Origin of the sequence: Methanoregula sp. UBA64, assembly GCF_002502735.1 — an archaeon.
Classification (GTDB): Archaea; Halobacteriota; Methanomicrobia; order Methanomicrobiales; family Methanospirillaceae; genus Methanoregula.
Window position 1 is genome coordinate 1 of sequence record NZ_DAQC01000007.1, and the last position, 55915, is coordinate 55915.

Sequence of the window (55915 nt, forward strand, 5' to 3'; positions counted from 1 at the left end):
CGGTGTTGCTCGCGGCAAGGTCGCCTAAAACCTGCGGGTCTGCCTTGACTACGATCGGGGCATTCCCGGCGCTTAACGCGGCCGTGAGCTGCTTTGCCGTGTTCGACTGGTCTGCACGGTCGACAAGGCCGGACTGCACGATCTTATACGTGTTCAATCCGGTGTTGTCCACGGCAACGACAAGGTTCACGTCGTCCCCGGGAGAGAACTCGTTCGTGCCCGTGATGTGGGCGGAGAGTGTCGGGCTCCCGGCCATGTACTTCGTGCCGGCAAGTGCCGGGGATACCGCGATCACGGCAAGAACGATCGATACCAGGCAGAGAAGCCGTGCCGTGGGAAGAGCGCGGGCATGTCCGCGGTATGCAGTCGGGGAGATCTTCCCCGTAAAGACCAGTCCATTGAGCATTTCCATGCAGAACCTCACGTATAATGGGTTAACGATACGTACCGGTTGCGATTTTTGCCATATATTACGTTCGTCATCGGGGAGTTCACCTGTTTTTTCGCGGTAAAATGTGAATTTTTTCATCTCACTCAAGCGTCCTGCGGTAGGTCACGATACCGAGGATGATCATCGCGGTCGAGAAGAGCAGCAGGGCAATGAGATCGGGCCCGACCACATTGAGACCCTGGTCCCGCAAAAGGATGCTCCTCAAAGCGTGCACCCCGTAATATTCGGGGTTGATGGTCGTGATCCAGCGCAGCCAGTCCGGCATCCCAATCACCGGGTAGAACGCCCCCGACGTTAAAAACAGGATCATGTTAAAAAATGCGATCAGCGACATGTATTCCTGCTGCGTGGTGAAGCGCGATGCAAGGGAGACGACAAAGCTCGTCACCCCGATACAGGAGATCAGGATCACGACAATGACGAGAATGAACGCCTGGAGGCTCTGGACGGCGATCCCGGTGACCAGCAGATCGATCCAGAAGATCACGAACCCGGCGATAAACGCCCTCACCGTCCCGCTTGTTATGATCCCAAGGATGATGCTCGACCGTTTCACCGGCGTCACCAGGTAGCCCTCGTGGATCCCGTTCTCTCTGTCCCGGATGAGCGCCATCCCGCCGCCGAACATGGTGGCGGAAAATATCGCCATCATGATCACGCTTACCCCGAAGAACTGGATGTACTTGATGTTCCCGTAGATCTTGTCCACCCGCACGGGGTTGTGGGCCCCAAGGGAGAGGAGCACCTGGTTCAACCCCGCCTGGACGAGCGGGGGCGTGATGGAATCGGCACTATCTACGTAGAGGCGGATCGTATTGTCGTTTGTCACCGATGAGGGAAAGACGATCACGGCGGCGAGCTTTCCGTTCTCCAGATCCTGTTTTGCGGTGATCTCGTCCGCATAGACGGTAACGTCGAGGAGTTTCTCCGCATCGGTCTGGCTGATGTGGTTGAGCTGGAAGGAGGCGCTCGTGAAGAGCTGCGTGTCGCTGTAGGGCGGGGATTCCTGTACTACCCCGACCGGGATATGGGTGATGGTCCCGCCCATGGCATTCCCGAAGATCACGAGATACATGACGGGGATAAAGAGCGTCATGACGATCATCGAGGGGGTGCTTAAGAACTTCTTGAAGTCCCGTTTGAAGATGGCAAATGCACTCCGGATCATGGCATTTTCCCTCCGTGGGCGGCTGTAACGTTCGTGTCGCCGTCGATGCCCTTTCCCGTCAGGTAGATGAAGATATCTTCTAAGGACGGCGACCGGATGGAGATGGAGAGGATGGCGAGGTGGTGGTCCTCAAAGGCGGCAAGGATCGCCGGGAGAACCCGGCTGCCGTTCGTGGCCGAGATCGTGACGCTGTGCTCGACCACCGTTACCGCGTTGACCTGCGGGATTGTTTTGAGTTCGTCTTCGATCCCGGGCACGATCCGGTCGATGCCGATCCCGATGAGGTCGCCGGCCGGGATCAGCCTGCGCAGGTTTTCGAGGGTGTCGAGGGCAATCAGGCTCCCGTGGTCGACAAAGGCGATCCGCCCGCAGAGCTTCTCTGCCTCGTCCATGTAGTGCGTGGTGAGGATGATTGTGGTGTGCTCTGCATTGAGCGCGAGGATCTGCTGCCAGACCTCCCGGCGAGCCTCGGGGTCAAGGCCGATTGTCGGTTCGTCCAAAAAGAGGATGAGCGGGCGGTGGATGAAGGCCCGGACAATCTCGAGTTTCCGCTTCATGCCCCCCGAGAACGTCCGCACCGGCATGTGGGCCCGGTCTTCGAGATCGGCCATCCTTAAGAGTTCCCAGATCCGGGCGTCGAGGATGCTGTCGGGGACGTTCTGGAGCTTGCCGTAGAACTCTAAATTGTCGTACGCGGTCAGTTCCACGTCGCTTGTATAGTTCTGGGGGCAGACGCCGATCAGGGTCCGGATCGTCTCCGGGTCTTTGGTGATATCGATGTCGTTTACCACGGCCTGCCCGGTGGTAGGGGAGAGCAGCGTGGTGAGGATCCGGATGAGGGTACTCTTCCCGGCGCCGTTTGAGCCGAGGAGGCCGAAGATCTCCCCTTTCATCACCTCAAAGGAGACATCGTTTACGGCGACAACGGTCTTGGTCTTGTCCTTAAAGACCTTGGAGAGGTGGTCGATCCGGATGATCGGGGCGCCGTCGGCAACAATGGGCGTCTCTCTGTGTGCCTCCGTCTCCGCACCGAAGGGATCTGTATCGCTTGCGAACAGGTGCAGGGCATTCACCTCCGGTCGACTTTTATGAGGATCTGGTAGGCTTCCTCAAGCGCCTTTCCCAGGTGTTCGAGCTCCGCGTCCGTGAGGCCCCCGAAACTTTCCATAAGATCTTTTTTGTACTTCGATACGGACTCTTTGAGGAATTTCTTTCCTTTCGCGGTGATGGCAAGGTTTGTTACCCTGCGGTCTTTTGGGTCTGCCTGCCGTTCCACGAGGCCGTCGGCTATCATGATGTCGGCAAGCCGGGTCATGTAGGGCCGGGAGATGTAGAGCCGGTCTCCGATCTCCGACATGGGCAGCGCCTTGTACTTCATGAGAAGCCCGAGGGTATGGTATTCGGCGATGAGGACGCCGTTTGCAGTATGCCGGTTCCGCATCACGTTCTTGTAGTAGAGGGGGATGAGGGCAATCAGGGCTTCAGCCGCACGTCCCCGGAAATCTTCGGCCATAAGGGTGGTTTTGCTCCTGTCCCTGAGGTATTGAACTGGTAGTTAATTAAGTGAACTATTAACTTTGTGAACTATTCGGAGGGACGGCACGGTGAAGACCGCGAAAAAAAAACGTTCCGAAACGCCGGGCCTTACGAGAGTTCGCCGGACACAAAGAGGGAGGCGATAAGGACGATGCCAAACGCGGTGATAACCAGGCCGGCGAGCCGGTTGATGGTATGCAGCCGTTTCTGGGTCAGGTAGCTCCTCATCGAGCCGAGGATGCCGCAGAGGAGCACCCACCAGGCGATCTCGCCTACAAAGACCCCGATCACAAAGAGGGCCGGGTTGAACCATGTGCCCCCGCTGATGACCGCGCCAAAGCTCGGGATGATGATCGCAAAGAAGAGGATGGTCAAGGGGTTTGCGAGCGTTAAGGCAAACATCGTGGTATAGTCCGAGATCAGGCTTCCCCCGTCTGCCTTTACCGTTACCTCGGGCGGCGGGGCAAAGAAGATCTTGAGGCCGACAAGGATGAGGGCAAGGCCCCCGAAGAGCCGGAAGAACCACTGCCGGGCAAGGAGGAAGTCCGAGATAAGGGCAAGCCCGAATGCGGTTACGGCCGCATAAAATGCATCGGCGGTGGCGATCCCGAGGCCTGCCGCGATCCCGTGGAGCCGCCCGTGGGCGATCGAGCGCTGGATGCACATGAACGCAATGGGGCCGACCGGCGCTGCAAGGGCGATACCGATCACGATACCGTGAACAAAAAGGTCGGTCTCCACGTCACATGCACCTGTATCCCGTTTGCAGTATTCCCGTGCCGGGCCGGACAGTGGCCGGAGGGACCCGGCGCCTCGCCCGTACCCGCACCCTGCGGTCTTTTCGCATCTCTATTGGTACTGTACCTTCATCAATATGGTACCTTCCCGTGAGGGTCGGGCAGGAAAAAAGGGTTTTAAAGGAATATGCGCTGCCTGCCTAGTTCCGGAGAAAGCGCCAGGCAAGGCCTGCGATAAGGAGGGCCGAGCAGGCAAGGACGAGGAGGATATTTTTTGCCTTTTCTTTGCCGGTCATCTCTGCCCAGTGCGGCTTCTGCCAGCCGGCCAGGTACCCGAGGACAAGACCGATCGCGGTCCCTGCCGCGAGGCCGATGGTGACGACCATCCCGATCGAGAGGATATCGGTATACATGTATCAGAATCTCCATCGTTGGTTTGCGCTGCCGGGATATAAAAAAGACCGCCCGCCGCAGGTCGATCCCTGCCCGCGAGTGAGGGTTTATGGGGATTCAGCGGCAATATACCCCACATACGATCCCGGGCATGCCCGGGACAATAGGAGAATCTGTTATGATCTCGCTGCGGTTCTACCGCATTTACGATATCGGCCGGGAGATCGATATCGACTGGCTGGAGAAGTCCCTGGCCAGGAATTACTTTACGGCCCGTACCAGTTTTGTCCGGGTCAAGCCGAAATCCATCATGATCGAGTCGTCCCCGCTGCTGATCCGGATGCTGCCGGTCACGGTGGAGCGGGAGGGGCGCTCGTACGAGTTCTCCGCTGTCGCCCGTGTCTACGATATCGGGGTTATCAGCCTCTGTTTCATCTACGACGACGATCAGGCGGATCACCGGGAACTCGAGGATATCGCGTTCCGGTTCGCCGGCCAGGAAGGACTCTCGGACTTCTTCATCCAGTATCTCAATACCCTCGGGGAGATCATCAAGCCGCACATCAAGAATTTTGCAATCGACCCGGACTTTTACGAGGATTACACGATCTACGTGACCGACCGGCGGGACGATTCCATTGACCCGGTGCCGCTGCTCCTGGGGGACCGGACCTGCGTCTCTTCCCAGATCCGCGAGGATATCCTGAAAAATTCCCTCAGTTACTCAAACGAGGAACTTGCAGTCATCTCCTGGGACTCGGCCCTGCTCTGCGGCCCCGAGAGCCCGACCGATCTCATCGACTTAATCGAGTTTGCAAACGTGCAGGTGCTCGAGCTCCGGTACTATGACCGCGAGCTGACCCGTGAGATGGCGCGGATGTACGACGATATCGAGCATGCGGATCGGCTGTCCTGGTTCAACAGGGGCAGCCAGTACCATGCGATCATGCGTCACCAGATGAAGAGCTCTGCGGAGATCTCGGAGACGATAGAAAAGGTCGATAACCTGATCAAGGTGACCGAGGATATCTACTACGCCCGGGTCTATGCGACGGCGTTGAAGATCTTGAGGAGCAGCCAGTGGAGCGAGAGCGTGAGCCGGAAGATCACGGTGATCCGGGAGAACTACTCGATGTTGTCCGACGAGGTCAGGATCCAGCACTCGAACTTCCTCGAATGGGTGGTCATCCTTCTCATCGCGTTTGAGATTATCGTGATGCTCTGGGAGCGGGCGTTTGCGGGATAATGGCCCGGGCGCGTTTTCTTTTTTACCGGTGCCGTACCTTCTCCGGTGCATTTGCAAGATACAGGGGCGTCTCCCCGGCTGCGTAGCGTTTCACGTTCCCGGCAAACGCCCGGGCGATCCCCTCGTACGACACGTCCGTTACACCGGCAATGTGGGGAGTTGCGATCACGTTTTCAGAAAAGAGGGGGTGGCCCATGTCCACCGGTTCCTGCCAGAAGACGTCGAGACCGGCGCCGGCCACCTGCCCGCTTTTCAGGGCGGTAAGCAGGGTGTCTTCATCGAGAAGGCCGCCCCGGGCCACGTTCACCAGGTACGCCCCGGGTTTTGCAGCGGCAAGTGCCGTGCTGCCCACGAGGTGGAACCGGTCCGGGGTATAGTTGAGGCAGAGCACGATATAGTCTGCCTCTGCAAACGCTGCGGGGAGGTCTGATAAGGGATACTGGCGGGCGATCTCCACGCCCGGCACCGTCCGCCCGGGGTGGTCGTCTGCGGTGACGATCCTGACCCGGAAGCCGACGAGCCGCCGGGCAAGCTCCCTCCCGATCCCGCCAAGACCGACAATGCAGACGGTCTTTTCCCGGAGTGCCTGGCCGGTCGGGGTTCCCCACCGGTCCTGGATGCCGGGCTTTCTGGTCCTGATAATATCGTTCCAGCGTTTGGAGAGCATGAGCATGAGGAGGATTGCATGCTCGGCAACCGAGGCGGCATTGCCGGACTCTTCACTGGGGACCCGGGCAACCCAGATCCCGTTTTTTGTGGCAGCCGTGATGTCCACGCCTTCAAGCCCGACCCCGAACTGCTGGATGAGCCCGAAGTGCCCCTCTTGCATGAGTGTCTCGTCCACCCGGTTTACGGTCGGGACAACGATATCGGCATCCGCAATGTGCCGGCCGATCCGGTCCGGGGGCAGGGCAAGGATCTTGTCATCCGGAAGAAGGGCTGCAAGCTGCCTGCGGGCCTCGGGAAAGCCCTCGCCGCAGAAAAGGATCTTCATAGTTGGTAGGTGATTGGCGTTCCCGGGTGATCATGCCATCGGTTGTGGAAGCGGGACGATACCGCGGGTAAAAAAGCAGAATGAGAAAAGCCGAAAGAAGGCTTACTTGATCTTTTTCTCAAGTTTCTTGAGCTTCTTTTTTGCGCTGTCGCTGCCGGCTGCTGCCTGCTTTGAGAGTTCTGCTGCCTTTTCCTTCTTTACCTGGTTGAGTTTTGTCATCTGTTTCTTGCTGGTTGGCATGTTAAGTTACCTCGATATGCCTTTGACAGGTTCTATTTACTCCTTTTCTGACTTAATGATATCCCCTGATTCCCCGTGTTTTTTAAAAAAGAAGGGAACCGGGGGTTCCGATGTTTTTGCCTTGCAGTATCCCATACCCTTATGAGCGTCGGGCGTCTACTCCCCGGATATTATGACCCGGGTTGTTTCTGTCTCGCCAACCGTACGGAACGAAGGGCGTTCGGGGCTGGTCCTTGAGACCGATGAAGACGGGATCGTGACCCGGGGACGATGGGTCGGATTGTCGCCGGTCCGTGGGTTCGAGCGGTTCTGTACCGGGAAGAAGATGGTCGCTGTCCCGACGCTGGCGTCACGGGTCTGCGGCATCTGCCCGGTCCCCCATGTGCTCGCGGGTGTCGGGGCCATGGAAGCATCGATCGGCTGCGAGATTCCCCGCGACGCCCTGCTCCTGCGGCGGATCATCCATTCGGCGTCCCGGCTCTCGGTCCATACCCTCCATGCCCTCATGGTGCTTCCCGACCTGTACTACCCCGGCACCGAAACGAGGATCAACCCGTTCTCCCCCGAGCCCCGGGCACGCGCCCTTGCCCGGCGCATCCAGCGGATCCGGGAGATCGGGCAGACCTGCGTGCAGATCGCGGGCGGCGAGGCGATCCATCCGGGCAATCCCCGGGTGGGCGGGATGCACTCCAACATCTCGCCGCAGGCAAAGACAAAGATCGCCGATCTTGCAAAAGAGGGAGAGGTCCTTGCCCGCGAGCACAGGGAGTGCATGCTTTCCCTGATCCGCGACCTTTCCCGGCGGGACTCTGTGGAGATCGGCGGTGCCCGGGTGCCGTTTCCCCGGCATCTGGGGTACCACGACCAGGGCAGTCTTGCCACCGACCCGCTCTACGGTACGTCGAGTCTTGAGGAGCACCCGTCCTTTGACCTCTCGCGGTACACGGAAGTGTCGCCCGTGAACTGGTACGGGGATCCGGCGGAGGTCACGTACAGCGATCCTGCGTACCCCGGCGGCGGGACGCTTCCGGTGGGAACGCCGCTCGATCCCGTGCGGGAGATGTGCCCGGCGCTCCCCCTGTACGACGGGCAGCCGGTCGAGGTCGGGGCAGCGGCACGCCTCCGGCAGTTCAGTCATTTCGACGAGAAAGGCACGATCGGGCAGCTCGTGGCCCGGCAGATGGAGTGCGTCCAGGCCGCAGCCGAACTCGCGGACTGTACCGACCGGCTCGACCCCGCCGGCCCGGTGCTTGCGCCCTGCATCCCGCCCGGCAACGGCAGCCTGGGCTGGGCGGCAAACGAGGCCCCCCGCGGAACCCTGGTCCATATCGCCCGCGTCCGCGAGGGAAAGGTGATCTATTTTAAGATGCTCGTTCCCACGTCATGGAACATGCCAACGGCGGGCCTTGCCCTTGCCGGTTCGCCCTGGCAGCTCGCCGAACTGATCATCCGGGGATACGACCCGTGCATATCCTGTGCCTCCCACTGACGGGCCTTCCCTGATAAAAAGATCGGGAGGGATCCGGCTTTTCTTGGTGACCCCGGCCCGGTCCGGCCCGGCCGGGAGCAAACCCGAAACCTATATCTGAAGACCCCGCCTGAAAATTCCCTATGGAAGTACCGGCCGCACTCAGTGCACGGGAACAGAAACTCGTTCTCTTCATCCTTGCCCTCTCCTCCTTCATGGCATCGCTCGATTCAACCATCGTAAACATCTCGCTCCCCACGATCGCAGAATCGTTCCATATCCCCATGTCCGAGGTCTCCTGGGTTGCCATGAGCTACCTGCTTGTCTTGAGCGGGCTGCTTCTGGTTTTCGGGAAACTCGGCGACATGCATGGCTTCAAAAAGATCTTCATTGCCGGGTTTGCCGTCTTTACCATCGGGTCGCTGCTCTGCGGTCTCTCGGGAAGTATCGACGCCTTGATCGGCTCGCGCTTTGTGCAGGGGATCGGCGCTGCGGCTCTCGAAGCGATCGGCCCGGCCATGATTGCTATCTATCTCCCCAAAGAGATCCGGGGAAAGGCTCTGGGGATCCTTGCAACGGTGATCTCCGTGGGGATCGCGGCAGGGCCGATCATCGGCGGCCTTTTAACCCAGTACGTGAGCTGGCACTGGATCTTCTTTATCAACGTCCCGATCGGGATCTGTGCGGTGCTCCTCGGGATGAAGTGCATCCCGCAGGACCGGCACCCGGTAAAGACCGGGGCATTCGATTACCCGGGGGCGGTCGTTTTCTTCTTTGCGCTTGCCACCCTCCTCTGGCCCATCGACGAGGGGCTCAGCCTGGGCTGGACATCTCCCGCAATTATCGGCAGTTTCTGTGTCTCGGCCATTCTCTGGGTGCTCTTTGTGTTCCGGGAGACCCGGTGCAACGACCCGCTCTGCGACTTCGACCTCTTCAAGAACAAAAATTTCCTTGCCGCAAGCCTTGCCGCTGCGGCGATGATGCTTGCGTTTGCCGGCGTGCAGTACCTCCTGCCGTTCTTCTTTGAGGGCGTGATGGGGTACCAGGTCTATGTGGCCGGCCTGCTGCTTGCCGTGCCGTCCTTTGCGCTCATGGTCCTTGGCCCGATCTCGGGCAGCCTCTCGGACAAGATCGGTTCCCGGGTGCTTGCCACGGGGGCGGCCGTGTTTGCTGCCGTGGCGTTTTTCCTGATCAGCCTCTTTACGGAACAGACAGGTATCCTCTTTATTGCAGGTACGCTGCTCTGCGTGGGTATTGCGCTCGGGGTCTTCTTCCCGCCCAATATGAACCAGATCCTCGGCCAGAGCAAGAAAGACGAGGAGGGACTTGGTTCGAGTATCATGACCACGATGAAGAACGTGGGGGAGACGGTGGGGATTGCGCTGATGGGTACGATCGCCCTCTTTACGGTGGTGACCAACAAGAACTTCAACCCGAATACCCCGGTGGCGCAGATCCCGATGGAGATCATCGTGGAGGGCTTTGCGGTGGCATTTATCGCTGCGGCCGTGATCGCGGTGATCGCGGCGGTACTTTCCGCGGTTGCAGAGGATAATCCCCGGTAAAACGGGGATTGTCATAGGGTTCCCTTTTTTCCTCGCGCCGGCCCGGTTTCCGTATCTTCTGGGGAAATCTGCTGCCTTGTTCCGTGCGGCAGCCGGGAGGGAAGCGTCCGAATGCCCGTTTTTCCCCAGGTTCCTGCATCAGCTTTAACTCCCCGCCCGGTTCATTGGGGCATATGCTTGAGGAGTTCTGCGAAGAGATCCATTGCGATCAGTATGCCCCTTCCTCGGAAGGGTCGATTGCCCGGTGCCTGATGATGCAGAGGGATCTATCCCGTGTCGGGTACTGCCCGCTCGGGAACCAGAGGATTATTTCCCCGGGTACGCCAAAATAAGGGCCCTTTCGGTGTTTGCGGAGAAGGGGTTTCGTCCTCGTCTCATCACTCCTGCTGTTCCGGCGATCTTTCGTACCCTGCCGTACGCTCGCCGGTAAACGCTTGTGAACCGGTGACAAACCGCCGGATACCGCCGCCCGGGTGAATCCGTTTTTAATAAAGAATATGATGGAAAAATAGGGAAATGAAAATGAACTGAGGCTTACTTCTTGCCGGTCTTCTTGGCATCAGTCTTTGCTGCTACGGGAGCAGTCTTTGATGCGGGGGCAACAGCCTTCTTTTCTTTGTGCGACGTGGTAATCACTTCCTTTTCCGGTTATTTTCGTTCATTTGTGGTTTTTGCCACGTATCCATGTTATTTTTGGATAAGGGATATATTTTTGCCCGTTTTTTTGGCCTGTCACCACGGGATACGCTGCCGGGCCCCCTGTCCCCTTCCATCCGGCCCTCCGTAAACGGAGTCACTGCGTGGCTGGAATGAGGCCTGCGATAGCCGGGGGTGTCGTTTACCCGGGGAAATACCTCATTTTTCCAATACTATTATAGTGTTATAGTGCTATAATTCGGATTATGTCTGCGGATTCACAGAAACCAGCGACGACCACCATCCAGCTGCTGGCCGATACCAAGGAGGAGCTCACTACCCTCAAGGAGTGCCATAACCTGCAAACCTACGATGAGGTAATAAAGTTCCTGATTACCGCCCGGAAGACATCCATAAAATCAATGTTTGGCTGTACCCCCGAAATGCCACCCTTTGTGCGGGAGGAGGACGATTCCCATCGAGTACCTGGTGATTGATACCTGGGTCTGGATCGAGTATTTCCGTGGGTCCGACCCGGCAATCAGAGAGGTTATCGAGACCCCGGGAGACGTTGCATTACTGACATCCGCGATCACCATCACCGAGATCGTACGGAAATACAATGGGTATCCCCGGGATCTCCTGGAGGAGATGCTCCGGCTGATCACTACGGTTGGCCGGGTGGTAACTGTCGATCAGGAGATCGCAACTGCTGCCGGCTACCTGAGAAACGATGGGTTCCCCGGCGGAACTGCTGACGCTATCATCCTTGCAACGGCACGGCAGGCTGGCGGGAAGGTTATGACCGGCGACCTGCATTTTAAAGGATTGGACGATGCGCTCTTTGTAGGATCCTGAATAGTTGCGGTACAGGATTGTCCGGGGCCGCCTCATCGGGACCCCATAAGGTGCCCGGCGGTGGGAAGGGATTTTTTGTTCCATCCGCGTGGGGATGTCCCTTTTTTTAAGGCGGCGATCATCGCAATGATCTGAGGAGATTTCACAAGCTTTCTTTTCAAAAATTGAATCCTTTTTAAAGGGATGGCAGGGGGCTCTTTCCCCCTGTCGATCAGACTTTTTTGTTCGCTTCCGATGCTTCCATGTGGTCGAGGACCCGGTCCCACATGACGAGGAGCCCGGGGATGACCACGTAGGCGAGGAGTCCCGTGCCGAGGAATGCCCCGGTGATGATGAGCGAGGTGTCCATCGCGCTCACCTTCAGGCAAGGGCGGTTTCGGTGTCGGCCCAGGTCTCGACCTTGGTCCGGATCGCTTCGTCGGTGTAGGAAGCGATGATGATCCGATCCCTGCTGAAGTGGAGGTAGTACAGCTCGCCGTTGGGGTCGTGGCACTTGAGGGTCGCCGAGTATGTTTCGGTGTCGGTGTCCCGTGCTACGGTCCCGCCGTGGGCGGTGCTGAGGGTGCCTGCCGCGAGGATCACAGCTACGCCGGCGTTGAACCCGGCAAGGCTGGTGTACCGGTCTGAGATTGCGCCGACGACTTTTGCGTCGGAGTCCTGGTACACGATCTTTGCGGTGTAGGCTTCCTTGGTCTTTTCCACACCTGCGTGTGTTTCACCCGCGGAGATGTAGGATACACATCCGAGGGGGTTCGATACGATGACTGCCTGGACGATCGCGTTAAACGTCGCCGGGTCCGCAATCGGGCTTGTCAGGTTGCGGAAGGCAGTCTTTGTGGTTGTTCCATCCTGGAAATCTGCCATTTTTTTCACGTCCTTTTTTGTTCTTTCTTTTTCTGCTGTCTCGGGGGCCCCTTTGACACATACCTGTGGGCCGGTCGGGATAATAGGGGTACGCGGGGGGTGGGAATCCGAGCCCGGGTTATGGCCGGATCAGGGATCCGGGACGATTGGCGTGCAAAAAGAGGAAATGGTGTCAATGGATTTGGAAGAAATTATTTAGATTAAAGTGTGCACTGGGAAGGTCTAATCTGAAGCGTTCCGTAAATCGCGATATAAATAGAAATACTTTAATTTGTTGTAATAATTATTAGTCATACTAAGTAGGGAAAGACTATATGACAGATTCTTTAAAAAGCGAGAAAGAATTACTAGAAGATATTGAGTCAGATCCAAAAAACTATTGCGCTCATTGTAATATTGCTGAGCTCTTACTTAATGCGAATAAAATAAATGAAGCTGAGGAACATTTCAAAAAATCTATAGATATTAACCCGGAAAATGAATGCAGTCATTTAAAATATGCAATATTATTAGCTGAATCAAAAAGAGCGTCTGAAGCTGAAAAACATTTTAAAATCGCTCTCAAATTAGCCCCAAATAATGCTGGGATAAACTGTAACTATGCATTCTTTTTACAGAAATCTGGGCGCTATGATGAGGCATATAAGTATTATGAAAAAGCAATAGAGCTGGATCCCAAGCAAGAATTGTGTTATTTGAATTATTGTGATTTCCTAATCAATATTAAAAAGTTAGATGAAGCTGAAAAATATTCTAAAAAGTTTCTTGAAGTATCCCCAGAGAATCCAGATGCTTATTCACTTTATGCGGAAATATTAAAAGATAAAGGCAAATTTGAAGAGGCAGAAAACTATCTTAAAAAAGCTGTTGTCTTGGATCCCGATAATGGAATACGATACTCAAATTATGGCACCTTGTTATTCAAGTTAGAGAAATATGGAGAGTCTGAAAAATATTTTAAAAAATCTGTTGAATTAATGCCAAACCGTGCAGATGTTCACTCCAATTATTCTATTTTGTTGGAACAATTAAAAAGATCAGAGGAGGCCGAAAATCAAATAAAGGCTGCAATAGATATCGACCCGAATGATTCCAAATATCATTTCGACTATGCACTTCTACTTAGTTCAATGGGTAGGGAAAATGAAGCTGAGCAGGAATATCTGAAATCGATTGAGTTGGATCCAACAAATGTTCGTTCCCATAACAATTTAGGTTCTTATTATTACGATTTGAAAAAATATGATGATGCTGGAAAACATTTTAAAACTGCAATAGAAGTAAAACCCAATATTTCTCGTTTCCATAGTAATTATGGAAATGTTTTAACCGCATTAGGGAAATTTTGCGAGGCTGAAAAAGAATATAAAATTGCTATAAAATTAAAACCGGCTGACTCATCGGCTCATCAAAATTATTCATCCCTATTAAAACATGTGAAGAGATATTCTGAAGCAGAAGAACAGTGTAAAGAAGCCATTGAGTTAGATCCCTGCGATTCCTCTATTTATAATGAATATGGGGTCCTGCTATTTGAGATGAAAAAGTATCAAGAAGCAGAGGCTAGTTTCCAAAAAGCCATAATATATGCTCCAAATAACGCAGATATCCACAGTAATTATGCGGAACTATTACAGAAATTAGAACGGTATTCTGATGCAGAAGAGGAGATTAGAATGGCACTTATAAAAGATCCTTCAAACCCCACAAATCTCAGTAATTTGGGAGATATTTTAACAGATGAAAAATACTTTGAAGACGCCATAACTGTTTATCAACAGGCATTGGAACTTTCAAACGCGGATAACTCTCTCCTTTCGAAAATTCATAACAATTTGGGCTGGATTTTCACTCAAAAAAATGAAAACTTTCGAACACATTTCAATCTGAACCGTGCCAGAGTGGAATTTAGTAAGGCAATTGAATTAGATGATACAAATTCAAAAGCACATAAAAATCTGCGTCTGCTCAAAAAAAATTTACCCCAATATTCTGTATTCACCACTTCAAGATGTGATGTTATTGCAGTTTGCCTTTGCTTATTCCTCATAATCCCAGTAATTTTATTCCTATCTCAAAAAATTTCGGAGTACTCATTTGCTCTAATGTTTTTACTTTTGATAGCGGGATTTGTAGGTGTATTTTTATCAAATGACTTTTCGAAATTTTGGGTCGGCCCAAAAGGAGCGGGATTTGAAAGGAATCTTGGCTCCCTAACAAATTCGTCAGAGTTACGTATAATGTCCATAAGTAATGAAAAATTTGAGCAATTTAGTAGATGAAACTGGAGAATTATTAAAAAATGCCCCAAGTGCATATCACGAAACAAAAAAGTATGGGCCGATGATTAAACGAAACCTTCTTTTTATAATACTCCCTAGTATCTCACGTTGACTGAAGAACGTATTCCTCAAAACGTGATTCGCGATCAATTAACTAGTCCTATCAAATGGGATAGAATAAAGGCTGCAAATCAGCTGACCTCTCATTTTCACTTATTATCCGACAATCTCGAAGATTGGAATAACCTTCATCGCTTAATTCATGATAAGGATTCAGCTGTCCGATGGGAAGCCATCAAAACGCTCAGCAAGGTTTTTGTCCATGTGCCCGATAAAATCGCTGCATGGAACGACCTCTATCGCTTAACCCTGGATAAGGATCCGCTTGTCCGATGGGAGGTAGCAGAGCTTCTTGGGAAGGTTTTTTTTCATATACCGGATAAAGTGACAGCATCGAAAGCCCTCCACAAATTGGCACGAGATCGTACCTATGAGGTCCGATGGGGAATCGCAGAAGCCATTGGTGAGATCTTTGCTCAGATATCTGATAAAAAATTGGCCCAAAAGGATCTTCACAATTTATCACGGGATAAATATTCTGATGTGCGAAGGAGAGCAGTATATTCTATTGGGGTAGCGTTTGTTCATTTACCTAACAAGAAAGTGGCCCAAAATGATCTCCACCATTTAGCAAGGGATAGTACGTTTAACGTTCGAGCGACAGTAGCCGAGGTAATTGGGGATGCCTTTGCCGCTATGCCTGATAAAAAAACAGCTTGGAAAGATCTTCATAACTTAACCAATGATTCGGATTCTTATGTACGTAAGAGAGTGGCATATGCAATTGGGGAATCGTATTTATTTATTACAGACAAGAACTCTGCAAAAAACGCGATTCAAATATTGACACATGATCCTGAACCATCAGTTCGTAGTTATGCATATCATTCTGCTGGAAAAGTGTCAATCCAGATTGCATGTGGTCTGGAGACTGATGCCGCATTTCGATTAGAACTTGAAAACGCGCTCGGATCCTTTGAAAAATCGTTTAATGAATCTAATAAGATTGGTGAAAATAATCCCTCACAAGTTTGTTTCCCGCTTTATCGGGCATTTTATGCACTTACATTCCGACAACAAGATTCCAGAGTAAAGGTCGAAGAATTCATTTCCGAAGCTAAAAATGCAATTTCTGGATCAGATACACGCGAGCAACTTATCGCAATAATTGAGAATTTGGCAAATGCAATCAAAGAAATTGAAACGCTGCCTTCCTTTGATTCATCTGTAATTCGCACTCACCTTATATCCTGCAATCAATATTGCACTCAAGCAGAAGCAATAATAGAATCTATTGAGGGGAAAAGACCCTATGCCGCTAAGTTAATGCTACGAGGAGCACAGATTGTCAAACGAGATATTGATGGAATTACCGAAAGAATCTATACCCACGCCACGGAAATTTGTCTTTTCACTAGGAACAAAGGTTTGCCATATACTGATTTGGGTACATCTATTTACCGCCTTGGAAAACAAATTCGAGAAGGAACCAATGTTCAGATCGTGACGCGAGAAACATTCCAGATTATAAATCACCAAATTTCGAATCTCCCCCAGGATATCAGACAAGCGATTCAAGGACTTCTTACAATTATTGAAGATTCTGTCATTAAAAATGAACAGCAATGCATTGATAATTCGCTTATGGATATTAAAGAGATTCTTTTGAGTATAGATTTCACCTGTAATCAAACACATTCTAAAGTTTGCGACATTGATGTCCATATCGCTGCACTCGAACATGGAATTCTTTCAAGATTTGATATTTCTGAGCAGAAGATTATTGGTGCATTTCTCTCAAAATTGGACAGTGCCGATAAGCAAATTATCCGAGATGTTATTATTGCACTGGAAAATCAGAAACTAGATGTAAAATCTCTAGCTGAAATTGCGGATATTGTGAAACAAACACAGGGATTAATTGAAGATTTACAGAGAAAACATTCAGACCTTAATGAAGAACTTTTTGAAGCAGTCACGGAGTTTAAAAAATTACAAAATTGCATGGACTGTGGTACCACTCATGGCCTCTCATATTCAATTGCACTTATTCCTGGCTTCTTGTATTATTCCGGTGATGTAGATCTGAGGGTTAAATTAATACCATTATGGGATAGGGTGAAAGAAAAATGGGAAGAATGGTCAAAAAATGTTCCTGAAAATTTTGTAATGCGAGATTATTCCAATTCTCCATAACTGTATCATAGACTTTCTTTATCCACGTGTGCATTTACCCTATTAAAATAATTAAAAACTGGAACCGTGTGATCAGATAACGCCGTAAAGGATTTATTCCCAAAATGGTTAAAAATTACTATATCTATTAATTGAATTACATTGTTGCAAATGTTTGCATTATGGTTGTTGCAGTTGATGAGTCGGACTGTGTCGCGCCATTCATTGCAGAATACCCAAGAATATAATATTTATTGCCGTGGGCAATGACATACCAATCCCCGGATAGGGACTCTCCGTTTGCAGTCATGTACAGTGTCATACGGCGAGCTGGATTTCCGTTGATTAAATAATAATTACTGTCCTTTACAATCGAAGTAAATTTGACTTTGTCAGATCCACTTTTTTTTACTCCGTCAACTATCTGGTCATACAGTTCATCGGAGATTTTGGTTTTTTCTTTATCGTCAAATATGGAATAAAGTGTACCTGTGGCATCTACTCCATAAATTATTACAAATCCTTTCATATTCGGAGTGAAAACATACACTGCTTTTTCCATCATTAGTGAATAATCAGAGTCGCTCTTATCAAAAATTTCAGACTTATCTAATTGTTCTGCGCTCCAGTCCGAGGGTTTGAAAATAATAAACTGATCCTCATTATTCGCGTATTGTCCCCAATTTGCGGGAGTATTTGAATTGATGATGGTTGCCTGGGCAGCAATTGTTGAAGCCGAAACTGTTGGGTTAGTATTCTGTCCAGTTTGTGCAGAGGCTGTTGTGTCTCCCGCCATTCCAAATACAAATGCTGCGATTACCGCCAGCATAATACATAGGAGAAAACTGAGACCTATGATAGCAAGAGTCCATCCAATGACACCCCAATTTGCACTTTTTGGATAGAGCTTTGTTACAATCCAATACAAGATATACAGAATAATTAAGAAAATAATAAACGATACACTGAAAATTGTTGAAAAATGGATTCCTCCGCCGTCGCTCTGTTTTGAAAATGCTACTATCAACGCGAATATTGCAGATAGAACTAATATCACCCATTCTCCAACCGTAGCCCGTTCAAACATTTCAATCGATAGATCATATTATTCTTTTAATATTAGCCAATTCTGATTTATGCTAAAAAAATCCGGCAATCCGAGAATCTTCTCGTAGGATATTTCATTTGCTAAAAAAAATGGGAAAATTTTACTTCCTCCCATCCCCCTCCATCAGATCCTTCGCCAGCCAGACCCCGCCGGGGAACACATCGTAGAACCTCCACCGGCACTGGGGCGAATAGACCCAGAGCATCTTCCGGAACTGCGACGAGGGCTTCATCATGCGGAGATAACCGATCTCTTTTTTGCACTGCGTACAGACCACTTTGGCATTGGGGATCGGTGTCCGGGACCGCGCGACCTCGATAATCATGGCCCCGTCCGGCCGGATCGCGATAAGATCGAGCGGGATCTTTGACTTCCGCACGAGAACGGGGAGATACCCGAGGCATTCCAGAATGCGCATCGCGTCGATGATCACCGCGTTGCACCGGGTATAGATCTCCGGGCCGAGGGCAAGTTCACCTCCCGTGCTCGTCCGGAGGATCAGTGTTGGTACACCTGAGGCAGTGCCGGCAGATTCTGCCGGTACTCCCTGCAGGGAATTAATCCGGCTGCTTTTCAGGGCACCGGATGCATTCAGGCCGGGTTCGGCCACGTCTCCTGTAACCGCGGTTAATTCGGTCATGGTCAACATCAACTCCGTTTTTTTGTTCTTTTCCTTTCGTGTTCGTCAATCGATCAATGGCAAAAGCGGGGATGTCCTGCCCTGCCACATGAGGGCTGTACAACGCCGGCCGGGCAGGGGGCATGACCGGTGCGGGCGGGGGGTTTTTAAGAGAATCGTTACCGGCCGGGTACGGCCGGGGCTCTCGTGCGAACACCACCCCGCGAAAGATCCTGTCCCTGTTCAGGACCGGCGGTCAACGTATGAGGGCAACGTCCTCAAAGAAAAGCAGGCCGGCACGGGACGTTGACGATCCGTACCCGGCGCCGGCAGGCGCCCCGTGGATACCGGGGGTGGCAATGCCATAGATCCCTAAAAGTCCGCACGCAAACGCCATCAGGAACTGGCAGCACCGGGCAATACGGGCCGCGTCTTTCCGCGGGTACCCGAGCCTCCGTGCCTTCCATCCGAGCTTTGTGCAGAAATTCAGGGACATTGTATAATTCACTGTTCAATAATTTGAGTATTTAAGATACACGGAACCCCGCGGTTATATCAATGGTTGCGGGGGAATCGGAGCAATTTAACGGCCCGGATCCGGGGCCGGCCCGGGCGGTTTTTACCCGGCTGCAGGGATCGCGGCGCGGCCGGCCGAAAATCCGGTTTTACGACCCCGGAATTTCGGGAGGGCATGGCAGGTGCCGCAAAACCCGAGCCAAAGATTTCCGGAAAAGTCCGGGTCGTGAGCTGAGGATTACAAAAAAAAGGCGGATCGGTTGGTGAGGATTACAAAAAAAGCTCATGTCCCGGGCTGAGGATTACAAAAAAAGAGCGGATGGGTTGGTGAGGATTACAAAAAAAGTTCAGGTCCCGGGCTGAGGATTCTAAAAAAAGAACGGATCGGTTGGTGAGGATTACAAAAAAAGTTCAGGTCCCGGGCTGAGGATTCTAAAAAAAGAGCGCCCCTCCCTTTTAGCCAGACAGGGGCTGCCCACTAATAATCATCACTTTCTCCGACGAGGCCTGGGATCTCCCGGCCGTTCTTTTCAAAAAAAGTCCGGCACGGTTGCTGAGAATTTCAAAAAAAGCTCAGGTCCCGGGCTGAGGATTACAAAAAAAGAGCGGATCGGTTGCTGAGAGTTTCAGAAAAAGTTCAGGTCCCGAGCTGAGGATTACAAAAAAAGAGCGGATTGGTTGGTGAGGATTTGAAAAAAAGAGCGGGTCGCGATCTGAGGATTACAAAAAAAAGGCGGATCGGTTGGTGAAGATTTGAAAAAAAGTGTGGATCGCGGACTGAGGATTAGAAAAAATCAGCGCCCGGTATCCACAAACCGCAGGGTTCTGTCAGCCGCATTACAGTACCCGGGCGGGTGTTATGACCGGATAAGCCCATACAAAGACATCTATTAAAAATCTATCCGTTTATCACAAACTGATAGATTCTGATAGAACGTACCGGGGCCGCCTTGAGTCCCCCCGGGTCCTCCTGCGATCACGGGATCCCCGGCTCAGGCTGACGGGAGCCTGGTCCCCGACTTTTCAAACGCCCTCAGGAGCACGGCAAAATCCGGCTGCGGTATTTCGAGCAGGCCGAACCGGAAGACGTACCCCCATGACTTCTTGTTCCGGATAAACCCGAGGTCCGCGACAAGCGGCTCGATCGTTATTTCTCCCGTGTACAGGTAGTCCACCTTCCGCCGGAACGGGACAAAATCCGGGGTCATCTCCACCTGGACGATCTCTTCGTCTGCGACCGTGCCAAGGGCTGTAAATGCATGGAGGGGCTCGTTTTTGCCAAACGAGACCTTGGGGGAATAGTAGATGATACCATCGCCGGCGTGCATCCGGGAAAGGCCGGACCGCTTGCCATGATTTGCCTGCGCAAACCCGCCGGTTACGCCAAGCATGACATGTTCCCGGGATGCAACCACAATCCAGTACCGCTGCGGCTTCATACCTCCCCTTTTATATCCCCCGGGTAAAAGCGTTTGTCTGCTTTTGTGTCCCTGAACCCCCGGTAAGGAACTGGCAGCGTTACCCGACGGCATCCCGGCCGGAGCCGCAGGCTCCCGGAGAACTACCGTGAAAAATCCAAAAAAAGAAAAAATTACGAGCTTCCCGCAGCCGAACTGCCGGAGCCCGCCTTCGTGATCCCCGTCACCTTGATCGTAAAGACCAGGTCCTGGCCCGCAAGCGCCGAGTTCGCATCGACCGCAACGCCCTTTGACGTCACATTAACCACGTGGACCAGGTACGACTGCCCGGTTGCCGCGCTGCGGAACCCGAACGGCTCACCCGGGTAGAGTGTCGTATTCGCCGGGAACATGCTCTTTGGGACAATCTGCACCAGCGACGGATCGTACGGGCCGTACGCCTGGTCCGAGGGGATCGTCACCGTCTTTGTCTCGCCGATCTTCATCCCCTGCACCGCCGCATCAAAGCCCTTGATCATCCGGCCCGAGCCCACCGTAAACGTGATCGGGGAAGAGTTCGTGTTCGTTTCAAAGACCGTCTTGTTCTCGAACATGCCCGTATAGACCACGCTCACCTTGTCGCCGGGCGCCGCAACCACGAACGGGTTATACAGCGAAATATAGGCCGTTACCCCGGCGATAACGATGATGATCACCGCGACAACGGAAACAATCTGGAGGGTGCGCTTCCTTGCCGCCGCCTTCTCCTGCACCTTCTCCTTACCTTTGAGTTTTTCCGACTTCTTCATGCTGCTCGCATCTACGATTCGCCGGCAAGTAATATACCCTTGCCTTTCCGATCTACATAGTAAGCAAAACCGGACCCGTTAACCGGCCCTCAGGTGAACCTCCGCGTGGAAAAGAACGACTCCCCAGAACCGCAAAACCCGCTTTTTGCAATCAACCGGATCATCCGCGAAGAGCTCAGGGAAGAAAAAGAGCGCCAGCGCACCCTGTACGCCTCGGGCACCCGGGGCAGGATCACCATCATCATCCTCGTCCTTGCCGTCTTCACCAACATCGTCTATTACATCCGGAGCCCGATGTACCTCCTCATCCTCGTCTCGGCAAGCTTCTTCCTCTTCATGTTCTATTTCATCACGCTTTTAGTGCCCCGCACGCTCAAACCCGCCGGGGCCTCAAAGGGCACCATCAAAAAATACCTCAACCGCCTCAAAGAGACCGGCCTGATCACGAGCAGCAAACGCTTTACCCGGATCTTCCTCAATGCCTTCTTTATCAACTGCCGGCCGCTCTTTATCGGCTTTGCCGCCCTCTTTACCCTCGACATAGCCATCGTGCTGTACCTGCGGGAGATCGGCGCCATCCCCGACTTCCACATGTGGATCGTCCTCTTCCAGTGCTTTGCGATCCTCGTCTTTTACTTCCTGGTCTGGAAACTCGAACCCTACTCCTCGGAGTTCTTCTCCGACGTTTCTGACATGAAGATCAACCTCATACGGAAAAAGATCCCCGGATCGGTGGTCTCGTTCCTCGTGATCGTCATCACCGCCCTTGCCCTTATCAGCATCATCACCACCATCTTCCTCCTCCCCGGGATCACGGTCAACAACGTTCTCTCGATCTCGGAGTTCGACGAGCTCGGCCACCTGATCGTTGCGATCGCGTCCGCCCTTGTCCCCCTCTACTTCATCTTCCGGTACCTCCACGGGATCACGAGCCGCGACCTTTTGATCCGGTTCTCGGAGAACAAGGCAAAGCAGCTCGCCCGGCAGGTACGCCTTACCCGGGAAGCAGCAGGGCGGGGAGACCCAAAAACCGGGGAGATAAACGGCACGACCCTGTCCAGCGCAACGGAACTGCTCCTCGAAGCGCAGATCTACCAGGTCGAGAGAAAGACCATCTTCGGGACCTTCCCGGTCTATATCGTGAACCCCGACTTCCGCCGGGTCTTCTCCCCCGAAGACTTCTCCGAAAAGAAGGCATAACCCCCGGCCCTGCCGACGGCGGCGCGTACGGCCGTTGCAATATTGAACCCTATTTATACCAAAAGAACGCATTCTGATCGGAGTGCATATGTCCGACGAACTCAAGACTGCCGACGTAGCCGGAAGAAAAGTCCAGTGGGACCCGGCACAGATGCGCAAGATCCAGGAGCATCCCTGCTTCTCCGAGAAGGCGTGCCATGCCTTTGGCCGGTGCCATATCCCGGTTGCCCCGAAATGCAATATCCAGTGTAACTACTGCATCCGGGACTTCGACTGCGTCAACGAGAGCCGGCCCGGGGTCACAACAAAAGTCCTCAACCCCGAAGAGGCCATGGATATGGTCGATAAGGTGGTCAAAAAATACGATTACATCAAGGTCGTCGGCATTGCAGGGCCCGGTGATCCGCTCGCAAACGAGGAGACCTTCGAGACCCTAAAACGGCTCCACGAGAAGTATCCCGGGGTCATCAAGTGCATCAGCACAAACGGCCTCCTTTTGCCGGACAAGATCGACCTCCTCCAGAAGTACGATGTGGGAAACATCACGGTGACTTTAAACGCCATCGACCCGGAGATCGGGGCGAAGATCTACCAGTTCGTCGATTATAAGGGGAAACGGTACGAGGGCCTTGAGGCGGCAAAGCTCCTCCTCTCCCAGCAGCTCAAGGGGATCGAGATGGCCGTGGAACGGAACATGATCGTAAAGATCAACACGGTCTATATCCCGGGCATCAATGAGGACCACATCGTGGAGATTGCAAAGAAGGTCGGGGGAATGGGGGTGTACACCTTCAACATCATCCCGCTCATCTCGCAGTACAAGTTCGCGAACATCGCCCCGCCAACCCCGGAGATGAAGAAGAAGATGCAGGACGCCTGCGGCGCATATGTCAAGCAGATGCGGCACTGCCAGCGCTGCCGGGCAGATGCGATCGGCAAACTCGGCCACGACGTCCAGTCGTGCATGTATAAAAAAGAATAATCTTTTTTTGTTTTTCGCTTACGCCGGGGTTACCGGCAGCGTCGGGTACGAGGTTCTCTGGACCCCTGCCGCGCTCACGATGTGGTTTAAGTCCGCGATAACGGGCAGGAGCGACGGGGGCACGGCAGACTCTTCTGCGGTCACGGTCTTGCCGTGGTAGCTGATCGTGTAGGTCATCAGGTCCGCCCTTCCCCCGGGCGCGGAGTACTGCCCCTGGAGCTGCGAGAACTGGGACTGGTTAAAGAGGACCGAGATCAGCGCAAGGTCGGTCTGGTTGAGGAGGATCTCGGTTTTTCCTGAGCGCCCGGAGACCACCGCCACGCCGTTATCGAAGACCACCAGCCGGTCGTCGATCCCCGCGATACTGCCCGTGCGGTGGTAGTCCACGAGGATCGCCGGCGGGATCTGCGCAGGCTCGGGGTTCTTCGTTCCCAGGCAGCCGGCGCCGGCAAGGATAAGGATGAGCAGGCAGCAGGGGATAATCCAGTATCCTGTACGGGGTGCCTTACCGGAACGTGCCTGTTTTTGCATGACGCTCATCCGTTCTTGTGTATCGTATTATATCTGGAGGACATCGGATTTCTTTGCTTTTGCCGCGGCCTTCCGCTCGGGGAGCACGGTTTCGAGCGCCGATAAGAGGCCGTCCATCTTTTCGCTCGTAAAGAGCGCACGGAACGCGGCAAGCTCGGCAGCGTTCATGATCATGATCCCCTTCTTTTTCATGGGGAGGCCGGCCTCGTTGACCGGGTTGACATCGATCGCAAGGGAAGCGGGGCGGTTTTTCGTTGCGGGCAGCCGGATGATGGAGACGCCGGCAAGCGAGGTTGCCTTACGTTCCCAGTCGCCGCCCGTTTCCATAAAATCCTTGAGCGTATCAGTTAATTCCATGAAAAGAACTTTTCATCGTAATATTAAAAGGCTATCCGTCCTGTTTCCTGAAATACGGGAAAAAGCGTGCCTTTTTGTCCCTTGTCACGGTGCCATCCTTCATCTGGGGCGACAACCATAGGTCTGGTACGGAAGAGTCCCATGCCGCGGATCGCCCTCGAACCCGACCAGCCGTTCTCGCTCGACCTGACCCTCGGGTGCGGCCAGGCGTTCCGGTGGGAGAAGGATGCCGGCGGCTGGTGGAGCGGGGTTGCGGGCGGCCGTGCAATCCGGTGCCGGCAGAAGGGCCGGAGCCTCTCGTACGAGGGGGCGGACCGGGAATATATCGTCAGGTACCTCTCCCTCGATACCGACCTGAACGCGATTCTTGAAACGATCGACCGCGACCCGTTCATCCACGCAACGATCGATCGTGCGGCCGGGCTCCGCCTGGTCCGGCAGCCGCCGTGGGAATGCCTCTGCTCCTATATCTGCGCAACGAATACGAACATCCCGGCGGTTAAGCGCCGGATCGCCCTTCTTTCCGAGCAGTTCGGCGAGCCGGTGGGAAGCGGGAGCGCCCGCGGCTATACCTTTCCCGGGCCGGAGCGGATCGCCTGCCACGGGAGCGAGGACTGCCTTGCGACCTGCAAGCTCGGGTACCGTGCGCCGTACGTTTTTAAGAGCTCCCGCGATGCCGCGGGCGGAGCCGGCTGGGCGGAAACGATCGCAGGCCTCCCGTACGAGGAGGCGAGGAAAGAGATCACGAAGTTTGCCGGTATCGGTCCCAAGGCCGCGGACTGCGTCCTCCTCTTTGCGTTCCAGAAGTACGAGGCGTTCCCGGTCGATGTCTGGATCCGGCGGATAATAAGGGAGCACTACCTGCCGGAACTTTCCGAAGATAAGGCCATGACAACCCGTGAGTACGACACGATCCGCAGGTTTGCCCGGCAGCATTTCGGGGAATATTGCGGGTATGCACAGGAATACCTGTACGCGGGACGGGAAGGATAAACCTCAATTTACGGGGAAAAAAGATAGGATGTTTTTGGGATCTCAGGTCCCGATGTTCCAGCTGCACTGGTATTTCTTCTGGGCCGCACTCAGGTCATCGATGGAGAGGCCGAGCGAGGCAAGCTTGAGCCGGGCAACCTGTTCGTCGATCTCGTTTGGGACCTCGTACACGCCGCCCTTGAGGGACGAGCCCTTCTCCGCAATGTAACGGGCGCAGAGCGCCTGCAGGGCGAAGCTTAAGTCCATGACCTCGATGGGGTGGCCCATGCCCTTGGGGGTGGCGAGGTTCACGAGCCGGCCTTCGGCAAGCACGTGGATGGGCTTTCCTTTCAGGAAGTAGGTGACAATGCCGTCGCGCTCGACCGTCGAGTCGGCGTGCTTTGCGAGCCACGCGATATCGATTTCGACATTGAAGTGGCCGGCGTTTGCAAGGATCGCGCCGGGTTTGAGTTTTCCGAAGTGGTCCTTCCCGATAACGCTCGTGTTCCCGGTGGTGGTGACAAAGATGTCGCCGATCGCTGCGGCGTCTGCCATGGTCATGACATGGTAGCCGTCCATGTGGGCTTCGAGCGCCCGGCGCGGGTCGACTTCGGTGACTACGACTTTTGCGCCAAGGCCGTGCGCCTTCTTGGCAAGCCCGCGTCCGCAGTAGCCGTACCCGACAACCACGAAGTATTTGCCGCCGATGAGCGTGTTCGTCGTGATCATGATCGACGAGAGCGCACTCTCGCCGGTCCCGTGGACATTGTCAAAGAACCGCTTCATGGGGGTGTCGTTGACCGCAACAACCGGGAACTCGAGTTTCTTCTCGGCCGCCATGGCCCGGAGCCGGTGGATACCGGTCGTGGTCTCCTCGCACCCGCCGACAACGTTCTTCAAGAGCTCGCGTCTCTTGGTGTGCAGGTAGTGGATCAGGTCCATGCCGTCGTCGATGGTAATCGAGGGTGCCGCATCGAGCACCTGCTCGATTGCCGCATAGTACTCCTCGACGCTGCACGCGCGTTTGGCATAGCAGTGCACGTTCTTGACATGGTTTAAGGCCTCGGCCACATCGTCCTGCGTGGAGAGCGGGTTGCAGCCCGTTATGTAGACCTTTGCCCCGCCGGCTGCAAGCGTCTGGACGAGGTTGGCGGTCTTTGCCTCCACGTGGAGGGCCATGCCGATTGTCATGCCCTTGAATGGTTTGTCCTTCTCGAACTGTTTCTTGATCGAGGCGAGCACCGGCATGTACTGTGCCGCCCAGTCGATCTTCAGCTTCCCGGAATTGCTCATAAAATACTCCATAAACGCGGGCCCCTGCGCCGGGCAGGGACCGCATGGTTTCGTACCCATGTACTGGGGCGATTATGGCACATAAGCGAATTGGTGAATAGTTAGGTAGATAGCCCTTGCAGGAGAAACCAAGAATGAAATGGTGCTCACGCGGCGGATCATCCCCTGCCTTGATTTGAAAGACGGCAGGGTGGTAAAAGGGACAAATTTCCTGGGACTCCGGGACGCCGGCGACCCGGTGGAGCTTGCCTCGCGCTATAATGAACAGGGGGCTGACGAGGTCGTATTCCTTGATATCACGGCCTCAAAGGAGAAACGCGGCATCATCATCGACCTCATCCAGCGTGCGGCAGACCAGCTCTTTTTGCCCCTCACGGTCGGGGGCGGCTTAAAGACGACCGACGATATCCAGCAGATCCTCCGGGCCGGCGCCGACAAGGTGAGCCTGAACACGAGCGCAGTCCACGACCCGTCGATCATCACGAAGGGGGCAGAGTCTTTCGGGACGCAGTGTATCGTGGTCGCGATGGACGTGAAAAGGAACTTTACGGAGAACCCGGAGGCGGTGCCGGTGAAGCTCTGCGACGGCCGGACCTGCTGGTACGAGGTCGTGATCTATGGCGGGAGCAAGCCGACCGGGATCGATGCGGTGCGCTGGGCAAAGGAAGCCGAGGAACGCGGTGCCGGGGAGATCCTCTTAACGAGCATGGAGACCGACGGCACCAAAAACGGGTTTGATCTCGCCATCACCCGGGCGATCTCGGAATCGGCAAATATCCCGGTGATCGCAAGCGGCGGGGTGGGCACGCTCGAACATTTCTACGACGGGTTTACGAAAGGAAAGGCCGACGCCTGCCTTGCGGCAAGCGTCTTTCACTACGGCGAGTTTACGGTCCGCGATGTAAAAGAGTATCTGGCTCGTCGGGATATCCCGGTACGGCTTTAAGATCGAGCTCGAAGGCCGCCACCGGGTGTTCGAGTTCGAATGCGGTGAGCACTGCGGGATGGATCTCGCCAAAGACCCCGACTTTTTTCCCGTGTACGAGGATATCTGCTCTCCGGCCCTCGATGAACGCCTCGTCCTTTGACTCTGCTACCGTATAGGCGATCCCCAGTTCGCGGAGCACGGCGTCCACATGGGCATAGGCCTCGGAGAAGTCAGCCGACGGGTGGGTGCCTGCCGCTGCAATCTTCTGGCCCGTGTGGAGCTTAGCCACCACGTCGCCCGTGGCAAAGATCCGCTGCGGGAGCTCGCGGTGCCGGTTGACCTGGAGCATCTCTAAAAGGAGTGGCAGGATATCGGTACGGACCACCGTGTATTCCTCGCTGATCGGGTGCATGAGGTGGAGCGTCTCTGCGAGCCGGGGGCGCCGGAGGGCATCGAAGAGCACCCGCTCGTTGGTGAGCGTAAAGGGCATGGTTTCGAGGTACCCGAGGCCGGCAAGGACGTCCCGGGCCTGCCCGGCGATACGGTTTGCCGGGTGCTCTTTTCCTATGGAAAACGTTGGCGGGAGTTCCACGGCAAAGTTCTCGTACCCGTAGGCAATCGCAACGTCCTCGAAGATGTCCCAGTCGTGCATGATGTCGGCCCGGAAGCAGGGCACCTGCACTTTGACCTTATCCTCTCCGACAACCTCGGCGCCAAACCGCATCTTTTCAAGGAGCGCAACCATCTGCGGGGCGGTAAGTTCCACGCCGACCAGTTCGCAGCATTCGCGGACGCTCACCGTGCGCTCGGCGGGCGCGAGGTCGGGGAAGGTTTTCCCTTCGATCTCAACGCTCTCGATGGTGGCGCCGGCTTCGGCAAGCGCCGTGCAGACGATGTTTGCCGCAACGTTTACCGCCCGCTGGTCGGTCCCGGTGACATCGAGGAGGATGTTCTTTGTCTTTGTGGTCACCCGGGTCCGCTCGCCGTTGATGATCGGCGGGAACGAGCAGACATGGTCCTCGTTGTCGACAATGAGCGGGAAGAGCGGGAAGTCCCTGACGATCTTTGCATAGTCCTTCCCCTTCGGGTGCTCGGCAAGGATCCCGTCGAGCGTGAGCTCCTTGGTAAAATCGAGCGGCACGAACTTCCGGTCCCGCGGGGATGCCCGGTAGTGGAACGGTGCCGTCACCGTGTCGAGATCGTGGATGCCGATGGCAACCTTGCTCCGGCCGCGCCCGACTGCCCAGTGCAGCGCTTCCTGGAGCGCCATGACCGAGAGGATCGACTCGTCGTCAAAGCTGACGTTCCGGATCACGGCAGATGCAAGGCAGGGTCGGATCTTCGCAAGCTTCGGGTCGATGGTAAATGTTATGCCGGACGGTTTTACCGAGTATTTCGGCAGGCCGGTCTCGATCCCGAGAAATCCCCGCATTGCCCGGGCTGCGCCTTCGACCGAGAAGAGGTCGGGGCGGTTCGGGAAGAACTCCACGTCAACGTGGTCTTCCTCGATGCGTTCCACCTCGGACCCGATCATCGAGATGCGATCGATGATCGTCTTACGGTCGGTCCCGGTGAGCCGTTCGAGGTATTTGTAGGAGAGGCTGATGATTGCCATATTACGCCTTCCTCCCGACTTTTGCCGGCGCATGCACGGGGTTTGCCCGGATCCATTCGAGGTCGCTCTGGTAGAGCTGCCGCAGGTCCTTTAACCCGAGCCGGAACATCGCTACCCGGCTCACGCCAAGGCCCCAGGCAAGCACGGGGCAGGTAACCCCCCACGGGGCCGTGACTTCCTGCCGGAAGACGCCCGCCCCGCCCATCTCGACCCAGCCCAGGCCGTCCACCCAGATCTCGGGCTCGACCGAGGGCTCGGTGTACGGGAAGAACCCGGGCCGGAACCGTACGTCCTCGAAGCCCATCCGCTGGTAGAACTCCTTCAAAAACCCGAGCAGGTGGCGGAAGGTAACGCCCTTGTCCATCACGATCCCTTCGAGCTGCTCGAACTCGGGGGTGTGGGTGGGGTCGATGGCCTCGCGCCGGTATACCCGGCCCACGCAGAATGCCTTTACCGGGGGTTCGGGGTGTCTGGCAAGGTACTGGATGGAAAGGCTCGTGGTGTGGGTCCGCAGCACGCACTGTTTTGCCTTTTCGGGGTTCCACGTCCCGCCCCAGCCGGTTGAAGAGGTCTCCCCGCCGTGCTCGTGCATGTCGCGGAGGCGTTCCCAGCCGGAGGGAAGGGGTGCTTCTTCCTTAAGGTAAAAGGTGTCCTGCATCTCCCGGGCCGGGTGGTCCTGGGGTTGGAAGAGGGCGTCGAAGTTCCAGAACGCGCTCTGGACAATCCCGCCGTGCATCTCAGTAAAGCCCATCTCTAACAGGATCTGGCGCATCTCGTCGATGAGCCGCTGGTACGGGTGGGACTTTCCCGGGTAGGCGGTCCTCGGGAGCTTGTGGATGTCGTACTTCCGCAGGTTTGCGGACTTCCACGACCCGGAGAGGATCTGGTCCCGGGTGAGGGTGCCGATCTCTTCTGAGAGGTCGAGGCCGGCGGCAGCGGTCTTCACTCCGTCAGGAGTAAGGGCGACGGTGTACCGGACGGTCTCGGTCTCGGAGAGCAGCTTGCGCTTGAGGAGTTCCTTTGCCTTCTCCCCGGCATGTTTCGGGTCTGCGAGCGCCGCCTCGTCACCGGCAGTCGAGGCGCCGGCGGTTTTTGTCACTTCGGTCCCGGTGACGGTAACAAGCCCCTTCTTCCGGAGCTGGCCAAACCCGATCTTAAACGCCGGGTGCTTCTGGAGTTCGGCGAGCTGGATGCCCTTTTCACCGATTGCCGCAAGGAGCTGGGTTTCGGGGAGCCCCGCTGTACGGTATGCCGTACCCTCTTCGGTATAGGTATACGACTTCTCCACAATGCGTTCGAGCGTTACCTGCCCGTTGTCCATGGCAAGGTATGCCCACTGGACTACTGCTTCCGGGGTGGCTTCCATTACTGCCGCAACATCGGGAACGCCGACCGTCGTTGTCCCGGTCTTTGCAAGCGCGGCAAGCAGCCTCTTCTCGTTTAACGTCAGTTCCGCCATTCTCCTTTCACACCTCGATTGTCTCTGCCGCCACGTCCATCTTCTCCTTGAAATCCTTAAGGAAGGCCACAACCCGTTCCGCGGTCTCCTTCTTGCACTGGCCGCAGGTGATCTCGCCGGCCCTGCATTTGCGGTGGATCTCCGCGAGCGCTGCATCGTCGGTCACCATGTGGAACATGTTGAGGAGATAGAGCGTGCACTTCTCCGGCTCGCCGCCAAGGCGCTTCTGCTCCTCAAGCGTCATCCTGCCGCCGGTGAGTGCACTCATCACCTTCTTTCGTACTGCCGCCTCGGGCTCGAAAAACGAGATGAAACTCTCCGGCACGCTCGACGACATCTTCCCGCCGGTGAGACCCGGGAGGAACTGGTGGTAAGTCGAGGAGGGGGTGTAGAACCCGTACCCGCCAAAGGAGAGTTCGATCTCCCGGACCTTCGCGCTCACGTCTGCACAGGCCGCGTCTTTGATGTCCACATGGCCCTCGTATTTCTTCGTGTGCGGGAACGCCTTTTTCACGGCTTCGAGCGCTCCCTCGGGGGCGTTCTTCGCGCGAACGCTCACCAGGCCCTCGCGTTCCTCGACCAAAAACATCCGGAACTTGTTTGCAATTCCTCTTGTGAGCCGGATATGGGGGTCCTGGTCGATCCCGACCGGGACAATCGTCGGCGCCGGTCCCTTCTCGACCTGCGGGTACAGGATATCGGCGACCTGCGTGATCACGCTGTCCGCATGGGCGAGCGCCGTCTCCGGGGTAAACCCGTAGATGGCGGAGAGCTCGGAGAAGTTCACCTTTGTTGCCGCTTCAAAGGCAAGATCCTTGAGCCGGTTGTTTTTGCTCTGGAAGTAGGTCTCCCCTTTGTAGCCCAGCGCATAGAGGCAGGAGAGGTACTCCTTTCCGTACTCCCGGCACTTCTCCCACGAGAGGCCCCGGACTGCATATGCCTCCCGGTCCGCGATCGTGACACAGCCGGTTGCGCCCTGTTGCACGTGCCAGACAATCTCCTTCATTAAGAGCAGGTGGCCGAGGTGCGGGTGGCCGCTTGGCATGAACCCGGTGAGCAGGTAAAAGGGCGCGTGGGTTTTGATCGCCCGGGCAATCGGGAGGTAATCGCGGTGCCCGAGCACGATGCCCCGGCGCATGAAGTACGGTACATCGGGGAGCTCCGCAAGGACCGGGGCTATCGGGTCGATCCCGAACTCTGCAAAGGTCTTTTCAATATCGAGGGAGGGGGTGCTCGACCACGGGTTGATCTGCGGCTCTGTCATGATGAAAACGCTCGTTATCTATAACTTGATCCGCGCAAATTCGACGAACTGGATACCGGTAGTATGTACACAGCCAAACAACATCTTCTTTTTCACGCTGTGCGCCATCCTGACCGAGCGGGAGATCACGCTCATGGGCATGACGGCTTCCTTCTCTATCGCATGTACGAGGAGATCGGAGTGCACGTTTTTGCCGCAGTAGACCCGGAAGTGATGGCCGAACTTGTAGCCGGTCCGTGGGGTGAAGTTGTGTTTCCGCAGCTCGGTATAGACCTTGCCTTTCTCCGCAAGTTCGGAATCGGACTGCGAGGCATACGCGAAGTAATCGGCAGCAGAAAGCAGTGCTCCTCCCTTTTTTGCACCAAGGAGGCCGGCGTCCATGAGATAGAGGAGTTCCACGGGAGAGATCATGAGCCGTTGATCGTCGAGACGTTTCCCGAAACCCGCGCCTTCGAGATCGGACTGCGGAGGAACCCTCACCATGGCCGATCGCCCGACAAGGATCGCCTCTTTCTTCTGGATAGCCAGAGCGGGAACGCAGGCATCGGCAAGCTTCTGGAGCTTGATCTCGTAGTAGGTCAGCTCCTCTTCATCGTCGACCACGGCGAGCACGTACTGCTTTCTCATGTTCCGTGCCGTGACCACTTCCTCGATGAGTTTTACAAATCTCACCGGGTCACGCTCCGAGAGGACGCGGACAAGGTAGAGCGATTCGCCGGTGCCCGGTTTCTCGCCGCGCCGGAAGACCCGGTAGTCGTGCGGCCCGGTCTGGACAACGTACCCGCGCTCCCGCAGGTCGCGGTACACAAGGAAGCTGCGCAGGAAGTTCCGCTGGTCGGCATATTCGGCAAGCAGCGTGTCGAAGGTATACCCGGGAACCTCGATCTTCTGGCGGTGGAGCAGGTAGATTGCCTCCTGCGGTGCGAGACGGATATTCTCCCCTTCGGGGCGGCCATACCCGCTCTGGTCGTAGAGCACCCGTCCGTCCCTTCCGGTCAGCACTGAAGTGCCGTCAAAAATCGCTTTCGTGCCGGAATTATTGGAGGCCGGGTATAATAAGGGCGTGGGAGCCGTGCGGGCCGCGCAGGGACGTTTCCGGGGGTACTGGAAAAAAACAGGTGCAGGCAGGGAATCCGGGCGTATTCCATAGGAATTACATTTGCCCGGTGCGATACATATATGATTATAAAATCCCAACACTTCTGGCCATATTCGTATCCTTTGAAAGGAAGTCGCTGTTGCACGTCCCCCGGATCTGATACCCTCTTTCCGGGATGATTTTTGCGTTTCCCGGAAAAAGGAATACCTATGGCACCCGTTTCTTTGTATTTTCAGGGGGTTATGCGGCAAGCTCGCGGACTTTTGCGATATTGCCCCGGTCGTCCCTCCGCTCGTCCACCGGCGTCTCGCAGACCAGCGGCAGGCGCGCAAAGACCGGGTCGTGCAGGATATGCCTGAAGCCCTCCTCGCCGATATACCCCATGCCGATATGTTCGTGCCGGTCAAGCCCGCTCCCGAGGTCGCCCTTGGTATCGTTGAGGTGGATTATCTTGAGCCGGGAAACCCCGATCTGCTCGTCGAACTGCGCAAGGGTCGAGGCAATCCCGTCGGCGGTTCGTAACTCGTAGCCGGCGGCAAACGCATGGCAGGTGTCGAAACAGACGCCGATCCGCTTCTCTTCGGAGAGCCCGGCAAGGATTGCCCCGATGTGTTCGAAGCTGCTGCCCACGCTGTTTTTTTCCCCGGCGGTGTTTTCGAGGAGCAGCATGGTCGGCGATCCCGACGATGCGAGCGCCAGGTTGATGGCCTTTATCACCCGGGCCCTTCCGCCCGCAATACCGTCCCCGAGGTGGTGGCCGAGATGGGTTACAAGGTGAGGGATGCCCAGTCTCCCGCACCGGTCGAGTTCTGCGGTAAGCGACTGGACGGACTTCTCCCAGATCTCCGGCTTTGGCGAGGCAAGGTTCGGGAGGTAGGGCATGTGGTCGACCGGGAGGAGACCGGTGGCGGCGATCTTCTTTTTGTAGAGCTCGCAGTCCGAATCCACGAGGGGCTTGGCATTCCATCCCCGGGGGTTCCGTGAGAACTGCTGGAAGACATTGCACCCGGCATCGTTTGCCCGGTCAACGGCAAGATCGAGTGAACCGGCGATAGAGACATGGACGCCGACCTTTACCGGTGCCATACCGTATCCTCCCTGCATACGCGAAGCATGTGTGTATCAGGTAGCATTGCGCCGGCCCGGGAAATGGAGGTTGCGATCGGGTCACAATAAAAAAGAACGGGGGGTTAGTTTCCGCGGTTCCGGCCGGCAAGGAGCACGACTGCCCCGAGGCCAGTCACGGTGAGTGCCGCAAAAGGCAGCCCGGACTTCTGGGTTGTCGCGGGTGCTGCTGAAACCGGTGCTGCTGAAACCGGTGCTGCTGAAACCGGTGCTGCTGAAACCGGTGCCGATGAAGCCGCTACCGCCGGCGCTGAAGTTTCAGCAGTCACCGCCGCCCCGGTCTCGTGCGCTGTCGCGGTGACAGAGAGCGGGGGAACGACGTGGACAAGGTAATCGGAGACCGGCTGGACGCCGCCGACCATCCCGGCCTTCCCCGGGCAGGTGGATGAGAGTGCCTCTCCCTTCACAAAGGTCACGTTCACGCTCGATGCATCGTTCCTCCCGTTAAAGAAGAGCGACTGGCCGGGGGACAGGGTCTTTGCGGCTGCGGCGGTTTTCCCGCTTTTGATCGTCACGTTGGATGCCGATGCCGTGCAGGTCGTCCCGGTGCAGGCTGAGCAGTCAGGAACCGTGTCTGCGGTGACTGTATAGTCGCCGATCAGGCTGACCGGCAGGCTCCCGATATCGCCGATCTCGTCGGTTGCGTAATCTGCGTAGGTACCCGAACCGTAGAGCTTTGCAAGCGAGATCCAGGTTCCGCCTGTACCGCCGAGGCTTACTGCAACAACAGAATCGCCCGTCTTAAAAACGGAGAATGCTGCCTTGTCCGGGACGGTGCCGGAGAGCGTTGTGGTATTCAGCGGCGTCCACGAGCAGACCGGGGCGGAGGTGCCCGAGCCGTAGTCGCACCCGTACTGCGAGGGGTTCGCGATGGTCAGGGTGTTGTCTGCTGCGGAGATATCCGATACCGTGCCTTTGACGGTCACTTCAAGAACGACTGCGCCGGCAGGGATCGCACAGGCAAAACAGGCGAACAGGAGTGCACAGAGCGCGAAAGATACGACGTGTTTCATGCAATTCACATCCGAAACTATGAGCATTTTGTCATTATCCCGTGTCGTTTAAAAACCCGCGTATGCTGGAAAGAAACGGGGGCGGTTTTTCACCGGGGCACAGGAAAAAAATCCGTTTCCTGAACCTTGATGAGGGAAGAAGACCAACGCACCGGTATGCAGGTCGCCTTTCTTGGGACGAACGGGTGGTACGATTCGGCAACGGGAAATACCGTCTCGGCGCTGATTACGGCAAAGGACTACGATATCATCCTCGATGCGGGAAACGGCATCGCAAAGGCCGACCGGTACCTTAACCAGGAGAAACCGGCCTTTCTCTTCCTCTCCCATTTCCACCTCGACCACACGGAGGGTCTCCATGTGCTCGTGAAGTTCCGGTTCAAAAAAGGGCTTACTATCTGCGGGGGGATCGGGACAACCGCGAACCTTGCCGGCCTGCTTCGCGATCCCTACACCGTCCCCCTCGATGAGGTCCCCTTCCCGGTGACCGTGACCGAACTTGCCGAAGGTCTCCACGAACTTCCCTTTAAGGTCACCTGCCTGCCGCTCGTACACCCTGTCCCCTGCATGGGCTACCGGTTCGAGATCGACGGGAAGGTGGTGACCTACTGCACGGACACCGGGATCTGCGAGAACGCGGTGACCCTTGCACGCAATGCGGACCTCCTCATCACGGAATGCGGGCTTAAGCCCGGCGAAAAGAGCCCTCTCTGGCCCCATATGAACCCGGAGGATGCAATTGATGTAGCAAAGCGGGCCGGGGCAAAGCGCCTGGCGCTGACGCATTTCGGGGCCGAGGTCTATAAGACGATGGAGGAACGCCGGGCACTAAAGACACGGTTTGAAAAAGAGTGTCCCGGGCTTATCGTCTCCGAGGATGAGCTGCAGGTCGGGGTATAAGGCCGTTTTTGGCCTGCCCGGTTCATTCCTAAAAAAACGGTTATTTTTTGAGCTTTTTCATCAGCCAGGCCATGTTCTCGCCCAGCACCTTCATGGTCTCCAGCCCCTCCTCGTCCTTTGTAACATCCCCTTTCTCGAGGCCGATCCCCACGTTCCAGTACCGGGATCCCGGGACTATCATCTGGTTGATGAAGAAGAAATGGTTGAGCGTATCGAAGGTATGAATTGCCCCTCCCCGGCGCACGGCAACGACTGCCGCCCCGATCTTTCTCCTGTACATGCTGTCGTTGGCAAGCGCCACGTACCCGGCCCGGTCGATGAGGGCCTTCATCTCGGTTGTCACATCCGAGAAATAGGTCGGCGAGGCAAGGATGATCCCGTCTGCCTCGTCCATCTTTGCAATGCACTCGTTCACGTAATCGTCGATAACGCAGCGCCGGTCCTTCTTCTCCCAGCACTTCCCGCAGGCAAGGCACCCGTGCATCTTCTTTGCAGCCAGAGGGACAAGCTCGGTCTCGATCCCTGCCTTTTCCAGTTCCTTAAAGAGCGTCTGCACGAGGATCGCAGTGTTCCCGTCTTTGCGTGCGCTCCCGTTGAATGCGACAACTTTTATGCTCATGGTCTGTCTCCCTGATTATTTCCCGTTAGCACTGCCCGCGACATAATACCCCCAGTAGGCCAGAGGATACTTTGGATACCCTCCTGCTCCTTAAGGCACCATCTTAAGAACCTGCGCGCCAAATAGTCGTGCGATATGAATTCAAGGTTGCAGTTTTCCGATCTCTCGCTCTCAAAAGAGATCGCGAAAGCCATAGAAAATATGGGCTTTGAAGAGCCCACCCCTATCCAGGCACTCGCCATCCCCCTCATCCAGGCCGGCCGTGACGTGACTGCGCAGGCGCAGACCGGTACCGGTAAAACATCCGCATTTGGCATCCCCGTTATCGAAAACATCGACGCATCGCAGAAGGTCGTGCAGGCCATCGTGCTCTGCCCGACCCGTGAACTTGCCATCCAGATCGCCGAGGAATTCTCGCATCTCCTCGCATACCTCCCGAAGATCACGGTCCTGCCGGTCTATGGCGGCCAGCCCATCGAGCGCCAGCTCAGGGCTCTTGCCCAGGGAGTCCATATCGTGATCGGTACCCCCGGCCGCGTGATGGACCACCTGAAACGCCGCACCCTCTCGCTCGACAACGTTTCGATGGTTGTGCTCGACGAGGCAGACCAGATGCTTGACATGGGTTTCCGGGACGACATCGAGCGCATCTTAAAGCGCATCCCGCAGAAGAGGCAGACGCTCCTTTTTTCGGCAACGATGCCCCAGCCGATCATCGAGATCTCGAAACGGTTCCTGAACAAACCCGAGTTTGTCCGGGTCGAGTACCAGGAACTTACCGTCCCGGCCATCGAACAGACCTATGTCGAGGTCAGGGACCGGGACAAGCTCGAATCCCTCTGCCGGGTGATCGATGTTGTCGACCCGCACCTGGTGATCATCTTCTGCAACACGAAAAGAGGCGCAGAAGACCTTGCCGGCCGCGTCCGGGCGCGGGGCTACCGTGCCGAGGAACTCCACGGCGACATGAAACAGTCCCAGCGCGACCGGGTCATGGGCGGGTTCCGGAAAGGTTCCATCGAGATTTTAATCGCCACCGATGTCGCTGCCCGCGGGATCGATGTCGAGGATGTCGACATGGTGATCAACTACGATGTCCCGCAGGACGTCGAGTACTATGTCCACCGGATCGGCCGGACGGGCCGGGCCGGAAAGAGCGGGCGGGCGATCACCTTTGTCACGCCCCGGGACTTCACCAAGCTCCGCGAGATCCAGAAATATACCCGGGTCCAGATTACCCGGATCCCCCTGCCAACCACAAAAGACGTTGTCGAATCCAAGACAAAGACCATCCTCGAAGAGGTGCGCGAGATAGTCCGCAACGGGGGAGTAGAACCGTATGCGCGGTTAATCGAGCAGGAAAGCGAAGGCGACCTGACCACGCTTGACATTGCCGCAGCGCTCCTAAAGATGCAGATGGAGCAGGGTGCAGAGGCGAAAAGGGAACATGCCCCGGCCGATTTCGGGGACACCGGCGCCGAAGCCGGCATGGTCAGGTTCTTTTTGGGCCTTGGCCGCGACCACAACGTGGCCCCGAAGGATATCGTGGGAGCCATTGCAAACGAGACCGGTATCCCAGGAAAATCCATCGGCGCTATCCGTATCCTCGATACCTACTCGTTTGTAGAAATTCCCCGCGACTGCGCTGAAGAGGTCTATACGATCATGAAGGAGCGTACGATCCGTGGCCAGCCCACCGGGATCGAGCCGGCCCAGGGCCGGAGGGAATAATCCCATAGTCTTTTTTTCCGATCCATAATTCCGTGGCATTGCGGGTGAGCGCGCCGTTCATTTCCGGGGCGGTGCCAAGCTCTGTCGGATCAGAGCGGTCATCTCGTCAGGGCAGGGCAAAAACCATCTCTCCGGGAAAACCCCTGGAAAATTCCCCTGTTTTTCGCTCTGGACGCGTAATCCTAAATAGACCGGACGGCGAAACTCCTGTATGCATATGAAATTTCTGTATGGAGGCATTGCCTTCCTGATTCTCCTGCTCGTCGCAGCCGGGTGCACCCAGCCCGCCGCCCAGCAGGCAACCCCGGTTCCGACCACCGAAGTGGCGACCGAGGCACCGACGGTTGCTGAGACTACCGCTGCCGCAGCACCCACGACCGTGACACTTGCCACCCCCGGACCAACCCAGACCCTGCAGACCAACTGGAATGTGGATGTCCAGGTTGCGAGCAACGGCAAGGCAATCGACCCCGAGGTCATCCTTACCTTCCGCGGCGGAAAAGGCCTTAACGTCATCCCCGAGATCGACCTGATGCTGTACAAGGAAGACGGGACGGTAGAAAGCGACAAGATGGTCCAGCCGCTCTATGTCGGAAAGACCGTCCAGCTCAAGGGTTCGACCGGCAACAAGGACCGGGCAGAAGTCTGGGTTGTTACCCCGCAGGGAGACCGGGTCAAGGTTATCGACCAGTACGTCCCCTTCAGATCCTATAACTAATCCTTTTTTTGGCGGGTGATATTCACCGGCCGCTCAATAGTACGAGATGTCTGCCTGCCCCCGTGGCACGTATTCACGGGAAGGTATGGTCTGCGGGATTGCCGGCGTAGAGTGGAACCTCCCTTACGGTGGTATCTGCGTACCGGGTATAAAAAGCTAAAAAACCGGGGCTAAAAAAAAATTATAATCCGATCTTCTGGAGCGCCGGTGCAAGCAGGGTCTCATCGCCGATAAGGAAGAGCTTGTCCCCTGCCGTAACGGTGCTGTCCGGTGCAGGTATCATACGACCGCCTTCCCCTTCCTTGCGGAATGCAATGGCCGAGACGCCTGCGGGAAGCCCTAATCCGGCAATGGTTGTCTCCTTTCCCGGGGGAATGACGACTGCCCGGATCGCCCCGTTGCTCTCGTACAGCAGCGAGAGGAGCGTTCCGGCATCGTCCGGGGTGAACATCGGGGCGATCTTTTTCCGGGCATCATCGATCGCCCGGCTGATCTCGTCTTTTGTCGGAAGCTCCCCGGTGACCTGGGTATAGGCTTCCTGAACGGTTGCCTGTGCCTTTGCCGTGACCGGTTCAACCGTTTCCCGGAGTTTTCCTGTGAGCCCGGCAAGCTCTCCTGCCAGGTGGTCCCCGGCAGTATGTACGCTTTTTTCCACCTGTTCTTGTAAGGGGATGTTCTTTTTAACAACCACCGGGGTGCCCTCTTCTATCCCGAGTGCCGAGAGATCTTCCGGGGAGAGACGGATTTCATCGGGCCCGACCAGCGAATCCGAGAATGCAGAGACCGTGATCCACGTATCTTTTGTGGTTGTGCCGACATCGATATCGTCTCGTTCCCCGATGCCAAGGTCCCTGAGGGTGGCCCCGTTGATACGGGCGCGCCCGGTGCTGGGAAATGCCCTTTTACGGGCAGTAAGTATCAGATCGCTCATGATACCACCGGGTTAACCCGTACCGCAATAAGGCTTCCGGGGAGTGCACGATGGAAAAAAGAAAAAACAGTGTTTTCTTTCCTCTCACGAAACACGTTCCCATCGTGCTACTGAGAAGGTAAGAATGGGGATGAATATCCCGATAAGGATGATTGCCGCGGCAACCGGTTCATCGCCGTACGGGGGCATCACGTATACATAGATCCCATCGACGATCACAAAAAAGGCAATAAAGATGCTTAATACCTGCAGGATCTTTTCCATGGCAATTCAACCCGGGGATTATTTTTTTATTATCTATACGGTGGCGGCAAGGAGATAATAAACGCTTGCCCGGCAGGTGTCATCGTTCATCCGGAATATGGAGCGTCTCCCACGAGACCCTCCCCTCATCGACCGCCTTTTTTATCACTCTCTGTGTCCGGGTGAGCGTTGCCGCCCCGTGCTTGACATCCATGAACACGATTTTAAGGGAGGTCCCGTGTTCGTCTGCCACTTCAGACAGCCCGTCAAAAACAATATAGTCCACCGGGGAACCGATGAACCGTGCGTCTGCGGGAAGATACCGGAACGCGGGGTACACCGGGGCCATCTGCTCTGCGATCTTTCCCTTCAGGGTTGACCGGGAACGGTTCACCGAGTCTTTCCGGATCTCTTTTGCAGCTTCTGCCTTCCACTGTTCAAGTTCGGCACGGCAGCGGGCCTCTATCGCGGTGATCTGGGCTTTTACATACCCCCATCCGAGAATAAACCCGGTAACGAGAGCGATCAGCGCCGCAATACCGCTGTAGATAAGATCCATGGGAGGTACTGCCCGCCGGCCCTTATAGCCCCGGTGGCAGGGAGGGTGAAAATGAAGGGATAGTCTACTCCACCGGCAGCTGTTCTTCGGGGTGTACCCGAACTCCAAACAGAGTACGGGGTTTTTGCGTGAAGAGGTATGCGAACCACAATTCTTTTTTCCCGCATGGTAGACTTAGGAGAGTACTGTTATGCAGAAAACTCAGGGCCGAAAATACCAGGTAGTCGAGGAAGCAGAGATCGACCTCGTCCTCAAATGCAGGGACAGCCGTGAATTTTACGAGCAATATCTCAGGGTGTTTCCTGACACAAAGAAGGGTCTCGACAGCATCAGCAAGATCTGGAAGCGGCGGAGCGAATTTGCAAAGAAACGGCAGCTCGTCCTGCCCCACGGGGAAGCCGCCGGTACTCCCTTCAATACCGAACTGGATGCACGGCTCGCTGAACAGACGAAGATCCTTGCTGATATTGCCGCGGTAACAAAGGAGAACCTGGAAGTGAACCGGCAGATCCTTGCCGCGCTTACCCACCAGAACCGGCTCCTCGGGGGACACGAGGAGAAACAAAAGGAGTCCCCGGTGCAGTCTGTCCAGCCCCCAAAACCACCTGTACAGAAAAAGGTGCCGGAGAAACAGACCCCGATCATGGTTGGATCGTAACCCAAAAACAGTCCGGTAATTTTTTTAATAAGAGAATTGTTCCAAAACGCGCATGGTTTTTTTATTATTTTGGATTTGGGAAATATCGGGATAATCATGGCGTATTTTTAAAAAATGCGTCCCGATTCTGATTTTTCCCGGTAAACTGTTCTGAAGATTTGTTGCAGGATTTCCCTCTTTGGTATGCCTGCAACGCCGGAGCATGCGATCCTTATATATACCACAAGAAAAAAATTCTGATATATGCCACGAGGACGGCCAAAAGGCTCACGAAATATGAGCGCATACGAGCGGGGAAAAGTAAAACGAATACGTGAAATTCTCGCCCAGAAAGGAATTTCAAAATTTGACCGGCTTCGCGATCAGCAGGTTCTGAGTAATATTTATGTAAATACCGAAGGCGAAGTCTTTGTTAAATTCGGCATGGACAGGGCAGTTTTGGCAGAACCCCGGGTTATTCCGAATAAATCCGGCGAAAAGATCCTTGCAAAACTGGAAAAGAACATTGCAGCACTTCGTTCTGCAATCCAGTGATCAGTTTTAAATTTTTTTTAGTACGGATATTGCCCGTGAATTATTCAGGTTTTAACGGGTAAACCCCTCACGGGAATATGTTTTTTTACCCTGCCGGCGCATGAGGGAGCCGGCGGGGCGAGCCGGTGAAGAGATGGCTGCATGATCGCCACCATAACAACAATATCATCTCTCGCCATACGTTTTCCTGCACATAAAAGCCGGTGATTGCTGTTTCCCTCCTCCCTATTCCTTCCCGGATCTCAGCGCTCGCTGCCGAGCGGGATGCACTGTCATTGTACCCCGAGGAGCGCTTTTCCGGTATTATCCGTGACGTGCGCTTCCGGTGCACCTCCTGCGGTAAATGCTGTACCCGGGCATTCAACGGCCATGTCTTCCTGCTCGACCGGGATGTCGCGGCAGTCAGGAGTATCGACCCTTGTGCCCTGGAACCGGCACCGGATCCCGAGTTCTGCGACCAGAACGGTATTTTCTACGTATCCGGGTATGCCCTGAAAGTGAAGAACGATCCGGATGGATCGTGCTGGTTTCTGGAAAACAACCGGTGCCGGATTTACGATCGCAGGTTTTCCATCTGCCGCATCTACCCGTACATGCTCCACCGGGAACCGGACGAGCGGGGAAAAGTGGACTGGCGCCAGATCTCCGGCCTTGAAAGGCACGGCGGGTACGATGCAGAGATCTCCTTAGAGGAAAGCATGGAGATCGCCCGGGAGACGATCGCCTACGAACACGCGTTCCTCTCCCAGCAGATTGCGTTCCTGGAGTGTGTTCAGGGTTTGTTTTTGAAAGCCGGGCTCCGGCATGTCCAGAAGATATACGACGGGCAGATGCGCGAGTACCGCAGCGGTGCCCCGATCACGGTCATGGCCTACTACAACGGCGCACTGGAAAAACAGGTAATCTGCAGGAATCACGATGAGAGGTAAGACCCCCGAAGATCGTACACTCCTCCTGCAGGAATACCCCTTAAGGCACTGAATAAAAAAGGTGTGCGGAAGCAGCCGCTTACTGCGCCTTGAGGATCAGGAGCGTGATATCGTCGTGCTGGGGCCGGTCTCCCGCAAACGCGGTGATAGCGGCAAGGATCCGTTCAAGGATGGTGGCAGCGGTCTCACTCCGGTTCTTCGTGATCACGTTCAGGAGCCGCTCTTCGCCGAATTCCTCTTCCATATCGTTGATTGCCTCGGTTACCCCGTCCGTGTAGAGCACCAGGACGTCGCCGGGCCGCAGATCGACCCGTACTGACTGGAGGCTGACGTCATCGATAACCCCGAGCGCTATCCCCTTTGCCTTTAAGAGGACAACATCGGACGATGTTCCCTTGAGGAGGAGCGGGGGATTGTGGCCGGCGTTTACATAGTTGAGCGTCATCGCTTTTGCATCGAGGATCGCATAGAAGAGGGTCACGAACATGCTCGTTTTGGAATCCTCGCAGATCAGCTGGTTTGCATGCCCGATTGCCGTGGCAGGATCTGCATTTGCAAGCGTACTTGCCCGGATCAGCGTACGCGAGAGCGCCATAAAGAGCGCCGCAGGGACCCCTTTTCCGGAGACATCGGCGATGACAAGGCCCCACTGGTCTTTTGCAAGCGGGATGAAGTCATAGAAGTCGCCGCCTACCTCGAGTGCCGGGATATTCTTTGCCACCAGTTCGATGCCCTCGATCTTCGGGGCCTCATCGGGAAGGAAACTCTGCTGGATCCCTTTTGCGATCTCGAGTTCCTTTGCATACCGCTCCTTTTCTGCGGTCGTTCTCTGGAGTTCGTCCATATGGGTCTTGAGATCCGCAGCCATCGTGTTAAACGACCGTGCCAGGTCCTCGAACTCGTCGCCGGTCTCGACGGTTACCCGGTACCCGAGATCGCCTCTTCCCAGAGCTTCGGATCCTTCCTTAAGCCGGGCAACCGGCCGGGTGATGAGCTGTGCAAAGAGGACCGAGAGCACCGTCACGAGGATAAAGAGCAGGATAAAGAGGATCACAAAAACGTTTTTTGCCAGATCCATCTTCTGCTGCAGGAGGGTTCCGGTCTCGCCGGTCGCGTTTACGATCTGGGACCGGGTCTTTTGTGCCGGTGCAATCACATCGTCGACCGGGACAACGATACCCACGCTCCAGTTCACGCTTTTGACCGGGGCATAGGCAATGTATTTTTCACCATCGGGAAACGGCACTCGTGCCGTCCCGCTCTTCCCGGCAACCATGTCCCGGGCAACCAGAGCGAGGGCTGAATTGTTGCTGGAGAGGAGATTTTCGGTTGCAAACGCTTCCCCCCATCCGGTTTCCCCGGCGGAAATCCCCGGGCGCGCAACAATGTTTCCCTGTTTGTCGAGCAGGAAGGCATACCCGTTACCGTCGACCTGCGTCCCGATGATCTGGGAGTTTACGGTTGCAAGCGTTACATCGGATGCAACAACCCAGGTCCTGCCGTTTGTTTCCCCCGGCACCCGCCGCGAGCAGGTGATCATCAGGCCTTTTCCCGAGGCATCGATGTAGGGGTCGGACCAGGTGACCGTATCCGATTTCAGGGCCGCGGTATACCAGTCCCGTGTCCGGGGATCGTAGGTCGGTGCGATACCCGTCATCCAGGGATGAACGTACAGGATGCCGCTGTCAGTCCCCACGTAGATCTGCGTGATCCGCTGATCGGAAGAGAGGAGGGGCGTCATCACGTCATCAAGGGGAGAGAGGGATGCGAGGTCGTCGCCAACACCGGCCTTTGTGACACCCGGTGCGAGGATGTAAACCGATGAACGGCTGGGATCCTGCGACCGTTCTGTCTGGGGGAGTGCGGTTATTGCGGAGGCTCCCCCGGGTTTTGCCCGCACCGTAGCTGCATATTCGGCAAAGGTATCCATCTCGCTTTCAACCTGGGAAAAGACAACGTTGCTGATATCGGCCTGGTCTGTTGCGAGCTGGCTTAAGGAGGATTCGGCATTGGTTTCAAGTGCCGTCGTGCTGTCGTGAACGGCCCGGTCTCCCAGCTGTCCGCTGCTCGAGATGGCTATGGCACTCATATCGCCCATGGTAAAAAATGCTGCGTACCCCACGACTGCCAGTGCAACCATGGAAAGTGCCAGGAACACGATCAGGATCTTGGTCTTGACATTCAGTTTCAGGTTCCGGCGCACCATGGTGTATCGTATGACGTGTTTGTGAAGAATGCCTTAAAAAGCGTTAGTATCCTGTCGCGGAAGGGATCACCGGTGCCCGGTACTGCCCGAACGAGGAACGGCACTTACAAAAAAAAGGAGTTTCAGATGTTGCCCGGGCCGAACTGCTGCCGGCTCTGCGGGGCAAAGGCGTTCTCGACAACGCCCGGCCCAAAGACCTTCGGGGCAGCGCCGGTCTTTGCATAGGTGTACAGGGCGACCGTAAAGATTCCCTGCATTGCCGACGATAGGATGGCAAGGACGGCAATGAGCACGATAAAGAGGGCGAGCGCCACGAGAATGAGCGTCGGGTTGCCGACAAAGAGCGTGGCAAGGAACAGGAGGAATCCCACAAACCCGATCGCAATGAAGATCAGCGAAATCGAGAGTGTCCCGACAACGCTCTCCCCCCAGGTCTTCTTAAAGAGTCCCAGGGACTCCTTCATCGCAGCAAAGACCCCTTTGTCTTCAAATGCAAGTACCGGGACCACAAAGAGGGTGACCAGGCTCCAGACTCCCCCGACCATGGCCGCGGCAATCTGGCCTAAAAACCCTGCCCGGTCCTCGATCATGTGCAGGATCAGACCGACCGTTGCGGCGATGACTGCCCATGCAAAGATGGCGCCAAGGTGCCGTCCTGCAGCGGAAAGGCCTTCTCCGATAGTCATATCTTTCCCGTTCAGCCGGGCATTCACACAGCTGATGAGGCCCACGTTAAAGAAGATGACCACAAAGTAGCTGACCAGGTAGAAGAGGAACAGCAGGATAATCCCCGCAACCGAGTTGGTGGAAAGGGAGTACGCACTCTTGGTAATAATCAACGGCAGGATAAAGGTCGCGATCACCAGCAGGGTTATGATCCCCGAAAGGATGGGAAAGACTAGGAGCTTCTTGTCCTCCATGAGAATCCGCCAGCTCGCCTTGACAAGCTCGAAACTGCGCATTATCCGATCGAACATGACCGGTTGGTTCGCAGTCCGAGAGTAAGAATGTTTTTTACCGGGCCGGTCCGGTATCCCGGCATACGACGAAGGCAAAAAGGGGATGGAGAAAACTGCAAAGAACAAGGGGTTTATCGCGCACCGGCGGACCCCTCAAGCGGACCGTTCCCGCGTCCTGCTGCTGATCCGACCGTGAGCCGGTCTTACCGGTCGAATATGTCCCTGACAAACGCCCCGATATGGGAGACCGCACCGCCTGCCTCGGGGATCTGGCGGCCGAAGATCTGCCAGTAATGGAACATCCCTTCCCAGATCTCGAACCTGACCGGCACCCCCGCCCATTTCATCTTCCTTGCAAAGGCAGAGATGTCGTCGTAGAGAAGTTCGCCGGTCCCGGTCTGGAGGTACACCGGGGGCAGTCCGGAGAGCTGTGCGTTTATGGGCGAGGCGAGCGGGTCATCCGGCTCCCTGCCGCCAAGGTAGGCGGTCCGGAGTGCCGCAAGCCGGCCCGGTGTCATCCAGTCCGTATCCTGGCTGGCGGTGATCGATTCCCCGCCAAATTTTAAATCGACAACGGGGGACATGCAGACTGCCGCCGGTGGCAGGGGCAGGTGCTGGTCGCGGAGCATGAGCAGGAGGTCAAGGACAAGGGTTGCTCCGGCCGATATGCCGACCGGGATAATCCGGTGGGGCAGGACACCCTGTTTGAGAAGATACCGGTACGCTGCAAGGGCGTCGTCTGCCTGTGCCGGGAAGACCTGCTCCGGGGCAAGCCGGTAATCGACCGAGAAGAGCCGGGACTGCCCTGCCCGTGCCAGTTCGGAGCAGAACCCCAGGTGATCCGCTGTGGATCCGACCGTGAAATCCCCCCCGTGGAAGAAGAGAAGCGTCCGGTCCGGCCGCGATTCCGGTACCTTGCACCATACGCCGCGGAGATCCCCGCGAATGAGGACCGGTTCCACGGACGGGCGTGCCTCGCTCTGGAACTCGGTGAAAAAATCCGCGAACTCCTCCCGCAGGGTCCCGGCCGGGTGGGAGGGATCGGGAACATAGGACCGGAGAATGTCCAGGAAATTCCGCGGCGTTTCACGGATCATACTGATTGGATATGGTGCGTTGAAGGGATAAATTATGGTGCCGGCTCTCCGTGCCCGTCACTGAAGGAAAACCGGGCGAGGTGAAAACATCCCCTGTACCTGGCGGCCCGGCACAGGGACTTACAGATCCTCGCGGTCAAGGCGGTATACATACCAGCCCAGCCGTTTTGCCCCGCTCTTTGTGTAAAACCGTATCGCCGGTTCGTTCCAGTCAAGGACCATCCATTCCATCCGGCCACAGCCCCGATCCCGTGCAATCTTCCGGCAGAATCCCAGCATATGCCGGCCGATGCCCTGCCCGCGGTACTGTCCGGGCACAAATATATCTTCGAGATAGAGCGTGGGCCGGGCAAGGAATGTGGAGTACGTAAAATAAAAGGTAACATACCCCGCCGGGGTTGTACCGATTTTTGCCAGGTAGGCCTCGTACCGGGGCGTTTCCCCGAGTGCATCGGCCCTGAGACGCTCTTCTGCCGCAGTATCCGGGGGTACCAGGTGCTCGAACTCGGCAAGGCTCCGAATAAGGGACAGAAATTCCGGGAAATTGCCGGCATCCACTTTTTCCATATCCGGTACAGTCATTGTGGTCTCACTCCCGTACCCTTGGGGATACGTGGTTAAAGGGTCACCGTTTTTAACGATCCCCGGGGCTTTTCCGGCAATCTGCGGGCAGATCCTCCCAGAACCTGACCAGGACCTGCCAGATCCTTTCGCGGAGGGCCGGTATGCGTTCGTTCCCTGCACCCGGTTTGCCCCCCGTGGAAGGATCTTCGTAGAGCGACCGGTTGATTTCGATCTGGATCCAGGGAATACCTTTCCTCCAGTAATGGGCGTTTGAGATAAAGCCCCCCGAGAACGGTGTGTTGAGGGCCACATTCCCCGCGCCGGGAAATTCAGATCTGAACTCTTTTGCAAGGCTCCCGATCCAGTCCTCCGGGCAGGTGGTAATACTTCCCGGCCGGGCCTTCCCCCGGGTGTCGCCATAGTTGCCAAGGCAGATCAGGGGGCGCTCTTTTCCGGCATCGCTCTGCTCCTGCGAACCCTGTGGGAGCATGGAATGGCAGTCGAACGCAATACGGACAGGATGAGCATCGATCAGTTCATCGACGCGCTGGTGGTAGGGGAAATACCACTGGACCATCCACCGGTGGATGAGGGCAAGGTCCGGGATTTTACCGGGGATATAGACCTGCCTGCCATCGATGGTACGCGTCTTGATGATCCCGTCAGGATCCTTTAACGGGAGTGGCAGGGGCGGGCGGTTCAGATCGACAACCATCCGCGAGACCGGCGTATCGATCAGGGCCTCTACCGACGGTCCGAAATCAAAAAGCGTCCGGGTCGCAGGATCGCTGTACCACAGGAGTTCGCAGTCCGTGAGTGCCATCCGCGAGCGGACCTCTGCCGGTACATCGACACCGCCGTGGGGAATCGAGATAAGGAACGGGTATTTCATGCCCCTCTGTTCTCCGGTAAGGGATCATTGAACGGGTACTTTTGTTAAGGTTTGTATGCTGCCGGTAACCGGGAACCCTGCTTTCGCGTCTCCTGAAGATTTCCCCGGACAAATGCCGAACTGCAAACTTTTATATAATTAATTGTATGCTTGTAGTTTTGTCGGGATCATGAGCCCCCGGTAAGAAAAAGGAGACAAACCCGCCAAAAAAACGATTTTTTATCTGACGCGTTTAAAAGCAGGTATGCAGAAACAGGCCAAATAGGGTGAAAATTCCAGTGGAAACAAAGGGGTATAAAAAGGGGGTTATGGTTCTTTAAAAGGGGAATATCCCCTGTTTAAATATTAATCATTAATAAATATCGCCCGTTTCCGGCAGGCAACCGTCCGGTATGCCTGCCTGCTCTTCCTGCACTATTCCGGCAGCACCGCATGTTCTCGCCGATCCGGTCATCGCATTGGTCCACCGCTTTTTGTACCCGGTAAAAGAATGTAAATAGTACAAAATGTAAGCTATAAATTACAAAATAGCTTGTTTAAGTAACTATATCCACTGTTAAAACTACTTGCCGCAGGGCACCGGAAGTATCCCTGCCGGGAGTTACCTGTATGACCGATCAGATTCGCACAACCCCGGTTTCCCCGTCCAAAATTCATGTACTGGTGCCCCGGGTACTCCTCTGTACCTGGTGTCTTCTCCTCATATTTACAGCAGGAATTGTCATACCGGCAGCAGCAGATGACAATACAACGGTAACGACAACCGTGCCCGCCGCTACTACATCCACCCTTGTTTCGACAACGGTCACCACCGTAACGGCAACCGTTGCAACAACGACGCCCGTGACAACCCAGACAACTGCCGTTGCTGCAACAACCGTTTCCCTCCCGGTTGCAGCATTTTCTGCCTCCACCACCTCCGGCACGGCCCCGCTTACCGTACAGTTCACGGATGCCTCGTCCGGTTCGCCAACTTCATGGAACTGGAATTTCGGGGACGGGAACACCAGTACCTCACAGAACCCTTCGTTTACCTATGCCACGGCAGGTACCTATTCCGCTTCCCTGACCGTAAGTAATACCGGGGGCAGTAGCACGAACCCGGCAACACAGACGATCACAGTCTCCCCGGCGGTTCCGGTTGCCGGGTTTTCTTATGATGTCAGTTCCGGTGTTGCCCCACTTACCGTGCAGTTCACGGATACCTCAACGAATTCACCCACTTCGTGGAGCTGGGATTTCGGGGATGGGAATACCAGTAACACTCAGAACCCCTCGTTTACCTATTCCACACCGGGAACCTATACCATCTCGCTTACGGCCACAAACGCTGCAGGGAGTAATATCTGCACAAAAACCAGCCTGATCTCCGTGACCTCCACCGTTACCTCACCGGTGGCAGCGTTCTCTGCGGATATCCTGTCAGGATCTGCGCCCCTTACGGTACAGTTTACCGATGCCTCAACCAACACCCCGACCTCGTGGAGCTGGAGTTTCGGGGACGGGGAGTCAGGTACCGATCAGAGCCCCTCGCATGTCTACACGACCGCAGGATCGTATACGGTCTCGCTGACCGCAACAAATGCGGCGGGCAGCAATACCACGACAACGGAAGGGTACATTACCGTTGCCGCAGCACAGGAGACCGCGGCGCCGGTTACTACCGCAGCCCCTGCGTATACGTACTCCTCTGTTGCCAAAACAACGGAAAGTTCAGAGGAAGAATGGCTGGAAAAGGAGAATGCAAAAATATCTCCTGCGTCAACAAAAACCCAGTCCCCCGGGTTTGGCGCGGTAGCGGCCCTTGCCGGGGGCTGGGGAGGATTTGTTCTTTTGGGCCTTCGCAGGAAGCGGTGAGTTCCTCGTTTTCCCCCGGGAACTAAAAAAAAGTTTTATCTGGAGTAGCTTATGGGAGAAAAAATCATGAGGAAATGCCGGAGGGCATCCCCTGCATGATACGGTATCCCGGAAATTTTTTGGTGCCTGTTACTGCACGATAACCGTCATGTCGAATGCGGTCTCGTTGCCGGTCAGTGGTTCCCAGGATCTCATGTACACGGCATGGATCGTCTGCGTACCGGTCCCCGAAGCAGTCAGGTCCCAGATCCGGGTCCCCCCGGCGCCCATCAGTTTTCCCGAGGTGTCAGATCGGACATAGGTATCGTTTGTCAGGGTGAGGCCCGGGCTGACGGTCAGGTTCCACTGGTAGCCCGTGGTGGGGTTTTCGTTTAGCTTCAGCGTGATCTCCGCGCTCTTGTTCACGTAGACCGTTGCCCCGTTCTGGCCTTCGTCTGCAACAATATGGCCTTCCATGACCGGCGTACCCGTCGGACCCGGAGTGGGGGTTCCTGCACCCGTTGGGCCGGATCCAACACAGCCGGCGATAACCAGAACTGCAATGCACAGGACAATTCCCGCGCCCATAAAGGTTAACTGCATTGTGTATTCGCTCCTTGTACCGGGTAAAGGATACAGTCCGGAATTATTTATGGGTTTATTTGACCGCAAAAATTCCCGTAGCTATCCTGAAAGGCAAATGGGGCAAAATGACCTTAAAAGAAATCGAACAAAGATATAGTGCTGATAGTATCCATACGCGAAAAAACGGGAGCAGCCTGATGAGCAACGAATTAGTCTACGACCAGCAGCCGCTGGGACCGGTCACGTTTGCGGAAAACCCGGAGCCACGGTGTCCCTGCCTCCTGCTGCTGGACACATCCGGTTCCATGGCAGGAAAACCCATAGCAGAGCTCAATTCAGGCCTGCGGGCGTTCTATGAAGAGCTCCAGGGAGATTCGCTCGCGGTAAAACGGGTCGAAGTAGCCCTGCTCTCCTTTGGCCCGGTCCGGGTGATCTCCGAATTCAATACCGCCGACTTTTTTTTGGACCCGACGCTCGAAGCTGAAGGAGACACGCCCCTTGGGGAAGCGATCCTCACCGGCATCGATCTCATCAGGAAGCGTAAAGAAGAGTACCGGGCAAATGGGATCTCGTTTTACCGGCCCTGGATCTTTTTGATCACCGATGGCTCACCTACCGATGAATGGCAGCGGGCGGCAGCGATGGTAAGGGAAGGCGAGAGCTCGAAATCCTTTGCCTTCTTTGCAGTCGGTGTCCAGAACGCCGACATGTCGGTTCTCGGGCAGATCTCCGTCCGGCAGCCGCTCAAGCTCCAGGGCTTAAAATTCCGTGAATTCTTCCAGTGGCTCTCGAACTCGATGAAGTCCGCATCACGGAGCAACCCGGGCGACCGGATCCTGCTCTCTCCACCATCCGGGTGGAGCGAGATATGAGCTGGAAACACCTCTCGCTCTCGGTCACCGGCAGCTCCCATTCTGCCCGGAACGAGCCGGGCCAGGACTACTGCCGGGCGGGCGCACTCCGGTTCTCCGACCGGGATTATTTTGTCGGCCTTGCCGCTGACGGTGCCGGCAGTACTTCCCGCGGAGGGACCGGCGCCGAGATTGCATGCGAGACCCTGTATGCCCGCATTCTCGATGCCATACGCGGGGGGGAGAACCTCCCGCGGGATCCGGAGACCGGCACCGTAGCGGTATGGATTACTTCCTGCAGGGACGCGATTGCCCGCCGGGCGGTATCCGACGGCCTGCCCCTCCGGGAATATGCCTGCACCCTTATCGGGGTTGTGGCGACCGAAGGCTACCTGCTCTGTTTCCAGGTGGGCGACGGGTGCATTGTCATGGGCGACGGCACCGGGTACCGCACGGTCTTCTGGCCGGAACAGGGAGAGTACGCGAACACGACGTTCTTTATTACGGACGATGCATTTGCCGGGCACATCAGGACGGAATACGGCACAACCTGCCCTGCGGAAATAGCCCTCTTTACCGACGGTCTTCAGAACCTCGTGCTCTCGTTCTCGACACGGACCGTCCACGAGGGTTTTTTTAAGCCGCTCTTTGCCGCGCTCAGGAAAAATCCCGAGAACGGGTTTGTCGATCTCTCCGGGCACCTTCGGGCCCTCCTTTCAAGCGATGACGTGAATGCACGCAGCGACGACGACAAGACCCTCGTCCTTGCGGTAAATCCCTCCCCGGCCTGACGTATCATGAGCCAGATAACTCCCCACAACCTCTTCGACAGCCGGGGTAACCCGGTGGTCCTCGGGAAAAAGATCGGGAGCGGAGGAGAGGGCGACGTGTTCGAGATCGCGCCCCACCGGATGGATGTCCTTGCAAAGATCTACCACAAGCCCCTTACCGGGGAACGGCAGGAAAAGCTCCGGCTGATGGTAAGCGGCTGCAATGACGACCTCAAGGAGTTCTCCGCATGGCCGCTCGACCTTATCCATGCCGGGAAGAACGGGCATGTGTGCGGGTTTGTAATGCCGCGGATCACCGAGTGCGAACCGATCCACAAGGTATACGGCCCCTCCCACCGGAAAGAGGCGTTCCCGAACGCTGACTGGAAGTTCCTTGTCCGCACCGCAAAGAACCTCGCTGCTGCGTTCTATATCATCCACAAGTACGGGTACGTGGTGGGAGACGTCAACGAGGGGAATATTCTTGTCACGAAAAAGGCCTGCGTGCGCCTGATCGACTGCGACTCCTTCCAGGTACAGACCCGCGACAAAGTCTACCACTGCGAAGTCGGCGTCCCCCAGTTCACCCCTCCCGAACTCCAGAAGTCCAAGGACTTCAAGATGCTGCGCACGCAGAACCACGACAACTTCGGGCTTGCGATCCTGATCTTCCTCCTCCTGTTTATGGGGAGGCACCCCTTCTCGGGAGTATACAAGGGCAAGGACGATATGCCGATCGAGCGGGCGATCGCAGAGTACCGGTTCGCCTTTGGGAGGAGCGCGGCCCTCAAGGCCATGTCCCCGCCCCCGAATGCCGTGGGGCTCTCCATTGTCCCGGGCGAAGTAGCAACCCTCTTTGAGCAGGCCTTTACGGAATCGTCGCTCCAGTCATGGGGCCGCCCGACCGCAAACGACTGGTGGAATGTTCTGGATGCGCTCGAAAAGCGGCTGAAGAAATGCAATGCGGAGTCGATGCATGCCTATTACTCCGGCCTTGCCTCCTGCCCGTGGTGCGCCCTGGAAAACAGCACCGGGATCCTGCTCTTCTTGAGTTCGGACTCCATCTCGCGGATCGATGTCGGGACCGAGTGGCAGAAAGTCCCTGCGGTTAAACCGCCAGGCCCCATCCCGGTGATCTCCCCAAAGAATTACCGCTGCGCGCCCGCCCCGCTCTCCCCGGCGATTGCCCGTATGGCCGGGCTCCGTAAATTCGGCCAGGTACTTGCGATTGTCTTTGCTGCAGTAAGCGCTCTCCTCCTGCTTCTCTGGTCGGAGGGGGATATACTCAGGATTCTCGCAAGTATTGTCCCTGCTCTTGCCGGTGTACTGATCCTTTTCCTCCCGGGGAAGGATACGGCTGAAAAGAAACGGCGGAAAAAGGCGTTCGAGGACGCGAAATACAGCTGGAAACTCTGGGAGAAGAAATGGATCGCGGAGGCCGGCGATGCCGGGTTTACTGTTCAGGTCACTGCGCTCAATGCCCTCCGGGCAAAGTACGAGGCAATAGAGCGGGATTACCAGAACGCGCTCGTAGAACTCCAGCACACCACCAAAGAGCGCCAGCAGAAAAAATTCCTTGAAAACTGCTATATCGAGAACTGTACCTCGCCCCGGCTCGGCGATAACCGCAAGGCAGCGCTCCGGTCATTCGGGATCGAGACCGCGGCGGATATCGATATGCATACGATCATGAGTATCCCGGGCTTCGATGCCGCGATTGCAAACGAACTGGCGGCCTGGAGGGCCGGCCAGGAACGGCTGTTTGTCTACGACGATAAAAAAGGCGTGTCGCCCTCCGATATCCAGAACCTGATCCATACCTTCCAGCCACGGATCCGCCCGGTTGAGCGCGAATTCCTGATGGGAATTGAGAACCTGCATGCCGTCCAGCAGAAGATCCTCCGGAACCGCGCCAAGTTCCAGCCGGTGATCGAGAAGAGCGCCCGCGACCTTGCCCAGGCGGAAGCAAACTTCTCGGTCTTTACCCTTACTGGGAAAGGGATCTGATGCGGCCGGCGATCCTGAAACCCCTGCTCACTACCCTGGAACGGGGATCCCGGATTCGTGAGGGATACTGATAAAATACCGGTGGATCAATAAGTACGACTCATGAAATATACTCCACGGCACATCAAGAAATTCCTTGACGAGGGAAAGATCGATGCCGATCTCTGGAAGATCCATTTCCCCGGCCTCCTCCCCTCCCATGTCCCGGAATGCAGCGAATGCGAGGACAAGAAGAACAACCTCTGCCAGGGGGGCAAGAACCCGGTCGACTGTTTCCTCGGGGTCCATGCAGAAGAAGTAAAAAAGGAGCATGACGGTGAGGACGACCCGAAGTCCAGAAAAGAGAAGAGCCGTAAGTTTTTCCCGGATGCCAAGGGAAAGCGGGCGAAGGTTCCCGCCGGGGCAAATATAACGTTCGACCAGTCCAAGATGTGACCCGCTCCCCTTTTATCTCTTCTTTTTTCCCGCCGGATCCCTGTACCTTGTATGGGGCATACGCCCTGACTATTTGGTTTTCATTATCGAGCCTATATTTTATTCATTTAATAGTTCAAATCGTGAAAATCCTGTGAATTTCGTTCCGATCAAAATAGAAAATATTATATATGAATGCGTGTCACTGTTGGCTATACCTACAAAAAGGAGGTGACGGAATGTTCGATTGGACCTGGCTCCTTAATCTGGTAATTGCAATCCTTCAGACAGTCGTTCAGCACCTGCCGTATGTATAAGCGGCTGATTATTCACCCCCTTCAGCGGAAGGGATAATCTTCCCCGATTTTTCGTCTGGAAAAAAAGCTGGTTTTCCTCCCCGGTCCGGGCGGGAGATCGATGAGAATACCACTTCTCACTCGTTGAATTTTTTATACAGCCCGTTTGCTGCATACTGGAAGACGAGGATAAAGACGGCGAGCGCAGCGATATCGGCGGCAACGGAGAACTGCGTTACTCCCGTAACCGCATACTGGATCAGATCGTTCCCGTAGGTTAAGGGAGAGAGGAGCGCAATCTCCTGCCCGATCGCCGGCATGGCAGTGAGCGGGATGAACACGCCCGAGATGAAGATAAGCGGCAGGCGCACGAGGTTGAGCATCGACATCACCTCCCCCACGTTCTCGGTGGGGTAGGCGGCAAAGAGCGTCCCGAGCGTTGCAAAGCAGAACGCCGTCAGGATCATCGCCGCGGCAAGGATCGCTGCGTTGAGCACCGTCATCCTGAATACCACCAGTCCGATAGCGAGCGGGATGCAGGCGATCCCGAGGCTGTACAGAAACCCGCTCATGCTCTCCCCGATCACCAGCGTATGGAAGGAGATGGGAGCGGCAAGGAGCCGGTCGAAGGTCTTTACCCGCCGTTCTATGGGAAT

The 55915-nt window shown here is 55.7% G+C and carries 57 protein-coding genes and 1 pseudogene (1 of these 58 cut by a window edge); 23 read left to right on the plus strand and 35 right to left on the minus strand.

All coding sequences use genetic code 11. From position 1 onward, the window contains the following. The 6 genes and pseudogenes from BP758_RS09840 to BP758_RS09865 all read right to left on the minus strand — a co-directional run. A pseudogene (locus BP758_RS09840) lies at positions 1–412 on the minus strand (hypothetical protein); the annotation flags it as partial. 118 nt (positions 413–530) lie between these two features. Then, positions 531–1619, minus strand: a complete 1089-nt coding sequence (locus tag BP758_RS09845) for an ABC transporter permease (protein ID WP_292370707.1) — start codon at positions 1617–1619, stop codon at positions 531–533. Next, a complete protein-coding gene (locus BP758_RS09850) occupies positions 1616–2692 on the minus strand; it encodes an ATP-binding cassette domain-containing protein (protein ID WP_292370708.1) in 1077 nt (358 codons plus the stop codon). Before BP758_RS09850 ends, BP758_RS09845 begins: the two co-directional genes overlap by 4 nt. Further along, positions 2689–3132: a MarR family winged helix-turn-helix transcriptional regulator gene (locus BP758_RS09855; protein ID WP_292370709.1), complete on the minus strand. Its 444-nt coding sequence runs from the start codon at positions 3130–3132 to the stop codon at positions 2689–2691. Before BP758_RS09855 ends, BP758_RS09850 begins: the two co-directional genes overlap by 4 nt. A gap of 131 nt (positions 3133–3263) precedes the next feature. Next, a complete protein-coding gene (locus BP758_RS09860; RefSeq protein ID WP_292370710.1) occupies positions 3264–3896 on the minus strand; it encodes a LysE family translocator in 633 nt (210 codons plus the stop codon). A gap of 196 nt (positions 3897–4092) precedes the next feature. Beyond that, the gene (locus BP758_RS09865; RefSeq protein WP_292370711.1) at positions 4093–4305 is read right to left on the minus strand and encodes a hypothetical protein; all 213 of its coding nucleotides are present in this window, start codon (positions 4303–4305) and stop codon (positions 4093–4095) included. Positions 4306–4463: 158 nt separating this feature from the next. Here BP758_RS09865 and BP758_RS09870 point away from each other — a divergent pair, with 158 nt between their 5' ends. After that, positions 4464–5531, plus strand: a complete 1068-nt coding sequence (locus tag BP758_RS09870; protein ID WP_292370712.1) for a hypothetical protein — start codon at positions 4464–4466, stop codon at positions 5529–5531. Positions 5532–5553: 22 nt separating this feature from the next. Here BP758_RS09870 and BP758_RS09875 read toward each other — a convergent pair whose 3' ends face one another. Next, positions 5554–6525, minus strand: coding sequence for a 2-hydroxyacid dehydrogenase (locus BP758_RS09875; protein WP_292370713.1), 972 nt, complete (start codon positions 6523–6525; stop codon positions 5554–5556). Between the two features lie 102 nt (positions 6526–6627). Then, positions 6628–6765 carry a hypothetical protein gene (locus tag BP758_RS09880; protein ID WP_292370714.1) on the minus strand — a complete coding sequence of 46 codons (138 nt, stop codon included), beginning with the start codon at positions 6763–6765 and terminating at the stop codon, positions 6628–6630. A gap of 172 nt (positions 6766–6937) precedes the next feature. On the opposite strand from BP758_RS09880, the gene frhA reads away from it, so the two are divergent. From frhA to BP758_RS09905, 5 genes are all read left to right on the plus strand, one after another. Then, positions 6938–8254 (plus strand): coenzyme F420 hydrogenase subunit alpha, encoded by a 1317-nt coding sequence (gene frhA / locus BP758_RS09885; RefSeq protein WP_292370715.1) that lies wholly within the window; start codon positions 6938–6940, stop codon positions 8252–8254. Between the two features lie 122 nt (positions 8255–8376). After that, on the plus strand, positions 8377–9798 hold the full coding sequence (locus tag BP758_RS09890) for a DHA2 family efflux MFS transporter permease subunit (protein WP_292370716.1): 1422 nt from the start codon (positions 8377–8379) through the stop codon (positions 9796–9798). Positions 9799–9971: 173 nt separating this feature from the next. Next, a complete protein-coding gene (locus BP758_RS09895) occupies positions 9972–10130 on the plus strand; it encodes a hypothetical protein (RefSeq protein WP_292370717.1) in 159 nt (52 codons plus the stop codon). A gap of 570 nt (positions 10131–10700) precedes the next feature. Beyond that, complete coding sequence (locus BP758_RS09900; RefSeq protein WP_292370718.1) at positions 10701–10931, plus strand: hypothetical protein; 231 nt, start codon at positions 10701–10703, stop codon at positions 10929–10931. After that, the gene (locus BP758_RS09905) at positions 10924–11292 is read left to right on the plus strand and encodes a PIN domain-containing protein (RefSeq protein WP_292370719.1); all 369 of its coding nucleotides are present in this window, start codon (positions 10924–10926) and stop codon (positions 11290–11292) included. Before BP758_RS09900 ends, BP758_RS09905 begins: the two co-directional genes overlap by 8 nt. A 211-nt stretch (positions 11293–11503) precedes the next feature. Here the strand turns inward: BP758_RS09905 and BP758_RS09910 are convergent, their stop codons facing one another. After that, the gene (locus BP758_RS09910) at positions 11504–11641 is read right to left on the minus strand and encodes a hypothetical protein (protein ID WP_292370720.1); all 138 of its coding nucleotides are present in this window, start codon (positions 11639–11641) and stop codon (positions 11504–11506) included. Between the two features lie 11 nt (positions 11642–11652). Continuing rightward, positions 11653–12156, minus strand: coding sequence for a hypothetical protein (locus tag BP758_RS09915; RefSeq protein WP_292370721.1), 504 nt, complete (start codon positions 12154–12156; stop codon positions 11653–11655). Between the two features lie 314 nt (positions 12157–12470). Here BP758_RS09915 and BP758_RS09920 point away from each other — a divergent pair, with 314 nt between their 5' ends. Both BP758_RS09920 and BP758_RS09925 read left to right on the plus strand, forming a co-directional pair. Then, the gene (locus BP758_RS09920) at positions 12471–14438 is read left to right on the plus strand and encodes a tetratricopeptide repeat protein (RefSeq protein ID WP_292370722.1); all 1968 of its coding nucleotides are present in this window, start codon (positions 12471–12473) and stop codon (positions 14436–14438) included. Between the two features lie 108 nt (positions 14439–14546). Further along, a complete protein-coding gene (locus BP758_RS09925) occupies positions 14547–16694 on the plus strand; it encodes a HEAT repeat domain-containing protein (protein WP_292370723.1) in 2148 nt (715 codons plus the stop codon). Positions 16695–16830: 136 nt separating this feature from the next. Here BP758_RS09925 and BP758_RS09930 read toward each other — a convergent pair whose 3' ends face one another. From BP758_RS09930 to BP758_RS09950, 5 genes are all read right to left on the minus strand, one after another. After that, positions 16831–17760: a hypothetical protein gene (locus BP758_RS09930; RefSeq protein WP_292370724.1), complete on the minus strand. Its 930-nt coding sequence runs from the start codon at positions 17758–17760 to the stop codon at positions 16831–16833. Between the two features lie 121 nt (positions 17761–17881). Next, positions 17882–18421 (minus strand): hypothetical protein, encoded by a 540-nt coding sequence (locus tag BP758_RS09935; RefSeq protein ID WP_292370725.1) that lies wholly within the window; start codon positions 18419–18421, stop codon positions 17882–17884. Positions 18422–18656: 235 nt separating this feature from the next. Then, a complete protein-coding gene (locus tag BP758_RS09940) occupies positions 18657–18896 on the minus strand; it encodes a hypothetical protein (protein WP_292370726.1) in 240 nt (79 codons plus the stop codon). A gap of 1012 nt (positions 18897–19908) precedes the next feature. After that, positions 19909–20355 (minus strand): EVE domain-containing protein, encoded by a 447-nt coding sequence (locus BP758_RS09945; protein ID WP_292370727.1) that lies wholly within the window; start codon positions 20353–20355, stop codon positions 19909–19911. Positions 20356–20507: 152 nt separating this feature from the next. Beyond that, positions 20508–21122: an FKBP-type peptidyl-prolyl cis-trans isomerase gene (locus tag BP758_RS09950; protein WP_292370728.1), complete on the minus strand. Its 615-nt coding sequence runs from the start codon at positions 21120–21122 to the stop codon at positions 20508–20510. Positions 21123–21227: 105 nt separating this feature from the next. On the opposite strand from BP758_RS09950, the gene BP758_RS09955 reads away from it, so the two are divergent. Together BP758_RS09955 and nifB are read left to right on the plus strand one after the other, a co-directional pair. Further along, entirely contained in the window at positions 21228–22322 is a 1095-nt protein-coding gene (locus tag BP758_RS09955; RefSeq protein ID WP_292370729.1) for a hypothetical protein, read from the plus strand. An 88-nt stretch (positions 22323–22410) separates the two neighbouring features. Continuing rightward, on the plus strand, positions 22411–23304 hold the full coding sequence (nifB, locus tag BP758_RS09960) for a nitrogenase cofactor biosynthesis protein NifB (RefSeq protein WP_292370730.1): 894 nt from the start codon (positions 22411–22413) through the stop codon (positions 23302–23304). Positions 23305–23322: 18 nt separating this feature from the next. Here the strand turns inward: nifB and BP758_RS09965 are convergent, their stop codons facing one another. Together BP758_RS09965 and BP758_RS09970 are read right to left on the minus strand one after the other, a co-directional pair. Further along, positions 23323–23835 (minus strand): hypothetical protein, encoded by a 513-nt coding sequence (locus tag BP758_RS09965; protein ID WP_292370731.1) that lies wholly within the window; start codon positions 23833–23835, stop codon positions 23323–23325. Between the two features lie 27 nt (positions 23836–23862). Then, a complete protein-coding gene (locus BP758_RS09970; RefSeq protein ID WP_292370732.1) occupies positions 23863–24192 on the minus strand; it encodes a hypothetical protein in 330 nt (109 codons plus the stop codon). A gap of 141 nt (positions 24193–24333) precedes the next feature. Between BP758_RS09970 and BP758_RS09975 the strand changes: the two genes are divergently transcribed. Further along, complete coding sequence (locus BP758_RS09975; RefSeq protein ID WP_292370733.1) at positions 24334–25185, plus strand: DNA-3-methyladenine glycosylase family protein; 852 nt, start codon at positions 24334–24336, stop codon at positions 25183–25185. Between the two features lie 42 nt (positions 25186–25227). Here the strand turns inward: BP758_RS09975 and BP758_RS09980 are convergent, their stop codons facing one another. After that, entirely contained in the window at positions 25228–26457 is a 1230-nt protein-coding gene (locus BP758_RS09980; protein WP_292370734.1) for an adenosylhomocysteinase, read from the minus strand. Positions 26458–26596: 139 nt separating this feature from the next. Here BP758_RS09980 and hisF point away from each other — a divergent pair, with 139 nt between their 5' ends. Next, positions 26597–27403: an imidazole glycerol phosphate synthase subunit HisF gene (hisF, locus tag BP758_RS09985; protein ID WP_292370735.1), complete on the plus strand. Its 807-nt coding sequence runs from the start codon at positions 26597–26599 to the stop codon at positions 27401–27403. Here hisF and pheT read toward each other — a convergent pair. From pheT to BP758_RS10015, 6 genes are all read right to left on the minus strand, one after another. Beyond that, positions 27345–29000, minus strand: a complete 1656-nt coding sequence (gene pheT, locus BP758_RS09990; RefSeq protein WP_292370736.1) for a phenylalanine--tRNA ligase subunit beta — start codon at positions 28998–29000, stop codon at positions 27345–27347. The genes hisF and pheT overlap by 59 nt on opposite strands. 1 nt (position 29001) lies before the next feature. Beyond that, positions 29002–30459 carry a phenylalanine--tRNA ligase subunit alpha gene (locus BP758_RS09995; protein WP_292370737.1) on the minus strand — a complete coding sequence of 486 codons (1458 nt, stop codon included), beginning with the start codon at positions 30457–30459 and terminating at the stop codon, positions 29002–29004. Positions 30460–30466: 7 nt separating this feature from the next. After that, complete coding sequence (locus tag BP758_RS10000) at positions 30467–31723, minus strand: tryptophan--tRNA ligase (RefSeq protein WP_292370738.1); 1257 nt, start codon at positions 31721–31723, stop codon at positions 30467–30469. 18 nt (positions 31724–31741) lie between these two features. Further along, positions 31742–32725 (minus strand): tRNA-intron lyase, encoded by a 984-nt coding sequence (gene endA, locus BP758_RS10005; protein WP_292370739.1) that lies wholly within the window; start codon positions 32723–32725, stop codon positions 31742–31744. Between the two features lie 337 nt (positions 32726–33062). Continuing rightward, complete coding sequence (locus BP758_RS10010; protein WP_292370740.1) at positions 33063–33908, minus strand: deoxyribonuclease IV; 846 nt, start codon at positions 33906–33908, stop codon at positions 33063–33065. A 104-nt stretch (positions 33909–34012) separates the two neighbouring features. Further along, positions 34013–34960, minus strand: coding sequence for a hypothetical protein (locus BP758_RS10015; protein WP_292370741.1), 948 nt, complete (start codon positions 34958–34960; stop codon positions 34013–34015). Positions 34961–35116: 156 nt separating this feature from the next. Here BP758_RS10015 and BP758_RS10020 point away from each other — a divergent pair, with 156 nt between their 5' ends. Continuing rightward, complete coding sequence (locus BP758_RS10020; protein ID WP_292370742.1) at positions 35117–35860, plus strand: MBL fold metallo-hydrolase; 744 nt, start codon at positions 35117–35119, stop codon at positions 35858–35860. 40 nt (positions 35861–35900) lie between these two features. On the opposite strand, the gene BP758_RS10025 is transcribed toward BP758_RS10020, so the two are convergent. Further along, complete coding sequence (locus BP758_RS10025; protein WP_292370816.1) at positions 35901–36473, minus strand: flavodoxin family protein; 573 nt, start codon at positions 36471–36473, stop codon at positions 35901–35903. A 141-nt stretch (positions 36474–36614) separates the two neighbouring features. Between BP758_RS10025 and BP758_RS10030 the strand changes: the two genes are divergently transcribed. Next, on the plus strand, positions 36615–38210 hold the full coding sequence (locus tag BP758_RS10030) for a DEAD/DEAH box helicase (protein WP_292370743.1): 1596 nt from the start codon (positions 36615–36617) through the stop codon (positions 38208–38210). 217 nt (positions 38211–38427) lie between these two features. Further along, positions 38428–38928 (plus strand): hypothetical protein, encoded by a 501-nt coding sequence (locus BP758_RS10035; protein WP_292370744.1) that lies wholly within the window; start codon positions 38428–38430, stop codon positions 38926–38928. A gap of 181 nt (positions 38929–39109) precedes the next feature. Here BP758_RS10035 and BP758_RS10040 read toward each other — a convergent pair whose 3' ends face one another. The 3 genes from BP758_RS10040 to BP758_RS10050 form a co-directional block, all read right to left on the minus strand. Further along, the gene (locus tag BP758_RS10040) at positions 39110–39859 is read right to left on the minus strand and encodes a hypothetical protein (RefSeq protein ID WP_292370745.1); all 750 of its coding nucleotides are present in this window, start codon (positions 39857–39859) and stop codon (positions 39110–39112) included. 84 nt (positions 39860–39943) lie between these two features. Beyond that, positions 39944–40123 (minus strand): hypothetical protein, encoded by a 180-nt coding sequence (locus tag BP758_RS10045; RefSeq protein WP_292370746.1) that lies wholly within the window; start codon positions 40121–40123, stop codon positions 39944–39946. A gap of 79 nt (positions 40124–40202) precedes the next feature. Then, positions 40203–40661, minus strand: a complete 459-nt coding sequence (locus BP758_RS10050; RefSeq protein ID WP_292370747.1) for a Holliday junction resolvase-like protein — start codon at positions 40659–40661, stop codon at positions 40203–40205. 190 nt (positions 40662–40851) lie between these two features. Here BP758_RS10050 and BP758_RS10055 point away from each other — a divergent pair, with 190 nt between their 5' ends. The 3 genes from BP758_RS10055 (at position 40852) to BP758_RS10065 (ending at position 42782) form a co-directional block, all read left to right on the plus strand. Next, positions 40852–41319: a hypothetical protein gene (locus BP758_RS10055; RefSeq protein ID WP_292370748.1), complete on the plus strand. Its 468-nt coding sequence runs from the start codon at positions 40852–40854 to the stop codon at positions 41317–41319. A 276-nt stretch (positions 41320–41595) separates the two neighbouring features. Next, entirely contained in the window at positions 41596–41853 is a 258-nt protein-coding gene (locus BP758_RS10060; protein WP_292370749.1) for a hypothetical protein, read from the plus strand. A 203-nt stretch (positions 41854–42056) separates the two neighbouring features. Next, complete coding sequence (locus BP758_RS10065; protein ID WP_292370750.1) at positions 42057–42782, plus strand: YkgJ family cysteine cluster protein; 726 nt, start codon at positions 42057–42059, stop codon at positions 42780–42782. A gap of 79 nt (positions 42783–42861) precedes the next feature. On the opposite strand, the gene BP758_RS10070 is transcribed toward BP758_RS10065, so the two are convergent. From BP758_RS10070 to BP758_RS10090, 5 genes are all read right to left on the minus strand, one after another. Next, positions 42862–44988: a SpoIIE family protein phosphatase gene (locus BP758_RS10070; RefSeq protein ID WP_292370751.1), complete on the minus strand. Its 2127-nt coding sequence runs from the start codon at positions 44986–44988 to the stop codon at positions 42862–42864. Positions 44989–45110: 122 nt separating this feature from the next. Then, on the minus strand, positions 45111–45965 hold the full coding sequence (locus tag BP758_RS10075; protein ID WP_292370752.1) for a DUF6159 family protein: 855 nt from the start codon (positions 45963–45965) through the stop codon (positions 45111–45113). Positions 45966–46150: 185 nt separating this feature from the next. Continuing rightward, positions 46151–47044 (minus strand): alpha/beta hydrolase, encoded by an 894-nt coding sequence (locus BP758_RS10080; protein ID WP_292370753.1) that lies wholly within the window; start codon positions 47042–47044, stop codon positions 46151–46153. A gap of 120 nt (positions 47045–47164) precedes the next feature. Beyond that, on the minus strand, positions 47165–47626 hold the full coding sequence (locus tag BP758_RS10085) for a GNAT family N-acetyltransferase (RefSeq protein WP_292370754.1): 462 nt from the start codon (positions 47624–47626) through the stop codon (positions 47165–47167). A 52-nt stretch (positions 47627–47678) separates the two neighbouring features. Further along, positions 47679–48500, minus strand: a complete 822-nt coding sequence (locus tag BP758_RS10090; RefSeq protein WP_292370755.1) for an N-formylglutamate amidohydrolase — start codon at positions 48498–48500, stop codon at positions 47679–47681. 609 nt (positions 48501–49109) lie between these two features. On the opposite strand from BP758_RS10090, the gene BP758_RS10095 reads away from it, so the two are divergent. Beyond that, the gene (locus BP758_RS10095) at positions 49110–50357 is read left to right on the plus strand and encodes a PKD domain-containing protein (protein WP_292370756.1); all 1248 of its coding nucleotides are present in this window, start codon (positions 49110–49112) and stop codon (positions 50355–50357) included. Between the two features lie 129 nt (positions 50358–50486). On the opposite strand, the gene BP758_RS10100 is transcribed toward BP758_RS10095, so the two are convergent. Then, positions 50487–50939, minus strand: coding sequence for a protease inhibitor I42 family protein (locus BP758_RS10100; protein WP_292370757.1), 453 nt, complete (start codon positions 50937–50939; stop codon positions 50487–50489). Positions 50940–51118: 179 nt separating this feature from the next. Here BP758_RS10100 and BP758_RS10105 point away from each other — a divergent pair, with 179 nt between their 5' ends. The 4 genes from BP758_RS10105 (at position 51119) to BP758_RS10120 (ending at position 54984) form a co-directional block, all read left to right on the plus strand. After that, entirely contained in the window at positions 51119–51793 is a 675-nt protein-coding gene (locus tag BP758_RS10105; protein WP_292370758.1) for a vWA domain-containing protein, read from the plus strand. Then, a complete protein-coding gene (locus tag BP758_RS10110; RefSeq protein ID WP_292370759.1) occupies positions 51790–52563 on the plus strand; it encodes a PP2C family serine/threonine-protein phosphatase in 774 nt (257 codons plus the stop codon). Before BP758_RS10105 ends, BP758_RS10110 begins: the two co-directional genes overlap by 4 nt. Before the next feature lie 6 nt (positions 52564–52569). Then, a complete protein-coding gene (locus BP758_RS10115) occupies positions 52570–54549 on the plus strand; it encodes a helix-hairpin-helix domain-containing protein (RefSeq protein ID WP_292370760.1) in 1980 nt (659 codons plus the stop codon). A gap of 102 nt (positions 54550–54651) precedes the next feature. After that, positions 54652–54984, plus strand: a complete 333-nt coding sequence (locus BP758_RS10120; RefSeq protein ID WP_292370761.1) for a hypothetical protein — start codon at positions 54652–54654, stop codon at positions 54982–54984. Positions 54985–55396: 412 nt separating this feature from the next. Here BP758_RS10120 and BP758_RS10125 read toward each other — a convergent pair whose 3' ends face one another. Next, positions 55397–55915 carry the 3' portion of an ABC transporter permease gene (locus tag BP758_RS10125; protein ID WP_292370762.1) on the minus strand. It continues 252 nt past the right edge of the window, so only the last 519 of its 771 coding nucleotides appear in the window; its start codon lies off the right edge, out of view; it ends in the stop codon at positions 55397–55399.

Bases quoted from the DNA above. Each gene is read 5' to 3' on its own strand.
- BP758_RS09845 (WP_292370707.1), bottom strand. From the start codon at position 1,619: ATGATCCGGAGTGCATTTGCCATCTTCAAACGGGACTTCAAGAAGTTC.
- BP758_RS09855 (WP_292370709.1), bottom strand. From the start codon at position 3,132: ATGGCCGAAGATTTCCGGGGACGTGCGGCTGAAGCCCTGATTGCCCTC.
- BP758_RS09865 (WP_292370711.1), bottom strand. From the start codon at position 4,305: ATGTATACCGATATCCTCTCGATCGGGATGGTCGTCACCATCGGCCTC.
- BP758_RS09870 (WP_292370712.1), top strand. From the start codon at position 4,464: ATGATCTCGCTGCGGTTCTACCGCATTTACGATATCGGCCGGGAGATC.
- BP758_RS09875 (WP_292370713.1), bottom strand. From the start codon at position 6,525: ATGAAGATCCTTTTCTGCGGCGAGGGCTTTCCCGAGGCCCGCAGGCAG.
- BP758_RS09880 (WP_292370714.1), bottom strand. From the start codon at position 6,765: ATGCCAACCAGCAAGAAACAGATGACAAAACTCAACCAGGTAAAGAAG.
- frhA (WP_292370715.1), top strand. From the start codon at position 6,938: ATGACCCGGGTTGTTTCTGTCTCGCCAACCGTACGGAACGAAGGGCGT.
- BP758_RS09890 (WP_292370716.1), top strand. From the start codon at position 8,377: ATGGAAGTACCGGCCGCACTCAGTGCACGGGAACAGAAACTCGTTCTC.
- BP758_RS09895 (WP_292370717.1), top strand. From the start codon at position 9,972: ATGCTTGAGGAGTTCTGCGAAGAGATCCATTGCGATCAGTATGCCCCT.
- BP758_RS09900 (WP_292370718.1), top strand. From the start codon at position 10,701: ATGTCTGCGGATTCACAGAAACCAGCGACGACCACCATCCAGCTGCTG.
- BP758_RS09910 (WP_292370720.1), bottom strand. From the start codon at position 11,641: ATGGACACCTCGCTCATCATCACCGGGGCATTCCTCGGCACGGGACTC.
- BP758_RS09915 (WP_292370721.1), bottom strand. From the start codon at position 12,156: ATGGCAGATTTCCAGGATGGAACAACCACAAAGACTGCCTTCCGCAAC.
- BP758_RS09920 (WP_292370722.1), top strand. From the start codon at position 12,471: ATGACAGATTCTTTAAAAAGCGAGAAAGAATTACTAGAAGATATTGAG.
- BP758_RS09930 (WP_292370724.1), bottom strand. From the start codon at position 17,760: ATGTTTGAACGGGCTACGGTTGGAGAATGGGTGATATTAGTTCTATCT.
- BP758_RS09935 (WP_292370725.1), bottom strand. From the start codon at position 18,421: ATGACCGAATTAACCGCGGTTACAGGAGACGTGGCCGAACCCGGCCTG.
- BP758_RS09940 (WP_292370726.1), bottom strand. From the start codon at position 18,896: ATGTCCCTGAATTTCTGCACAAAGCTCGGATGGAAGGCACGGAGGCTC.
- BP758_RS09945 (WP_292370727.1), bottom strand. From the start codon at position 20,355: ATGAAGCCGCAGCGGTACTGGATTGTGGTTGCATCCCGGGAACATGTC.
- BP758_RS09950 (WP_292370728.1), bottom strand. From the start codon at position 21,122: ATGAAGAAGTCGGAAAAACTCAAAGGTAAGGAGAAGGTGCAGGAGAAG.
- nifB (WP_292370730.1), top strand. From the start codon at position 22,411: ATGTCCGACGAACTCAAGACTGCCGACGTAGCCGGAAGAAAAGTCCAG.
- BP758_RS09965 (WP_292370731.1), bottom strand. From the start codon at position 23,835: ATGCAAAAACAGGCACGTTCCGGTAAGGCACCCCGTACAGGATACTGG.
- BP758_RS09970 (WP_292370732.1), bottom strand. From the start codon at position 24,192: ATGGAATTAACTGATACGCTCAAGGATTTTATGGAAACGGGCGGCGAC.
- BP758_RS09975 (WP_292370733.1), top strand. From the start codon at position 24,334: ATGCCGCGGATCGCCCTCGAACCCGACCAGCCGTTCTCGCTCGACCTG.
- BP758_RS09980 (WP_292370734.1), bottom strand. From the start codon at position 26,457: ATGAGCAATTCCGGGAAGCTGAAGATCGACTGGGCGGCACAGTACATG.
- hisF (WP_292370735.1), top strand. From the start codon at position 26,597: ATGGTGCTCACGCGGCGGATCATCCCCTGCCTTGATTTGAAAGACGGC.
- pheT (WP_292370736.1), bottom strand. From the start codon at position 29,000: ATGGCAATCATCAGCCTCTCCTACAAATACCTCGAACGGCTCACCGGG.
- BP758_RS09995 (WP_292370737.1), bottom strand. From the start codon at position 30,459: ATGGCGGAACTGACGTTAAACGAGAAGAGGCTGCTTGCCGCGCTTGCA.
- BP758_RS10000 (WP_292370738.1), bottom strand. From the start codon at position 31,723: ATGACAGAGCCGCAGATCAACCCGTGGTCGAGCACCCCCTCCCTCGAT.
- BP758_RS10010 (WP_292370740.1), bottom strand. From the start codon at position 33,908: ATGGCACCGGTAAAGGTCGGCGTCCATGTCTCTATCGCCGGTTCACTC.
- BP758_RS10015 (WP_292370741.1), bottom strand. From the start codon at position 34,960: ATGAAACACGTCGTATCTTTCGCGCTCTGTGCACTCCTGTTCGCCTGT.
- BP758_RS10020 (WP_292370742.1), top strand. From the start codon at position 35,117: ATGCAGGTCGCCTTTCTTGGGACGAACGGGTGGTACGATTCGGCAACG.
- BP758_RS10030 (WP_292370743.1), top strand. From the start codon at position 36,615: ATGAATTCAAGGTTGCAGTTTTCCGATCTCTCGCTCTCAAAAGAGATC.
- BP758_RS10035 (WP_292370744.1), top strand. From the start codon at position 38,428: ATGAAATTTCTGTATGGAGGCATTGCCTTCCTGATTCTCCTGCTCGTC.
- BP758_RS10040 (WP_292370745.1), bottom strand. From the start codon at position 39,859: ATGAGCGATCTGATACTTACTGCCCGTAAAAGGGCATTTCCCAGCACC.
- BP758_RS10045 (WP_292370746.1), bottom strand. From the start codon at position 40,123: ATGGAAAAGATCCTGCAGGTATTAAGCATCTTTATTGCCTTTTTTGTG.
- BP758_RS10050 (WP_292370747.1), bottom strand. From the start codon at position 40,661: ATGGATCTTATCTACAGCGGTATTGCGGCGCTGATCGCTCTCGTTACC.
- BP758_RS10055 (WP_292370748.1), top strand. From the start codon at position 40,852: ATGCAGAAAACTCAGGGCCGAAAATACCAGGTAGTCGAGGAAGCAGAG.
- BP758_RS10060 (WP_292370749.1), top strand. From the start codon at position 41,596: ATGAGCGCATACGAGCGGGGAAAAGTAAAACGAATACGTGAAATTCTC.
- BP758_RS10070 (WP_292370751.1), bottom strand. From the start codon at position 44,988: ATGGTGCGCCGGAACCTGAAACTGAATGTCAAGACCAAGATCCTGATC.
- BP758_RS10075 (WP_292370752.1), bottom strand. From the start codon at position 45,965: ATGTTCGATCGGATAATGCGCAGTTTCGAGCTTGTCAAGGCGAGCTGG.
- BP758_RS10080 (WP_292370753.1), bottom strand. From the start codon at position 47,044: ATGATCCGTGAAACGCCGCGGAATTTCCTGGACATTCTCCGGTCCTAT.
- BP758_RS10085 (WP_292370754.1), bottom strand. From the start codon at position 47,626: ATGACTGTACCGGATATGGAAAAAGTGGATGCCGGCAATTTCCCGGAA.
- BP758_RS10090 (WP_292370755.1), bottom strand. From the start codon at position 48,500: ATGAAATACCCGTTCCTTATCTCGATTCCCCACGGCGGTGTCGATGTA.
- BP758_RS10095 (WP_292370756.1), top strand. From the start codon at position 49,110: ATGACCGATCAGATTCGCACAACCCCGGTTTCCCCGTCCAAAATTCAT.
- BP758_RS10100 (WP_292370757.1), bottom strand. From the start codon at position 50,939: ATGCAGTTAACCTTTATGGGCGCGGGAATTGTCCTGTGCATTGCAGTT.
- BP758_RS10105 (WP_292370758.1), top strand. From the start codon at position 51,119: ATGAGCAACGAATTAGTCTACGACCAGCAGCCGCTGGGACCGGTCACG.
- BP758_RS10110 (WP_292370759.1), top strand. From the start codon at position 51,790: ATGAGCTGGAAACACCTCTCGCTCTCGGTCACCGGCAGCTCCCATTCT.
- BP758_RS10115 (WP_292370760.1), top strand. From the start codon at position 52,570: ATGAGCCAGATAACTCCCCACAACCTCTTCGACAGCCGGGGTAACCCG.
- BP758_RS10120 (WP_292370761.1), top strand. From the start codon at position 54,652: ATGAAATATACTCCACGGCACATCAAGAAATTCCTTGACGAGGGAAAG.